This window comes from Idiomarina sp. UBA3176, from assembly GCF_002364295.1.
In the GTDB taxonomy this organism is placed as follows: domain Bacteria; phylum Pseudomonadota; class Gammaproteobacteria; order Enterobacterales; family Alteromonadaceae; genus Idiomarina; species Idiomarina loihiensis.
Map to the genome: position 1 here is coordinate 57,672 of NZ_DEXU01000027.1, position 57,671 is coordinate 115,342.

The 57,671-nt window shown below is 46.6% G+C and carries 55 protein-coding genes and 1 other RNA gene (2 of these 56 cut by a window edge); 20 read left to right on the forward strand and 36 right to left on the reverse strand.

What is annotated here, in order from left to right; translation table 11 throughout:
• From B2U97_RS13360 to B2U97_RS13370, 3 genes are all read right to left on the reverse strand, one after another.
• On the reverse strand, nt 1-135 hold the 5' portion of the coding sequence (locus B2U97_RS13360) for a tyrosine-type recombinase/integrase (protein WP_286822724.1). It extends 426 nt beyond the left edge of the window; only the first 135 of its 561 coding nucleotides appear in the window; the start codon lies at nt 133-135; the stop codon falls past the left edge of the window.
• A gap of 110 nt (nt 136-245) precedes the next feature.
• Entirely contained in the window at nt 246-683 is a 438-nt protein-coding gene (locus tag B2U97_RS13365) for a hypothetical protein (protein WP_286822723.1), read from the reverse strand.
• A gap of 39 nt (nt 684-722) precedes the next feature.
• Complete coding sequence (locus tag B2U97_RS13370) at nt 723-1,199, reverse strand: JAB domain-containing protein (RefSeq protein WP_286822722.1); 477 nt, start codon at nt 1,197-1,199, stop codon at nt 723-725.
• Nucleotides 1,200-1,347: 148 nt separating this feature from the next.
• Between B2U97_RS13370 and B2U97_RS13375 the strand changes: the two genes are divergently transcribed.
• Nucleotides 1,348-1,920: a death-on-curing protein gene (locus tag B2U97_RS13375; RefSeq protein ID WP_286822721.1), complete on the forward strand. Its 573-nt coding sequence runs from the start codon at nt 1,348-1,350 to the stop codon at nt 1,918-1,920.
• A gap of 46 nt (nt 1,921-1,966) precedes the next feature.
• Here the strand turns inward: B2U97_RS13375 and B2U97_RS13380 are convergent, their stop codons facing one another.
• Both B2U97_RS13380 and B2U97_RS13385 read right to left on the reverse strand, forming a co-directional pair.
• The gene (locus B2U97_RS13380) at nt 1,967-2,425 is read right to left on the reverse strand and encodes a JAB domain-containing protein (protein WP_286822720.1); all 459 of its coding nucleotides are present in this window, start codon (nt 2,423-2,425) and stop codon (nt 1,967-1,969) included.
• Nucleotides 2,426-2,527: 102 nt separating this feature from the next.
• Nucleotides 2,528-2,872, reverse strand: coding sequence for a hypothetical protein (locus tag B2U97_RS13385; protein WP_286822719.1), 345 nt, complete (start codon nt 2,870-2,872; stop codon nt 2,528-2,530).
• 224 nt (nt 2,873-3,096) lie between these two features.
• On the opposite strand from B2U97_RS13385, the gene B2U97_RS13390 reads away from it, so the two are divergent.
• A complete protein-coding gene (locus B2U97_RS13390; protein WP_110013356.1) occupies nt 3,097-3,309 on the forward strand; it encodes an AlpA family transcriptional regulator in 213 nt (70 codons plus the stop codon).
• 103 nt (nt 3,310-3,412) lie between these two features.
• On the opposite strand, the gene B2U97_RS13395 is transcribed toward B2U97_RS13390, so the two are convergent.
• Nucleotides 3,413-3,763, reverse strand: coding sequence for a hypothetical protein (locus tag B2U97_RS13395; protein WP_286822718.1), 351 nt, complete (start codon nt 3,761-3,763; stop codon nt 3,413-3,415).
• Nucleotides 3,764-3,900: 137 nt separating this feature from the next.
• Nucleotides 3,901-4,251 carry a LytR/AlgR family response regulator transcription factor gene (locus tag B2U97_RS13400; protein ID WP_286822717.1) on the reverse strand — a complete coding sequence of 117 codons (351 nt, stop codon included), beginning with the start codon at nt 4,249-4,251 and terminating at the stop codon, nt 3,901-3,903.
• Nucleotides 4,252-4,883: 632 nt separating this feature from the next.
• On the opposite strand from B2U97_RS13400, the gene B2U97_RS13405 reads away from it, so the two are divergent.
• Both B2U97_RS13405 and B2U97_RS13410 read left to right on the forward strand, forming a co-directional pair.
• Nucleotides 4,884-5,771, forward strand: a complete 888-nt coding sequence (locus tag B2U97_RS13405) for a cation diffusion facilitator family transporter (RefSeq protein WP_286822716.1) — start codon at nt 4,884-4,886, stop codon at nt 5,769-5,771.
• Nucleotides 5,772-5,773: 2 nt separating this feature from the next.
• Entirely contained in the window at nt 5,774-6,109 is a 336-nt protein-coding gene (locus B2U97_RS13410) for a YnfA family protein (protein ID WP_006956209.1), read from the forward strand.
• Between the two features lie 48 nt (nt 6,110-6,157).
• On the opposite strand, the gene merR is transcribed toward B2U97_RS13410, so the two are convergent.
• Nucleotides 6,158-6,601, reverse strand: a complete 444-nt coding sequence (merR, locus tag B2U97_RS13415) for an Hg(II)-responsive transcriptional regulator (RefSeq protein ID WP_054490603.1) — start codon at nt 6,599-6,601, stop codon at nt 6,158-6,160.
• A 74-nt stretch (nt 6,602-6,675) separates the two neighbouring features.
• Here merR and merT point away from each other — a divergent pair, with 74 nt between their 5' ends.
• Genes merT through merA form a run of 3 tightly spaced genes read left to right on the forward strand, consistent with a single transcriptional unit; the run spans nt 6,676 to nt 8,798 of the window.
• Entirely contained in the window at nt 6,676-7,026 is a 351-nt protein-coding gene (merT, locus tag B2U97_RS13420; protein WP_105307079.1) for a mercuric ion transporter MerT, read from the forward strand.
• 13 nt (nt 7,027-7,039) lie between these two features.
• Nucleotides 7,040-7,339 (forward strand): mercury resistance system periplasmic binding protein MerP, encoded by a 300-nt coding sequence (gene merP, locus B2U97_RS13425; RefSeq protein WP_114981132.1) that lies wholly within the window; start codon nt 7,040-7,042, stop codon nt 7,337-7,339.
• A gap of 55 nt (nt 7,340-7,394) precedes the next feature.
• Complete coding sequence (gene merA, locus B2U97_RS13430) at nt 7,395-8,798, forward strand: mercury(II) reductase (RefSeq protein ID WP_011234883.1); 1,404 nt, start codon at nt 7,395-7,397, stop codon at nt 8,796-8,798.
• A 481-nt stretch (nt 8,799-9,279) separates the two neighbouring features.
• On the opposite strand, the gene B2U97_RS13435 is transcribed toward merA, so the two are convergent.
• From B2U97_RS13435 to B2U97_RS13455, 5 genes are read right to left on the reverse strand one after another with little or no spacing between them, the layout of a single operon-like run.
• On the reverse strand, nt 9,280-10,689 hold the full coding sequence (locus tag B2U97_RS13435; RefSeq protein ID WP_011234884.1) for an ATP-binding protein: 1,410 nt from the start codon (nt 10,687-10,689) through the stop codon (nt 9,280-9,282).
• A complete protein-coding gene (locus tag B2U97_RS13440; protein WP_011234885.1) occupies nt 10,686-11,351 on the reverse strand; it encodes a response regulator in 666 nt (221 codons plus the stop codon). Before B2U97_RS13440 ends, B2U97_RS13435 begins: the two co-directional genes overlap by 4 nt.
• Nucleotides 11,352-12,914, reverse strand: coding sequence for a phosphoethanolamine transferase (locus B2U97_RS13445; protein WP_286822841.1), 1,563 nt, complete (start codon nt 12,912-12,914; stop codon nt 11,352-11,354).
• Nucleotides 12,895-13,590, reverse strand: a complete 696-nt coding sequence (locus B2U97_RS13450; protein ID WP_011234887.1) for a phosphatase PAP2 family protein — start codon at nt 13,588-13,590, stop codon at nt 12,895-12,897. Before B2U97_RS13450 ends, B2U97_RS13445 begins: the two co-directional genes overlap by 20 nt.
• Entirely contained in the window at nt 13,578-13,940 is a 363-nt protein-coding gene (locus B2U97_RS13455; RefSeq protein ID WP_011234888.1) for a diacylglycerol kinase, read from the reverse strand. The genes B2U97_RS13450 and B2U97_RS13455 overlap by 13 nt, the downstream gene beginning before the upstream one ends.
• 116 nt (nt 13,941-14,056) lie before the next feature.
• Here B2U97_RS13455 and B2U97_RS13460 point away from each other — a divergent pair, with 116 nt between their 5' ends.
• Nucleotides 14,057-16,030 (forward strand): LTA synthase family protein, encoded by a 1,974-nt coding sequence (locus B2U97_RS13460; RefSeq protein ID WP_011234889.1) that lies wholly within the window; start codon nt 14,057-14,059, stop codon nt 16,028-16,030.
• A gap of 15 nt (nt 16,031-16,045) precedes the next feature.
• A complete protein-coding gene (locus B2U97_RS13465; protein ID WP_286822842.1) occupies nt 16,046-16,342 on the forward strand; it encodes a type II toxin-antitoxin system RelE/ParE family toxin in 297 nt (98 codons plus the stop codon).
• Between the two features lie 10 nt (nt 16,343-16,352).
• On the opposite strand, the gene B2U97_RS13470 is transcribed toward B2U97_RS13465, so the two are convergent.
• From B2U97_RS13470 to B2U97_RS13495, 6 genes are all read right to left on the reverse strand, one after another.
• A protein-coding gene (locus tag B2U97_RS13470) for an IS3 family transposase (protein WP_414653518.1) occupies nt 16,353-17,509 on the reverse strand; the annotation gives its coding sequence in 2 pieces (ribosomal slippage) (nt 16,353-17,275 and nt 17,275-17,509; 1,158 coding nt in all).
• A 367-nt stretch (nt 17,510-17,876) separates the two neighbouring features.
• On the reverse strand, nt 17,877-19,094 hold the full coding sequence (locus tag B2U97_RS13475; RefSeq protein ID WP_011234891.1) for an integrase domain-containing protein: 1,218 nt from the start codon (nt 19,092-19,094) through the stop codon (nt 17,877-17,879).
• A 192-nt stretch (nt 19,095-19,286) separates the two neighbouring features.
• Nucleotides 19,287-19,645, reverse strand: a transfer-messenger RNA (tmRNA) gene (gene ssrA / locus B2U97_RS13480).
• A gap of 101 nt (nt 19,646-19,746) precedes the next feature.
• Entirely contained in the window at nt 19,747-20,400 is a 654-nt protein-coding gene (gene elbB, locus B2U97_RS13485; RefSeq protein ID WP_011234892.1) for an isoprenoid biosynthesis glyoxalase ElbB, read from the reverse strand.
• Nucleotides 20,401-20,435: 35 nt separating this feature from the next.
• On the reverse strand, nt 20,436-21,554 hold the full coding sequence (locus tag B2U97_RS13490) for an NADH:flavin oxidoreductase (RefSeq protein WP_286830581.1): 1,119 nt from the start codon (nt 21,552-21,554) through the stop codon (nt 20,436-20,438).
• Nucleotides 21,555-21,626: 72 nt separating this feature from the next.
• Nucleotides 21,627-22,769, reverse strand: coding sequence for a peptidase C39 family protein (locus tag B2U97_RS13495; protein ID WP_286822844.1), 1,143 nt, complete (start codon nt 22,767-22,769; stop codon nt 21,627-21,629).
• A gap of 122 nt (nt 22,770-22,891) precedes the next feature.
• On the opposite strand from B2U97_RS13495, the gene B2U97_RS13500 reads away from it, so the two are divergent.
• The 5 genes from B2U97_RS13500 (at nt 22,892) to purN (ending at nt 27,879) form a co-directional block, all read left to right on the forward strand.
• Nucleotides 22,892-24,343 (forward strand): TrkH family potassium uptake protein, encoded by a 1,452-nt coding sequence (locus B2U97_RS13500; RefSeq protein ID WP_286822845.1) that lies wholly within the window; start codon nt 22,892-22,894, stop codon nt 24,341-24,343.
• Nucleotides 24,344-24,359: 16 nt separating this feature from the next.
• Nucleotides 24,360-25,391, forward strand: a complete 1,032-nt coding sequence (locus B2U97_RS13505; protein WP_286822847.1) for a sensor histidine kinase — start codon at nt 24,360-24,362, stop codon at nt 25,389-25,391.
• On the forward strand, nt 25,388-26,101 hold the full coding sequence (locus tag B2U97_RS13510; protein ID WP_286822848.1) for a response regulator: 714 nt from the start codon (nt 25,388-25,390) through the stop codon (nt 26,099-26,101). Before B2U97_RS13505 ends, B2U97_RS13510 begins: the two co-directional genes overlap by 4 nt.
• Before the next feature lie 84 nt (nt 26,102-26,185).
• Nucleotides 26,186-27,241 (forward strand): phosphoribosylformylglycinamidine cyclo-ligase, encoded by a 1,056-nt coding sequence (gene purM, locus B2U97_RS13515; protein WP_286822849.1) that lies wholly within the window; start codon nt 26,186-26,188, stop codon nt 27,239-27,241.
• The gene (purN, locus tag B2U97_RS13520; protein WP_272987995.1) at nt 27,241-27,879 is read left to right on the forward strand and encodes a phosphoribosylglycinamide formyltransferase; all 639 of its coding nucleotides are present in this window, start codon (nt 27,241-27,243) and stop codon (nt 27,877-27,879) included. Before purM ends, purN begins: the two co-directional genes overlap by 1 nt.
• A 111-nt stretch (nt 27,880-27,990) precedes the next feature.
• Here the strand turns inward: purN and B2U97_RS13525 are convergent, their stop codons facing one another.
• Nucleotides 27,991-28,740: a DUF3108 domain-containing protein gene (locus B2U97_RS13525; protein ID WP_272987997.1), complete on the reverse strand. Its 750-nt coding sequence runs from the start codon at nt 28,738-28,740 to the stop codon at nt 27,991-27,993.
• A 147-nt stretch (nt 28,741-28,887) separates the two neighbouring features.
• Between B2U97_RS13525 and fadE the strand changes: the two genes are divergently transcribed.
• Together fadE and B2U97_RS13535 are read left to right on the forward strand one after the other, a co-directional pair.
• On the forward strand, nt 28,888-31,341 hold the full coding sequence (gene fadE / locus B2U97_RS13530) for an acyl-CoA dehydrogenase FadE (protein ID WP_286822852.1): 2,454 nt from the start codon (nt 28,888-28,890) through the stop codon (nt 31,339-31,341).
• A gap of 103 nt (nt 31,342-31,444) precedes the next feature.
• A complete protein-coding gene (locus B2U97_RS13535; RefSeq protein WP_286822854.1) occupies nt 31,445-33,013 on the forward strand; it encodes an AbgT family transporter in 1,569 nt (522 codons plus the stop codon).
• Nucleotides 33,014-33,018: 5 nt separating this feature from the next.
• Here the strand turns inward: B2U97_RS13535 and B2U97_RS13540 are convergent, their stop codons facing one another.
• The 4 genes from B2U97_RS13540 to rnhB all read right to left on the reverse strand — a co-directional run bounded on the left by B2U97_RS13540 (nt 33,019) and on the right by rnhB (nt 37,604).
• Nucleotides 33,019-34,221 carry a multidrug effflux MFS transporter gene (locus B2U97_RS13540; protein WP_011234903.1) on the reverse strand — a complete coding sequence of 401 codons (1,203 nt, stop codon included), beginning with the start codon at nt 34,219-34,221 and terminating at the stop codon, nt 33,019-33,021.
• Nucleotides 34,221-36,026, reverse strand: coding sequence for a bifunctional metallophosphatase/5'-nucleotidase (locus B2U97_RS13545; RefSeq protein WP_286822855.1), 1,806 nt, complete (start codon nt 36,024-36,026; stop codon nt 34,221-34,223). Before B2U97_RS13545 ends, B2U97_RS13540 begins: the two co-directional genes overlap by 1 nt.
• A 12-nt stretch (nt 36,027-36,038) precedes the next feature.
• Complete coding sequence (locus B2U97_RS13550; RefSeq protein ID WP_286822856.1) at nt 36,039-36,974, reverse strand: isopenicillin N synthase family dioxygenase; 936 nt, start codon at nt 36,972-36,974, stop codon at nt 36,039-36,041.
• A gap of 66 nt (nt 36,975-37,040) precedes the next feature.
• Nucleotides 37,041-37,604, reverse strand: coding sequence for a ribonuclease HII (rnhB, locus tag B2U97_RS13555; protein ID WP_286822937.1), 564 nt, complete (start codon nt 37,602-37,604; stop codon nt 37,041-37,043).
• Nucleotides 37,605-37,707: 103 nt separating this feature from the next.
• Here rnhB and B2U97_RS13560 point away from each other — a divergent pair, with 103 nt between their 5' ends.
• Nucleotides 37,708-39,279 (forward strand): AbgT family transporter, encoded by a 1,572-nt coding sequence (locus tag B2U97_RS13560; RefSeq protein ID WP_286822857.1) that lies wholly within the window; start codon nt 37,708-37,710, stop codon nt 39,277-39,279.
• Nucleotides 39,280-39,320: 41 nt separating this feature from the next.
• On the opposite strand, the gene B2U97_RS13565 is transcribed toward B2U97_RS13560, so the two are convergent.
• Both B2U97_RS13565 and B2U97_RS13570 read right to left on the reverse strand, forming a co-directional pair.
• Entirely contained in the window at nt 39,321-40,616 is a 1,296-nt protein-coding gene (locus tag B2U97_RS13565) for a methyl-accepting chemotaxis protein (RefSeq protein WP_286822858.1), read from the reverse strand.
• 139 nt (nt 40,617-40,755) lie between these two features.
• A complete protein-coding gene (locus B2U97_RS13570) occupies nt 40,756-41,169 on the reverse strand; it encodes a VOC family protein (protein ID WP_110013805.1) in 414 nt (137 codons plus the stop codon).
• Between the two features lie 63 nt (nt 41,170-41,232).
• On the opposite strand from B2U97_RS13570, the gene B2U97_RS13575 reads away from it, so the two are divergent.
• Nucleotides 41,233-41,646 carry a DUF3293 domain-containing protein gene (locus tag B2U97_RS13575; protein ID WP_110013806.1) on the forward strand — a complete coding sequence of 138 codons (414 nt, stop codon included), beginning with the start codon at nt 41,233-41,235 and terminating at the stop codon, nt 41,644-41,646.
• The gene (locus tag B2U97_RS13580; RefSeq protein ID WP_309109150.1) at nt 41,594-42,568 is read left to right on the forward strand and encodes a DMT family transporter; all 975 of its coding nucleotides are present in this window, start codon (nt 41,594-41,596) and stop codon (nt 42,566-42,568) included. Before B2U97_RS13575 ends, B2U97_RS13580 begins: the two co-directional genes overlap by 53 nt.
• On the opposite strand, the gene B2U97_RS13585 is transcribed toward B2U97_RS13580, so the two are convergent.
• The 9 genes from B2U97_RS13585 to B2U97_RS13625 form a co-directional block, all read right to left on the reverse strand.
• A complete protein-coding gene (locus tag B2U97_RS13585; protein WP_286822860.1) occupies nt 42,558-43,613 on the reverse strand; it encodes an endonuclease/exonuclease/phosphatase family protein in 1,056 nt (351 codons plus the stop codon). The genes B2U97_RS13580 and B2U97_RS13585 overlap by 11 nt on opposite strands.
• A gap of 422 nt (nt 43,614-44,035) precedes the next feature.
• Complete coding sequence (locus B2U97_RS13590) at nt 44,036-45,613, reverse strand: dihydrolipoyllysine-residue acetyltransferase (protein ID WP_286822862.1); 1,578 nt, start codon at nt 45,611-45,613, stop codon at nt 44,036-44,038.
• A 12-nt stretch (nt 45,614-45,625) separates the two neighbouring features.
• On the reverse strand, nt 45,626-46,603 hold the full coding sequence (locus B2U97_RS13595) for an alpha-ketoacid dehydrogenase subunit beta (RefSeq protein WP_110013809.1): 978 nt from the start codon (nt 46,601-46,603) through the stop codon (nt 45,626-45,628).
• A complete protein-coding gene (locus B2U97_RS13600) occupies nt 46,603-47,790 on the reverse strand; it encodes a thiamine pyrophosphate-dependent dehydrogenase E1 component subunit alpha (RefSeq protein ID WP_110013810.1) in 1,188 nt (395 codons plus the stop codon). Before B2U97_RS13600 ends, B2U97_RS13595 begins: the two co-directional genes overlap by 1 nt.
• Nucleotides 47,791-47,947: 157 nt before the next feature.
• Nucleotides 47,948-48,979: a succinylglutamate desuccinylase gene (gene astE / locus B2U97_RS13605; protein ID WP_286822867.1), complete on the reverse strand. Its 1,032-nt coding sequence runs from the start codon at nt 48,977-48,979 to the stop codon at nt 47,948-47,950.
• Nucleotides 48,980-48,991: 12 nt separating this feature from the next.
• Nucleotides 48,992-49,702, reverse strand: coding sequence for a DUF599 domain-containing protein (locus B2U97_RS13610; protein ID WP_286822868.1), 711 nt, complete (start codon nt 49,700-49,702; stop codon nt 48,992-48,994).
• A gap of 131 nt (nt 49,703-49,833) precedes the next feature.
• Entirely contained in the window at nt 49,834-53,010 is a 3,177-nt protein-coding gene (locus B2U97_RS13615) for an efflux RND transporter permease subunit (protein WP_286822869.1), read from the reverse strand.
• Between the two features lie 5 nt (nt 53,011-53,015).
• On the reverse strand, nt 53,016-54,245 hold the full coding sequence (locus B2U97_RS13620; protein WP_286822871.1) for an efflux RND transporter periplasmic adaptor subunit: 1,230 nt from the start codon (nt 54,243-54,245) through the stop codon (nt 53,016-53,018).
• A gap of 120 nt (nt 54,246-54,365) precedes the next feature.
• Entirely contained in the window at nt 54,366-56,333 is a 1,968-nt protein-coding gene (locus tag B2U97_RS13625; RefSeq protein ID WP_034821637.1) for a monovalent cation:proton antiporter family protein, read from the reverse strand.
• A 167-nt stretch (nt 56,334-56,500) separates the two neighbouring features.
• Between B2U97_RS13625 and B2U97_RS13630 the strand changes: the two genes are divergently transcribed.
• The gene (locus B2U97_RS13630; protein ID WP_034821640.1) at nt 56,501-57,406 is read left to right on the forward strand and encodes a GGDEF domain-containing protein; all 906 of its coding nucleotides are present in this window, start codon (nt 56,501-56,503) and stop codon (nt 57,404-57,406) included.
• On the opposite strand, the gene tilS is transcribed toward B2U97_RS13630, so the two are convergent.
• Nucleotides 57,372-57,671, reverse strand: the end of a protein-coding gene (gene tilS, locus B2U97_RS13635) for a tRNA lysidine(34) synthetase TilS (protein WP_034821642.1). It continues 1,047 nt past the right edge of the window; only the last 300 of its 1,347 coding nucleotides appear in the window; its start codon lies off the right edge, out of view; its stop codon occupies nt 57,372-57,374. The two genes, B2U97_RS13630 and tilS, sit on opposite strands and share 35 nt — an antisense overlap.

Genomic DNA, 57,671 nt, shown 5'->3' on the forward strand with positions numbered 1-57,671 from the left:
TAAGTCAGAAATACGTAAAGCTAAGTTTAATCCAACGTTCCAGATATCAGCTATCTGCTGACCGTAGGTTTTTCGAAGAAGATGGCCAATAAGCTTCACCTGGTCCAAGTCCTTCACTGCTTGTACTTCAGCCATGGTTAAGTTTCCTTATTTTTCTATGCTTTAAAAATCACGACATTCCGTTTTAAAGCCCTCGTTATACAAGGGCTGTAGTGTCGTTAATAGACTAGAAACGGAACAGCTTTTTAAGGTCCCGTTCTAGACGAAAAGCTTTGGTTAAATAATCGTACACCAGCCTCTTCCAAAGCCGCTCTAACGCTCTCAACAACGTCAGGCTCTATCGACAGGCCATTGGCATAGACACCTTTGTCGAACGTTAAAACAGCTCCGTACGCTTTCGCTTTGGACGCTGCCCGCTTTATGCCGTCACTATCAACCGCAGAGTCATCACTGATGTGGTGACGGATTTGGTAGGACGTGATGACATAGCCCCGCTCATCGAGCAGGAGCAGGCCCAGTGGGCTTGCTGACATAGCGTTAGGAAAGTCTGACTCTGACCGTAAGCATCCAGTGTTTTGCTGGCGCTCTCGCAATTGCGGTAAAAGTGCCAGTGCTGTTATTGCTGCCTTAATTCCCAGCACTACCCACTTTCTAGATGCCGGTGTCTTAAATATTGCCGCCATAAAGCTTTACTCCAGTATTTGGTTACAAGTCAATTAGCGCTAAAGAAGACCGCGCTCAGAGAATGACACGCACTCTTTGCCGACAACGATGTGATCTTTCACTTCAACGTCTATAACAGCCAAGGCCTTTTGCAGGCGCTCAGTCAGGCGGATATCCGCATTCGAAGGCTCGGGTTCTCCTGATGGATGGTTGTGCGACAGTACGAGTGAAGACGCTTTAGTTTCCAGGGCGGCTCGAACCACTTCCCGTGGGTACACACTGGCCGCATTGATGGTGCCGTAGAACAGCTCGCGGTACTCGATGAAGTGTCCCGTTTCATCCAGGAAGATGATGCTGAATACCTCACGCTCGTAGTGCGCCAGCTTATACGTCAGGAAGTCCTTAATGACGTTCGGGTTGTAAGGCTCTTGGCCTCGTAAGTGACGCTCTTCCAGGATCTGACTGGCGCGATGAAAAACGTCTCGCTCAGCTTCATTGTTGGCTGATGAGTAACAGCCTTTATCAAGTGTGTGCATTGTTAACCTCCTAATTTGGTAAATGCACAGCAGTGATATAGGTCTGAAATCTGATGGGCTCTTAACTATCGCAATAAAACATTACGGCTCCGACCGATGCTTTGAAAGCAAGCACGATCAATCAACACAACAGAAACTTGGAGTCATCATGTATAACCCTTTTACCTTTGACGCAAAGCATATCGAACTCATCCACAATCACTTTCACGACGACCCTTACTACATTAAAAGGGATGCGTTGGAGTCTGCAGTAAAACAAGCGTCCAACGAAATTTGGAATAACCCGACATATGGAGCTTTTGAAGCGGCTGGCGTTTACGCGTACCAGCTCATTCGCTCAAACGCTTTTGGTAGACAAAGCGGTGATACGGCTTTGGTCTGCGCCCTGCTTTTCCTTAGGCTCTACGGTCACGGTTTTGTCTGTACACAGCAGTACCTTTACAATTTCGTAGAGCGACACGCAGACCATGAAACTTTAGCTATCTGCCTTTCCGGTGCTTATGCAGGAGCTGAAAGCTATGTTGAGTCTCTCCATCTTCAACGGCCTCATGTGCCTATGGACATTGCTGATATAGCTCTCGATGAAGACATGGCTGTGTCGCTTACTGCCGCTATAAAAATGGCTTATGACGTAAACGGAGACTACGGGGCTTGCCAAAAAATAAAGAAGACGTGGTTAGGTGGTCGCAGAAAGCGTTGGGTCAGATTGGTCGATTTATAAAACTCAGGATGCAAAACGGCTGTACCCTAGCAGTACAGCCGCCCAGTCATAGTAGCCCCCGCTCAGCAAGCGAGACGACCTCATCAGTTACGAGCATGCAGTCCAGTAGTGCTACGTCAATCAGGTTCAGGGCCGACTTAAGTGTTGATAACTCATGCTCTTTGCCAGAGTGACTCAGCTCTTTAGAAGGTGAGAAGTAACTGACAATAACAGCGGCAGCATTAACCTTGAGAACTTCGCGGTACACCATTGAAGCTGCCAGTTCTTCACCCTCTTCAAACTCAACGTTGTCTATGAGTCGGTGTTGGCTATCGAGTAGCAGTAAACCCGCAACTTCTGTTGAGCACTGCTGATAGTTCCCCTGGACGAATTCTTTAACCATTGAAGGCTCGGTAAAGCCTTCTCCCTGTTTAAATCGTGACTGGATTAGGAGATGCGCTTTGCTCAACAACTCTCGCTCTGAGTTGAACAAAACGCTCTTATCATTTTGTATTTGCTTGTGCATATCGATTCCTTAAGTATTAACGTATCAATGCACAGCGGTAATATAGGTTTCAAATTCGACTGGATGAATAACACTAGGGAGCCCTTAAGCTCCCAGAGCACTTTAGTAATTGACGACGGTTGAACCACTACCAGTTACCACTTCAATCTCAGTCAGCGAGCAGTCATCGTAGATTTTAAGCTCAATAGATTCACCGTACTTCAGATCGGTTGGTAGGTATGGCTTTCTTGAGTAAGGCGTTTTATCACTGTAGTCGCAGTTCCCGCGATTAACCAACATATCTTCCACCGTTACCTGCTCTTCAATTGATGTAATCTCAATTACGAAGTACGTGCCACCTGTATGCCGGTTGGTATGCTCCCAAGCCTCAATACTTACTTGAGGATCCGGATCGCTACACGCAGCTAAAAGTCCAGCAAACAATGCAATAGATAATGCCCTTTTCATGACTAGCTCCTTTCAGTCATTGGAATAAACGTTAGCCCAGATTTCCACATGCCTAATTAGTGCAGGGTTGTTTGTGATCAGACGGACAAAATGAAGGGCGAGTGCGTGCTTAAAGACAACGAACTAATTAATGCTCGAGCTTAAGGCGAGCCGTAAACCAGTCTCAAATAATTTCTTACAGGGTCAACCAATCCCATGAGACAAACTCAGATAGGAGAAAACTCATGAGATTCATTCGTTTAGAAGAAGTCATTAACAAAGTTGGCCTTAGTCGTTCATCCATTTACCGCCGCATAGAAAACGACGGATTCCCCAAACCAGTATTACTTGGCGGCAGAGCTAGTGGCTGGCTAGAAAGTGAAGTCGACGAATGGCTAATGCAATGCCTCAGAAAATCACGTGGTGAGGACACTCACTCAATCACAAACCGTTATTAACAAGCGAATTCCAAAAACGAAATTTAAGAGTGGATAGAGCAACGTATTGCTGAACGCACAATGAACTTGAGTAGACAAAAAATAAAGAGGGCTCCTAGAGCCCTCAGTCGTCCTTTTTCTTGTAGGTAACGGTTAAGGTGCCAGTTACCCGGTTCTTAGCAATTTCATAGTCCGGGTCCCACGTTGCTACGTTGTGTGCGCCCATAAACGCCGCTGAAGCGACACCCCATATTGCCGTTGGACCAAAGAAAGACCCTGCCATTAATGTCTTACGTCCCTTTGAAAAAACTCGGCACTTCATATCGAGTGTCTCAATATGACTTTCCAGCGTCTTGATAACCTCTTTGAAGTGTTTGCGCGGAACCTTCTCGATGACGAAAGACTCGTGGTCACGTAATAACTTCTTCAACTTTACATCAGGTAACTCGCGTACCCCATAAACCCGAACGTCCATTTAACTAATCCTCGATGAATAAACACGAATAGACTCAGACTAGAGGGTTACACACGCTGCAGTAATTGATGGTAATTTGTGACGAGCACTAACGAATAAGGGAGTAAACGGTAGATATTGATGGTGAATATGGAGGGTTAGTCGTCTGATTGCAGACCTAGCTGCATCATTAACAACGATCTGAATTGGGGACCTATAGGAATTTGCTGCCCATCTGACATAATACACTCGGTATAACGCCCTAACTCACTCTGTATGTGCTTCAAGTGTTTTAAATTCACAACATAGCTACGATGAACTTGTACGAAGTATTCAGGCATTTTCCCAAGCATAGACTGCAATGTTGCCCGGTGAAGCAAACGCCCATCCTCAAAGAACAGTTCGACATAATTTCCAGCTGCACGTAGCAAGATAACACTTGGATTCTCAATGAGAGTTATTTTGCCAGGCTCAGTTTTAATGGCTAATAGCCCATGCTCATTAATCATGACCAAAGCCCTGCAAACAACAACTTTCCATACATAAGTATCTGTGCATAGCTTCTCTCCTTAATTATTGGCAATGCACAGCCGTGATATAGGTTTGAAGTTTTGCTGAAAGAAGCTGTTGCCGTTCAGAATTTGGTAAGCCCCCAAATGCTGGATATCCATATCACCCTGTTAATTAGTCCAGTTATTTTGCCCCTATTTTGTCAAACCAAAATTAGAATGGGCTCAAAAGCCGTGAAGCCGTCACTTTGCATGATGAAAGGTCAAATCAAGGTGTCAGGCTGCTGAGTTTTAACTACGCAATTCAAAGTTGGTTCGCGCTTTTAAAGGCAATTGGTCTTATCGCGCCTTTCGATGGCTCGTTCTAGTTTTAACTTCGTGCGTACCACCGTTACATTCGACATTTTGCTCCTTGTTGACAGTTGATAGGTTGCAGGGTTAACTGCCAATAGTTTTTACTCATTTTGATGTAGACAATGAAAACGAGCGAGTACAGGCGCGGGTAGCACATAATTTTCAACGCACTTCGGAGGCACGTTAAATGGATGTTTGGCTGGAGCGCTTAAAGCGTTTTCTAGAAATTATTCGACCTAAAACGTACAACATTATCGCTAGGTAAAGAGGAACGTATTATGGGACATCACCATAACCATGATCACTCAAAGGACATGCCGTCCAACCGATTAGGTTGGGCATTTCTGCTTAACTTTGTTTTTACCATTATTGAGTTCATTGGTGGTTTTCTTACCAACAGTACCGCCATTTTAGCTGATGCCGTTCATGATCTTGGCGATAGCCTGTCGTTAGGTCTCGCGTGGATACTAAATAAACTTGGCAAAAAACAGGCTAACCAACACTTTACCTACGGTTATAAGAGACTGAATCTTGCCGGTGCATTTATTAATGCCGTTGTGTTAATCGCAGGCTCTGCCTGGGTACTTGTGGAAGCAATTCCCAGACTCTGGAACCCTCTGATGCCCGTCGCTGATGGCATGATTGCTTTAGCCGTCGTTGGCATTACAGTTAATGGATTTGCTGCTTACAAATTGTCAGAGGGCAAAACGTTAAACGAACGCGTTATTAACTGGCACTTGCTGGAGGATGTTCTCGGCTGGGTCGCTGTACTTATCGTTGGTATTGTTTTGCTGTTTGTGGATTGGCCAATTCTCGATCCGCTACTGTCGATTGGTTTTACTATGTTTGTTTTAGTGAATGTGCTGCGCAACCTGTGGGCAACGCTGAAACTCTTCATACAAGCAACTCCGGACAAAGAAACCTACAGACAAGTCGCTGACACTTTACTGGAGCTACCTCATGTTGCTGACCTACACCATCTGCATTTTTGGTCACTAGATGGCGAGGAGCATGTATTAACCGTTCATTTGGTGTTAACTGAAAATCTTGATATCGAGGCCCGTAGCAATTTAAAACAGCGCATCGATGACGTCCTTGCGCCCTATGCTTTAAGCCATACAACGGTAGAACTAGAAGATCCTGATGAAGCGTGTAGGGACAACTGATAATGAGTGCATTATTTTTATTGAAAACGCTCGGGTTATTTATTGCAACCGCAATTGCCGAAATTGTCGGTTGCTATTTACCCTACCTATGGCTCAAAGAGGGCCATTCCGTTTGGTTGCTCATTCCGGCAGCAATAAGCTTAGCTTTATTTGCTTACTTATTAACACTTCATCCAGCGGAAAGCGGGCGGGTCTACGCAGCTTATGGTGGTATTTACGTGTTAACTGCCATAGTCTGGCTGCGAATTGTCGATAAATCGCCACTATCCAATTTCGACCTGATTGGCACGACGTTTGTGCTAACCGGTATGGGGATTCTTGTGTATGGCTGGCGTTAGCTATAAAGCAATTCAGTTAAAGAACTCCACTCAAAAGTTTTACACAGACTAGCGCACCTTATGTTTGTCCGTCGTAGCGTCCTCAAACCCATCATTAAGCGACGCCATCAGTGGACAATAGACATCTCCGTGTCCGGCGCTGCATTTTTGCACCAACTCATTCAGCGCTTGTTCAATTTGCTGTAAGTGCGATATCTTTCGACGAACACTGATGAGCTTTTGCTCTCCAAGCTCCCGTGCTTCATCGCAATGAGCGCCATCTTGCAGAGTTAATAGCTCACCAATTTCATCCAGACTAAATCCAAGCCATTGAGACGCGCGAATAAAATGAAGCCGAGCAAGCGCTTGTTCGTCGTAATGTCGAATTCCCCCATACGGCTTCTCCGGCTCGCTCATTAGCCCTCGGCGCTGATAATAGCGCACCGTTTCCACGCCCACGCCGGCTGTTTTGGCCAGCGTGCCAATTGTCATTACGTTGCGTTTTTTTAACATAGCTATTGCTTCCGTAGTGAGGTACGGGCCTAAGATTAACACATTAAAGCAAAATGCCCGAAGGAGTTACTATTATGTCAAATTCAAAATCTGGTCGGGGCTCTCTTCTCGCAGGAGGGATCGCAGCGACTCTGGCATCTGCGTGTTGTCTGGGTCCCCTCATATTACTTGCACTCGGTGTATCCGGGGCCTGGATTGGGAGCCTCACAGCACTTGAGCCTTATCGACCCATTTTTATTGCCATTGCATTGATTGCCATATTCTTTGCCTGGCGTCGAATATACCGGCGTGCTGATGACTGCAACCCTGATGACACCTGCGCAACGCCAAATGCTCGTAAGAGCTACAAAGTGATGTTTTGGCTCGTTGCGGTACTTACTTTAACAGCACTGGCTTACCCCTATGTTGTTCCTTTCTTTTACTAGGAGGCAATACACAATGAAAAAAGCAATGATAACAACCATTTTATTTTTACTGTTTAGTATGCCCGCATTGGCGGCTGAGAAAACCGTCACGCTATCAGTACACGGTATGACATGCGTCACCTGCCCAATTACTGTCAAAGCTGCACTCGGTGAAGTCGCAGGTGTGAGCGCCGTCGATGTCCGTTTTGAAGAGCGGGATGCAACAGTGACATTCGACGACGAAAAAACGTCAGTTAAGGAGCTTACTGAAGCAACGACAAATGCAGGATACCCATCAACACTGAAAGCAACGGCGGCAAAAAATCAGTCATGAAACATCACAATACCTTATAGCTACTGTAAAACTGAAAGACCAAGGAGTAACCGTTATGAGTAGTAACAATTTACACATTGCTGTCATTGGTAGCGGCGGCAGTGCGATGGCTGCGGCACTCAAAGCGACTGAAGGAGGTGCCCGAGTGACGCTCATTGAGAGAGGTACTATTGGCGGAACTTGTGTCAATATTGGCTGTGTCCCGTCTAAAATCATGATCCGAGCGGCTCATATCGCCCAACTGCGGCGAGAAAGCCCTTTTGATAAAGGCTTAAGTACTCATACTCTTAAGGTAAATCGATCAACTCTCCTCGAGCAACAACAGGCTCGGATAGAAGAACTCCGTGAATCCAAATACCAGAGTATTCTTAGAGAGAATTCCGCCATTACCGTTATTAACGGCGAAGCCCGCTTTATAGACGATGAAACTCTTTCCGTATCACTTTGCGATGGCGGTGAGCAAACGGTTCACTTTGACCGTGCTTTTATCGGCACCGGGGCCCGACCCGCACAACCACCCATCCCCGGCTTAGCTGAAACCCCTTACCTTACTTCGACAAGCGCATTAGAGCTAAATGACATTCCTAAGAGCCTCCTTATTATTGGAGCCTCGGTCGTTGCTCTTGAGTTAGCACAAGCCTTCGCGCGTCTCGGTAGTGACGTTACTGTTTTGGCCCGCAGTCGAGTGTTATCCCAAGACGAGCCTGCCATTGGTGAAGCAATAGCGACTGTTTTTGATCGCGAAGGCATCAATGTGCTTGAGCATACAGAAGCCAGCGAAGTGCGTTACGACGGACAACACTTCATTCTCAAAACCAATGCCGGAACATTAAAAGCAGAACAACTGCTCGTGGCCACAGGCCGTACGCCCAATACGGAAAACCTCGATTTAAAAACCATCGGTGTACAAACTGAACGCGGTGCAATAACGATTAACGATCGCATGCAAACCTCTAACTCAAGAGTATATGCGGCAGGCGACTGTACGAATCAGCCGAAGTTTGTCTATGTCGCCGCCGCAGGCGGCAGCCGAGCCGCTATTAACATGACGGGCGGTGATGCGCATCTTGATCTCAGTGCCATGCCCGAGGTTATCTTTACTGATCCACAAGTCGCCACGGTGGGTTTATCAGAAGCTGATGCTAAAACTGGTGGTTACGTCACCGAAAGCCGCACGTTGGGCCTTGAAAATGTCCCACGGGCATTGGTTAACTTCGATACCCAAGGGTTTATAAAAATTCTCGCAGAAAGTGGCAGCGGCCGGCTGCTCGGTGTTCAAGTCGTCGCAGGAGAAGCTGGTGAGTTGATTCAAGCTGCTGTAATGGCGATAAGAGCAGGAATGACAGTCAATGAGTTGGCTGATGAGCTCTTCCCATACCTTACGATGGTAGAAGGCTTAAAGTTATGTGCTCAAACATTCACTAAAGATGTTAAGCAATTATCTTGCTGCGCTGGATGAGACAATTGATAGGGAGAAGACAAGACCAACGGCAGATCAATAAGCAGTAAAAGTACGCTTGAGAAGGGTTCGCAACTACGAGCTGCTGGCTCCTACCAAGAGCAGTAGTACATTTATAAAACAAAAGATACGGGTTCATTGCATGCAATACATCGTGAAACATTGAGAATTTTCAGACTGTTCGCGAGCAAGTACCGTCAGTAAGGCTCGGGCACCTAAATTTGTACCATTGACGACGGTATTATGCACATTGATGATCTATTTATTAAAGAAGCACACCGCCAATACGGAATTGATAATGACCTGGTAGAGACACTGCTAAATTTAGTGGATTTGAGAGGGATGGTAAGCCGAGATTTGTACAGAAATCGCCAAATTAGAGCTAACGACTTGGTAACTTAAACATTATTCTTGAAGTAAAGTTTAAATCATCAGGATCCGAACAACTCAACCTGACGGCAACTATTTCTTATCGCCTAACTTATGAATTTAACTTAGCTTCCAAAACTGTGCTTTTTGGAAGCTCTATTTGTACTGCAAATCCGGTTGGATGAATATTGTTGAATGATATTTTTCCATCGTGCAATTGTATTATCTTCGAGGTAATGGATAAACCAAGACCAGAGCCGTCGATTCCACTATGCCCTTGAAACCGATAAAACCGCTCTCCCATTCGCTGAAGCATTTCTGTGGGTACTCCGGTGCCTTGATCCATTATTTTGATAGTAATGCTTTCTGATGTTTCAACTGCATTTATTTGTATCTTGGAATCTGCGGGTGAAAATTTCATGGCGTTGGATAGAAGATTGGTCAACGCGCTTATTATCAAAGTTTCATTGCAGGCTATCTTGATTGTGGGAGCGTCGATTTGCCATTGATAATTCTCGACCGTGTTTGTGGGGAGAGCGTTGATGGCTGCAGAAACAAGCGTTTTGAGTTCAATCTCGGAGAAATCAGTAGACTTATCCAAACTATCCAGTCGATTTAAGCGCAAGAGTTGATTAACTAAATGCGACATGCGCTCTACGGTACTAAAAATGGCTTTACCGGACTGTTTGGAATCCTCCAGCGATTCAGCGTGAATAATATTTTCCGCATGTACTTGAATTGCGCTTAACGGTGTTCGTAACTCATGTGACGCATCAGCAATAAAACGCTTTTCCCTCTCTGAAAACATCTTAATTTGATGTAATAATTTATTAATTGCCTGCTTTATCGGGATCAACTCTTTGGGCAGTTCTGACTCAATTGGTGACAGGTTGTTTAACGCTCTGGCTCTTAAATGAATGGCGAATCGATTAACCGGTTTCAGTACAAGATAAACAATAAAGAGTATTATTAAGCTTATCGGTACCCACATCAATACTAGCGGGTACAGCTGTTCTGTAGCCAAGTAACCACTGAGCTCACTGCGTACATCCTCCCGTTGAAAGGTACGCACCCAAATGCCCTTAGATTTCGAAAAATAACTAAAGATAAACCATGTCTGCGCATCATTTTCTAACGTATGGTAGCCAGCGTCTAAATTTTTCAGCGGCAGTATCTTCAACTGATTAGTTAAGGCCAGCAATTTACCTTCAGAGTTGTATATGTGATAGCCGATTTTAGATTCGTACTTATGGCCGCTAGGGCCTCTCTCATTAGCGGACTCATCTTCACCGGTATCATTGTAGTTTGATATTGGGATCCTTTTAGGTACAGACTGAGTTTCCGAAGAGTGTGTATAAAATGCTGCCAGCGACTTTGCGGTTTGTGCGAGTTGCGCATCAAAAACTTCATCTAACTCGTGCAGAATATCCCGATAGCTAGCCCAGGCTGTGAACACTAATACAGCAATTACAGCTAAGTTAATGCCAATAACCAATGAGCGGCGAAGCGACCAGAATTTCATGATGACTCATCTTTTAACAGATAGCCTAAACCTCGGATGGTAGTTATCAGGCTAGGGTTCAGTTTTTTTCGTAAATGGTGAATATGGACCTCTAACGAATTGCTTTCGTTATCGCTATCCCAGCCATAACATGCAGTTTCTAACTGCTCTTTACTCACTATCTTTCCGACATGCAACGCGAGTTGTTTGAGTAATATCCATTCTAACCGGGTTAAATTAATGAGTTTGCGCTGAAAGCGACATTGTTGTGATGCAATATCAACGCTCAGATCGCCGCAATTTATAACATCATTAAGTTGGAGGTTTGCTTTTCGCACCTGAACCCGAACACGGGCTTCTAACTCACGTAGCTCAAACGGCTTTACTACGTAATCATTGGCGCCCTCATTCAGTGCCAGCACCTTCGTATCAACATCATCCCAAGCGGTGAGTACGACAATAGGAACGGGTTGTCCTGCCTTTCTCAGTTTTTTGATCAAGGATACGGCATTGCCATCAGGCAGGCCAAGATCAAAAATTGCCAGTTCGAATTGGTCAGTTTTAAGGGCACTTTCCGCTTGCGACAGATTCATAGCGAGTTCGACCATATAACCCATACGATTCAGGCCCTTAATGATACCTTCTGCCAAGGTTTTGTCATCTTCAAGGAGTAGTAGACGCATTTACATATCTCTCGTTAAACGGGTTAAATCAAGGCTTGGATTATAAAGTGACGTTTCTACATTAAAGTAACCTAATACAGTATGCGAGAAATTATCGTGATTAATATTGGCGTCTGTATTATTCCCCGTCATTTCAAATGTCTCTGAAGGCCAAATTATCCAAGGGATATGTCGTTGCTCCTCGGGCGCTAACCAATTTGGTAAACCATGCAGGTAGATACCGTTATCACCCAGGGACTCACCGTGGTCGGATACATACATCATACTGCTCTCCAGCTCTTTGTGGCTCCTCAATAACCTAATGGCCTGACTCACGAGCCGATCAGTTATCAATAAACTGTTGTCGTACGCATTAATAATTTCTTCTTTTGCGCAGTTTGTTAATTCCTCGCTTTTACACTCTGGTAAAAAATGTTTGAGTTTCTCTGGCGAGCGTTTGTAATATGCTGGCCCATGACTACCCATTTGGTGAAGCACAATAATCGAATCCTGAGTGATGTTTCGTAACCAGGAGCTCAAGTCATCAAGCATCTCAAAGTCGTAGCAGCCCGTTTCTCCGCACCGATCTTCATCCATTACAATGGTATGAATACGGTTACAGACGTCCTTGCACCCGGAGTTGTTTTCAATCCAGCTTGCTCTGATACCGGCATTTTCTAACACATCTAATACGTTACTGGAATTTCTGGCGGCATTGGAATAAGTGTCTGCCGTTAAAAAACTGAACATGCAGGGAACAGAAACAGCCGTAGCTGTGCCGCATGACATGGCAGCTTTGTAGCTCAAGATTGGTTCTGAAGTTGCTAACTGGGAAAGCATGGGTGTTGTCGGACGCTCATAACCATTCAGTGAAAAGTGATCTGCACGCGCTGTTTCGCCCAATATGACAACCATTACTTTTGGCTTTGCCGAAGTTTTAGTTTGCACCGCGTCCTGCCCCAAAGAGGTAAACTGAGCCGGCCTTTCTAGTTTTTGTCTTATGACTGAAACACTCGCCGAGATGACATTGAATGGGACGATCCGATATTTTACATCCCGATGGTTACGAAATAAGGAGGCAAAGTCGTCATAACTTGTATAAACAATACCGACCGCTAAAAAACAGAAGCAGACTGCTGTAACAAGACTTTGTTTGATCTGTGTAAGTGTTCTTGCTTTGGGGATTTTTATGTACATCAGCAATAACGAAGGGATGATACCCAGTGCCATTAACGTGATAAAAAAACTGGTAGAAAATTGGTCTCCGGCCTCTGCTGGGTCGGTCTCCATGGTATTGATGAGCATGTCGGAGTCAATAACAATGCCGTATTGCAGCATATAAAATGAGGCCGGCGCAGCCACAATAATTAAAATAATCGCCAGTGGCTTGAACGCATTAATAAACCGGCTTAAGGCCAGCACAAAAGCATAAAAACAGAGTGTGAATGCCATTAACTTAAACTGTGTGAATGACTGGACACCATAAGCCTCCAAAGTGTTTAATAAAGGCGCTGAGTAGGCAAAGGTTAACCAAGTTGCAACAACCATTAACAGTATTGAAAAATTAAGTGTCAGTCGTTTCATGATGCTCACCTATATGAAAAATGAGTAACGCGATGCTCCAGCAAATAAACGCTGTAGTGATATCGTCGACGAAGAAGTGGGCGCCACGCAGTTGTTGTGCAAAGCCGAGAGTGAAGCCAACAAAAAGTGAGAAAACAGCCGATGTATTAGCAAGGACGGGCTGATTTTTACGCCAGAAAAAATAAAGCCCGATCCAGGCAAAACCGATACTCGAATGCCCCGACGGAAAGCATCGTCCTGAGCTAAAGGGGCTGTCATTCAACGACCACAAACTGAAGTAAGGTTTGGTGCCGCCGTATACACGCAGATCCCAGGGACAGTCCATCCCCAGAGTCGCTTTAAGGTAATTAACCAAGCCAAAAGACAGTAAAATAGATAAGAGCAGCAGCATATAGCGACGCCGCTGAGCGTTATTTTTTCCCGGAAAAAACTGGAATAAGGTTAAGGCCAGTAGCGAAATGACAGCGATGAGATTGAGGTTCCGAGCACCTTCATGAAAAATGGTTTCAGTAATGAAGTGGTGTTTAAGTGACCACTGCCCCCCTTCTAGCCGATAGAGTGCATTGGCAAATAGAAATTTGAGATCAAATAATTCTGCCGTTGTTAACACCGCAATAAAAATGACCAGAGTAATCAGCCAACGTTGGCTGGTTGTTGTCATCTTCAAAGCTGGCATAAGAGTGCTGCCCAAACGATGATGAACTGAATGATCGCAAGAAATACAGCGGCCGACGCGATATCTTTCGCTCGCGCGCTAAGCTCATGAAAGTCTGCGCCGATACGGTCGACTACAGCTTCTACAGCGGAATTAAGCAACTCAGTAATGAGTAAGCCGGACAGAGACAAAAACATTAACAACCGCTCTGCTAACGCCAACGGTGCCAGCACTAAAATAGGCGCTAATAAAATGAACAGTAACACTTCTTGCCGAAATGCGGCTTCAAAAAGCCATGCAGCTTTTAGCCCCTTTATGGAATACCGCGTTGCATGAAGTATTCGGATTACTCCTGTTTTGCCTGGTTTCATGATGAGTCCTGTCACGATAAAAAAATACATCCTAAACGACCAATATTAAGTTCAGCTTAAGGTTCCCCCTTTACTATCCATCGCATCACTAAAGCTACAAATGGATTGGATTCTTAATGTGGAATGTTTTGCTAAAAAAAGCGACGCGGTCTTTAGCGCACTATCAGACGCTGATTGTAGGATTTGCGCTTGGCTTAATCATTTTGAGTGTCAGCCGTCTGCTGCTGTTTATCTGGCAGTTTGATCGTGTAACGGAGGCGGCGAATATTGGCTATCTGATGGTGATGGGATTGAGGGCTGACGTTGTTCAAATGGGATATCTGACACTGCCATTATTGTTATTTGCGCCGTTATTTCTAAACCGATGGGGTTTGGGGCTATGGCAAAAACTTCAGAGCATCTGGTTGATTATCGCTATTACCTATATTGCGTTTATGGAGATATCAACGCCAGCTTTTGTTATGCAATACGATTTGCGACCTAACCGCTTGTTCATTGAATATTTAGAATATCCCAAAGAAGTGTTTAGTATGCTCTGGGCTGGTTTTAAACCCTGGTTATTTGTAAGCGGCGTGGTTGTGATTGGCTGTTTATATGGGTTAACTAAATTAGCGAAGCGCTTGAATACATCACCCCCCATCGATAACAAGAAGGTTGTCAGTTCTCTGGTTGTCTGGCCGTTGTTAGTGATCCTTGTCTTTGCTGGTGTCCGCTCAACTCTGGCGCACCGGCCGGCTAACCCAGCCTTTTTTGCAGTGACGTCTGATGCGCTTGTGAATAGTTTAGTTATTAGTTCAGCTTACTCTGTCGAATATGCAATTTATAATATGCGTCATGAGGCAAGCGCTGCCAGTGTGTATGGTAAGGTTCCCATCGATCAGATACTTAATACCGTGAAAAAACAACCTCACTTAGTTGAGAAAACTTTTCCGTCTGAAAAATACCCAACAGTGCATTTTAATCCCGCCTCCCGTAATTACAACAAACCCAAAAATATTGTTGTTATTTTGGAGGAGAGTCTGGGGGCTACTTTTGTTAAAGATTTAGGTGGGGTTGGTGTGACACCAAATCTTGAACAGTTACGACAGGAAGGTTGGTGGTTTAAGCAGTTGTACGCGACAGGAACTCGCTCGGTTCGCGGTATTGAGGCGGTCATCTCAAGCTTTTTACCAACGCCTGCAAGAAGCACCGTAAAACTCTCTTTATCGCAGCAAAACTTTTATACCGCGGCGGATTTGTTGTCGCGTAAAGGCTATTTTACCGAGTTTATTTACGGTGGTGAAACCCACTTCGACAATATGGGGAGCTTTTTTACCGGCAACGGATTTCAATCAATACTGGGGCAAGGTGACATTGTTAACCCACAATTTGTGGGCAGTTGGGGGGCTAGTGACGGCGATTTATTTAATACGGCGCATCAGCGATTTAAGGAACTGGAAAAAATCGGGCAACCTTTTTTTAGTTTAGTTTTTACATCGTCCAATCATGAGCCGTTTGAGTTTCCGGACAATGCAATTGAGCTCTATTCGAAGTCAAAGAATACGGTTGAAAATGCGGTTAAATACGCAGATTTCGCTCTGGGTGAATTCATTAAAAAGGCAAAAAGAAGTGAATATTGGGAGGACACGATTTTTCTAATTGTTGCAGACCATGATACGCGTGTCTACGGCAACGAATTAGTGCCCATTAATAAATTCCATATACCCGGGCTTATTTTGGGAGGGTCTATTAAACCCAGGAAAATAGATTCAATAGTCAGTCAAATTGATTTGTTACCGACTGTTATATCGCTTGCGGGTGTTTCTTCCTGGACTCCGTCAATAGGGCAGGATCTATCTGCAGAAAATGTACCGTTTGCCAATCGTGCGATGATGCAATTTGGTAATAACTATGCGTGGATGACTAACGACGCTGTGATCATTTTAACGCCAAGCGGAAGTATGGCTGGTTACTATGATTTCCATAAAAACAGTTTTGTCAGAAGCAGCAAAGTACATGACACATTGTATAACGACGCTTTAGCACACGCACTTTTACCTTCATGGCTTTACCAAAACCTTGCTTACTTTGTGCCGGAGGATCTAAATTAGCATATTCGTTCGGCTATGGTTGAGGCGCTAACCTCCTTTCATAAGTGCTGGATTTCTAAGGTACCTTTGCGAAACAAGGCTCTGATAGCTGCCCGCGAGGCCGTTAAAAACATCCACCAGGACGTCCTTGTTTTGGCTCATCAACCCGAAAATGGCCGCCCTCTGAATGATATGCCCGTCGAATTTAGAGAGTGGCTCATTGATTTTGGCCAGAGTGGCCATCTCGCACTGTACCGTTACGATGGTTTTGAAACGATCATCCTAGCAGTGCTTGCCGGTTCATATCCAGTATATAATCACCAAAACGACTAATGAATCGCCACTAGTTCACTAGACACTCAGTAGCCGTTTTTTCAAAACGTTTTTCATACTCTACCGGCGATAACTGATCATTGGAACTGTGCCGGCGTTTTGAGTTGTAAAACATCTCAATGTAGTCAAATACATCTCGTCGAGCTTCGGCTCGGTTTGAATATATTTTCCGCTTAATACGCTCTCTTTTAAGTAGCTGGAAAAAACTCTCAGCAACAGCATTGTCATGACAATTTCCACGGCGACTCATGCTGCCTTCCAGATTGTTGCTCCTTAGGAAGGAGCTCCAGTCATGGCTTGTATATTGGCTTCCTTGATCGGAGTGCACCACTACTTTCTGTTTAGGCTTTCGTCGCCATATGGCCATGAGTAGCGCATCAAGAACTAACTCTTTTGTCATTCGTTGCTGCATTGACCATCCAATGACCCGTCGCGAGAACAAGTCAACAACCACCGCTAAGTAGAGCCAGCCTTCATGGGTTTTAATGTAGGTGACATCGGTTACCCAGGCCTGGTTAGGCTGCTCAGTATTAAACACCCGGTTTAATCTATTAGGCGTAACGATATGAGAGACACCACCACGGTGGCGAGGCTTACGATAACCAACCTGAGCCTTAAGCTGGCTTAGTTTCATCAACCGGTGAACTCGATTGATACCAATCCGCTCTCCATATTCGCACAAATCGCTGTGGATTTTTCGATAACCGTAGACGCCACCAGATTCTAACCAGAATTGCTTAATAAGGCCTGTCTGGCGAATATCGCGCTTTTGTCGACGCGAGCAAGGCTCTTTGCGCCACGCATAATAACCGCTTGGATGGACGTCCAGTAAGCGGCATAACTTACGTATCGGCCAACAGTCCTTGTGATGCTTAATAAAGGCGTACCTTAGTCGGACTGCTTCGCGAAGTACGCCGCGGCTTTTTTTAATATGTCACGCTCTTCAGTGACACGCTGTAATTCTTTTCTTAAGCGCTTTAGCTCAGCCTGCTCTTCGGTTTGAGCAGCGTGTTTTTCTGCTTCTGGACCGTACTTCTTAACCCAGGCGTACAAACTATGAACGGAAACATCGAGCCGTCTTGAAACGTCAGCAACAGAATAACCTTTATCGGTGATCTGACGGACAGCTTCGATTTTAAACTCTTCGGGGTATCGGTTGTTACTCATAAGCACCTCTTTTATGCCATTATCTATGGCTATGAGGTGTCTAGCAAATCAGTGGCGATTCACTCATCCAGAGTTTAGTTTGCACATTCAAAAAATATCACCTATATACAAAATTCACATTAGAGTTAAACACTAAGCTTAAAATAGGAAGGTTAATTATGGCAGTAAAACACACACCAACCGGAGTTGTGCATCAAGGAAGTAAAGGCGGGAGAACTGGTTGCGGATTCAACACTAAAGAAAACTCAAGTCACTGGGTGAACTCACACGAAAAAATAAATTGTGACAAAAAAGGCTGTAAAAGCTAATTAAAGCACGGTGGAGCTACTACGCCTTCTCAGGAGCCCCTCGTTTATCCCATACCGTCTCATATGCCCGCGCGGACGGCATTATCAAGATAGTCCCCCCACCACTGCATCAATTCCCGACGGCGTTCCAAATACTGAGATCTATTGTAAGCACTGCGTATCTGGTTAGGGTCAGTATGCGCCAACGCAGATTCAATCAGATCAGGATCCTTCCCTTCTTCATTTAGAATAGTACTCGCCAAAGCTCTTAAACCGTGGCTAACGAGCTTATCTTTATAATCCATGCGTCGTATCGCCATATTCGCAGTTTGACTGTTTACATGCGTGTTAGGGTTCTTCATTGAAATGAAAATATGCTCTCTGTTACCGCTAATCTCTTTCATTTTATCCAGCACTTTTATGGCTTGCGTCGGTAGAGGAACAATGTGCTGACGTCGCTTTTTCATTCGTTCAGCCGGTATAATCCAATTAACCTCACCGTTATCTAACCTTTCAATTTCTTCCCACCTAGCGCCAGCAGCTTCAGATGGCCGAACCATCGTAAGTAACTGCCATTTAATTAAATGCCTAGTAACCTTACTGACGCTAGTGTTTTGGAGTTTATCCAAGAATACCGGTAGTTCATCCTTTCCTATTGTTGGTAAATGCTGCTTTTTGGGCGACTGAAAAGCTGCTTTCACTCCAGCTAGGGGATTAGCCTGGATAACACCAGTATTCGTGGCGAAGACCATGATTTCATTAACACGTTGAATAACACGCTTCACAGTTTCCAAGCGTCCTGACTTTTCTATTGGTTTAAGTACCTGGATAAACATCGGCGCAGTAATTTCATTTATCGGCTTTTTGCCTAAGTCTGGGAATACATGAAGCTCTAGTGATCGCCAAATGTCATCCGCATAATCATCCGTGACTTTGGTTTTCTTAGTTTCAAACCAATCTTCAGCAACTTTACGTAAAGTCGACTCTTGCTCAGTTCGCTGAGTCCGAATACTTTCATCTCTAGAAAGCTTAGGGTCTATGCCTTCAGCAACTTTTGCCCGAGCCTCTTCCGCTAAGCTTCTGGCCTTTTTTAGGCTAACCTCAGGGTACATCCCCAACCCCATATTCATACGTTTCTTTGTAACTGGATGCAGGTAATTAAAATTCCATAACTTTGAACCACTGGAAGCTCTAATGCGCAACTGAAGCCCCCCACCATCAGAAAAAACACAGTCTTTTTCCTTTGGCTTAGCTTTTTTTATTTGACTGTCGTTAAGCGGAGTCACAGGCCGTGGCATATCAAAATCTCCAATCGTTGTATTCCTGGATTGTATACCCATCGCTCAGGAATACAACCTGGAATACAAAAACGTTAGGCTTCCCTGGAATATCGTGAGATTACTTGAGAATCTAAAATAGCTTAAGAGGCTCTATGAAAGGGGCTTTAGGCATAAAAAAGGGCGCTACTGGAGCGCCCTGATTTAATAATGTGGTGGAGCTGGCGGGAGTTGAACCCGCGTCCGCAATACCTACATCCTCGGTCCTACATGCTTAGTCAGTCTTTTAGTTAATCAGTGTGACGCCGACTGACAGGCTTCACAACTGACGAGTCCGATTGGTTTTAACGCTTCAGCTCCGGACAAAGCCTCCACGCGAGTCTACATTAGTTTGAGCCATCCTGGTCCGGTCTCGCAGACAAAGCGCCGGGGGATGGGCTTAGCGGGTTATTAAGCCGCTAGAGCGTAGTTGTCGTCGTTTGCAACTATTAGGTTGAGGCTTTTTACGAGGCCTGCCTCACCTCGGCATGCACCTTGGGTTTCGTGTATCCCGTCGAATCCAGATCAGCCCCAAAGCTATTACTTACGTAACTTGTGTACTATAACTCAGACACCGCTTAAGTGCTATAAGTTCTGCACTTAAGCGGTTATTTATTGGACGCTAAGTCAGGTATTAAGCCGCCATATACAAAACTTTTTCAACCAGCTTGCTAATGCCCTCTTCGGCATCCGGCAGGTTTTCAGCCAGCATATAGGCCGGTGTGGTAACTAACTGGTGTTTGTCATCAACAACAATATCGCGAACACCGCAGTTCACATGCTCGCCGCCCATTTTATTAATGGCACTGGCCACTTCACCGTCGTTACCAATGGTGACTTTCACACCCTTGCCGTATATGTGTGGCAATAAGACAGGGGAAATGCACATATAGCCTGCTGGCTTCTTCGCCTCAACAAAGGCTTTACCAACTTTCAACACCTGGTCGTTTACCGTCATATCAGCACCTTTAACGGCAAAATCGCAGAAGTTCTTGGCAACACCAAAGCCACCCGGCAATATTAACGCGTCAAACTCAGACGAATCTAAGTCGGTTAAGGGTTTTACCTCACCGCGGGTAATACGTGCAGCTTCTTCCAGCACATTGCGCTTATCACCGCTTTCTTCACCCTTAAGGTGGTTAATGGTGTGCATTTGCTCAATGTCCGGCGCAAAGCACTCGTAGCTGGCCCCCTGCTTTGCTATGTGCAATAGGGTTAATACAGCTTCGTTCACTTCGGCTCCGTCAAAAACACCGGAGCCGGATAAAATAACTGCTACTTTTTTCATAGTCGAAACCTCCTGTCCGCTACTTAAAATTCGCTTTAATCCAGTTCAATGTGCGCGTCGTTTTCATCGCGCCACTTCCACTCATTCTCAAGTGTAGCGGTTGGTTGCAGCATGGCAAAATCTAACTGGCGTATCGGCTCAGAAGACTTAATGCGAATTGGAAAGTCTGGGTTCGCTAACGACGTTTTCGCCATAGCAAGCAAAGCATTAGGATAATGCCCCGCGACGTGCTCATAGTTTTTCTCGCTAATACCACCGTTTACAATTAACGGAATGTCCGAAAACTCCTGCACAATATCGCCCAATGATTTATTGCTTCCGCCTTTAAACGGCTTACGCATTACGTCGGTATCTGTTGTGTGAATGTAATCCACACCGGCTTTCTCCATCGCCTTCACTACTTTTATCATGGCGTCTTCGCCTTCCGGCCACTGATAATCAGAGTCAGTCACGGTAATTTGGCTTAAACGCACACCGACAATGAAGTCATCGCCTGCGGCGGATTTCGCGGCCTTAACCACTAACTCCAGAAAATGCATGCGTTTTGCCATGTCTCCGCCCCACTGGTCAGGACGCTGGTTAAAGTAGTCACTTAAAAACTCATTCAATAAGTAACCATTAGCTGCGTGCAACTCAACCCCGTCAAAACCCGCCTCTTTAGCCCGGTTTACAGAACCAACAAAACCGTTCATAACAGCATCAAAATCCGTTTCATCCATGGCTTTCACTTCGGGCCAACCATCGGTTTTTCCATACAAGTCCAGCGGCTCACCTTTAGGCTTTATTTCGCTGGGCGCAATGGGTGTGTCTGTGTATTCATTATGCTGGAACTGAGCGCCAGCATGCATCAACTGCATAATAAACTTGCAGTCATGCTTGTGTACTCGTTCGACAATTTCTTTCCAGGCATCGGTTTGTGGTGCGTCAGTAATACCCGGCTGATTTTCATACCCCTGGCTTGCCTGCCGGTCTGTGTAAACGCCTTCGCTGATGATCATGCTCCAGCCACCTTTCGCGAAACGCTCGTAATACTCGCCCATTAACTCAGTTGGCTTGCCTTTCTTGTCGGCACTGGTTCGTGTCATGGGAGCCACAACAAAACGGTTTTCAAGCTTGTGGCCTTTTAATTCAAAATCATCAAATGCTGAACTCATACGGAATTCCTTTTTCATCTAATACTGTTATATGACTTTGAGCATAATTACGCAGAATTCAAGGGGAATTGATCACTTTGTTGTTAAATCAGCTGAAAGTACAACTGCTGCTTTTTGCTTACGACCGCCGTAGCCAAAGGCTTTGCTGAAGGTACTTATAGGCACAGGTAAATATTGACGTTCGGTTGGAGATTCCCAGGGTAAGGTGTCGTAATCGGGGTCATTGATATAAATGAAGTCATCGTCTGCTGCGCAAATTAAGACCCAATGCGGCGCCCTAATACCATCAAACTGGTAAGTAGAAATAAGCACCATAACCAGACAGCCCTGGCTTAAATCTTCTTTTATTAAGGTTACGTCGTAGTCGCGCACAGCAATAGGGACACCATGCTTTTCCAGGTACGTCATATCGGCCTGCTGTATGCGCTGCATTACCGTTTTCTTCTGCTCCTGACGAACCGAATCCACAAATAATGGCTGGTCGGTATTGACCTCCACCCGAACTTTCAGGCCACGTTGAAACGCCGCCCGCGCAAGCCCATGAGGGCCACAGCCGCCGTGCCCGGAGGTCATATAAATGGTGGTGGCCTGACGCCAAATTTCCAGCTCTTCGGCTTGCGGGTCGCTACTGGGTCGGCCGAAATAGTCCATAGCCATCAGCAAGCTTGCGGGGCCGCAGGTAAACTCCGTCGACTGGGTCAACATAGGAACGTACTCTTCGGTTGCTCCCACGCCCGCATCTTCGCCCATTTCGTAACGAGGCAACAGTTTTTGCAGAACCAGAGCATCAGTCGATTGCGATGCAGAAGGCGGGAAATAGGCTTCGCGCAGCTCTATTGCCCGGAAGCCTTCGCTGTTCATCAGCTGTTGCCCTACTGTATTTGAGGTTGCCACCTCGGTACGTAAAAACAGGGAATGCCGCTCATCAGCAAGGTCTTCTGCAGCTTGCAACAAACGGCGACCATAGCCATTACTACGATGCTCCTTTTCGACAACCAACGCATAGAGTCGAGCCAGATTCGTATTATTTCGGTACAGGACAACGGTATAACCAATGACCTTTTCCTCAAACAGTAACACCTGAAAATCGGCACTAGGCGACTCAATAAACCGCCGAAAACTGCGCTTACTGATCGCATCTTCGGGGAAAGTGACAGCTTCTAGCGCCGCTACCGCGTCTAAATGCTCATTACGTGCCGGTTGAATACTGGCCATAAAATAAAACCCCTTAATTTTACGCAAATTTTACGCCTAAAGACGCTTTCGGTATAGAGATTTTACGCCCTGCAGAATTAACCTTAGCAATAGAAAAAGTCGGTTCTTCGCATGAGGTAACAGTGAATCTAAAAGCAACGTTGCGCCTATTAACCTGGCCTATGATCTGGATTGCCTCAATTCAGTGTTTTTTTGGTTTGCTTTCGGTTTTTGTCTTTAGGGACAAAACCTTTACCGACTTTATTTATTCCTCTTTGCTCTGCCTTGTTCTCGCCCTCTTTCTATTCATACGCACTAATAGCGGCGAGCAAAAGAAAATTTTTTTCCGCGAAGCCTTAGCTTTTGCGTCTTTTACCTGGATTTTAATGGGCGTTCTGGGGGCATTACCCATTATGTCCGTTACCGGGGTTAGCTTTACCGACGCTGTATTTGAGTCGGTCAGCGCTATGACCACCACCGGTGCCACCATTCTCACCGGCCTTGATGAAATGCCCAAGAGCTTTTTATTGTACCGCCAGTTTCTGCAATGGATGGGCGGGCTTGGTATCGTTATTTTTGTGGTCGCCATTCTTCCAATGCTGAATGTGGGTGGTATGCGCCTGCTTAAGGCTGAAACTCCGGGTCCCATTAAAAATGAGAAGTTGGCACCACGTGTTGCAAGTACCAGCCGTTACCTCTGGTTAGTCTACCTGTGCCTGACAATAGGCTGTGCCGGCAGTTACTGGCTGGCCGGAATGTCTCCTTTCGACGCCATAGCTCATAGTCTGACGACAGTATCAACCGGCGGTTTTTCGCCCTACGACGCCAGTATGGGCCACTTTCAGCAACCCATTATTCTTATAGTGGCCGATGTGTTTATGATTCTGGGGGCTATCAGTTTTGCCCTGCACCATAAAGTGTTTACAGCCAGAGCCATAAGTGGCTACTGGCAGGACGAAGAGACCCGCTGGTTCTTAATTGCGCTGGCCGTTTTCAGCGTTATTCTTACCGCTCTGGCATTTAACGCTCAAACTCACCATTCCTTCTGGGAGTCTCTGAATCAGGCGGTTTTTCATGTTGTTTCCTTTATGACCAGTACCGGTTACGGTGCCGATGACCTCTCTGCCTGGCCTGCGGCTACGGCTGGTTTTTTAGTGGCAGCCAGTTACCTGGGCGGCTGTGCAGGCTCTACGGCTGGGGGCAATAAATTTATCCGTAATGTCATTACCTTACGCATTTTGAAGCACCAAATGCTGCAGGCCATACATCCGCGTGCCATTATGAAAGTGGTATATCAGGGAAAAGCAGTGACTAACGACGTGATTCAGGCGGTAATGAGCTTTATGCTAATGGTCGCAATTAGCTCAATGGTACTTACCCTCATATTGATGCTGACCGGGCTGGACTTTTTCTCGGCATTTACCGCCGTTTCGGCGTGTCTGAACGTACTTGGCCCGGGTTTTGGCGAAGTTTCCAGTAACTTTATTCCGGTATCAGACACCGGCACCTGGGTACTGACATTAGCAATGATTTTAGGACGCCTTGAATACTTTACTTTGCTAACATTGTTACTTCCTCAATTCTGGCGGGACTAGCACATGAGATTAGAACATGAGTAAACAGCCCTTGTTAGGTTACCTGGCCTCCGTTGCCATCACAGGCACCGCGGCGGGTCTTGCCTACCTGCTCGATCACTGGTTACTGCCAACCTCGGGTACGGTACTCATTCTGCAACTAGCGGTGTTGCTTATTGCGTTTTTAACCAATTTTCGCGCGGCACTACTTGCCGTTGTTCTCGCCCTGCTGTTGTTTAATTTTTTATTTACAGAACCACGCTATTCGCTGCACATGACCGACATAGACGAAATGGTTACTGCAATTGTATTTATTGCCGTAGGCGTTATTACCAGCCACTTAGCTACCTCGTTCAGAAACCAGAAAGAAAGCTTACGTCAGGCTCAGTTGCGCTCAAACATTTTACTGTCGGTTTCACACGACCTGAGAACTCCGCTCGCCAGCGTCATTGGTAATTTAAGTACATTGCAGGCGTATCAGGAACGCTTGCCGGAACAAGAGCGGGCCGAGCTGTTACAGGGTGCGCTGGATGAAAGTGACCGCCTGCATCGTTATATCGAAAACCTGTTACAGGCCACCCGGCTTCAGCACGGCGAAATTCGTCTGACTCATGCAGTACAGGATATTCGTCCGGTTATCCGTAAAACTCTGTCGCGCTTTGCTTCACAAGAACGGTTACTGGTTAACGATAATTTACAGCACGCTATGGTTGAGGTTCAGTCCTCGCTGCTGGAGCAGGCACTGTTTAATGTTATTGATAACGCGATGCGCTTTTCCGGCGACACAGCTCCCGTTACTTTAACTCTGTCAGAGACCGACGAGTTTGTTGTCATCGACATACAAGACCAGGGACCCGGCATAGAAACCAGCAAGCGCTCGCTTGTATTTAATGTTTTTTATTCGTCGCGCGAGAAAGACTCAGGCACTGGCGGAACCGGTCTGGGTCTGTCCGTTGCTAAAGGAATAATCGACATTCATAACGGCCACATAAGTATTGAAGAAAGCTCTGATGGCTGCCTTGTCCGAATTAAATTACCACGCGCCAACATCACAGAGGAAGTCTCATGAATGCACAAGCCCGCACCGACGGCCCCCGCATTTTAGTCATTGATGACGAACCACAGATACGACGCTTTATGCGTGCCTCGCTCACCGCCGAAGGGTACACCTACCTGGAAGCAGCGACAGCCGGGCAAGGGATAAAGCAGATTACCAGCCAGAACCCGCATTTGGTTATTCTGGACTTAGGTCTGCCTGACGCTGACGGCTATCAGGTAATGCGACAGCTGCGCGAATGGAGTCAGGTGCCGGTACTGGTACTGACCGCACGTGACGACGAACTGCAGAAAGTTAAACTACTGGAAGGCGGTGCTAACGACTACCTGACCAAACCCTTTGGTATTCGGGAGCTTATGGCGCGTATTCATGTTTTATTACGCGACCTCTCCGATCAACAACCCACAGCCGAAGCTCAGCTTCGTTTTGGTGAGTTACTCATCGACCGCGAGCAACACAAAGTGTTTCTGCAAAACGAGATGGTTAACTTGTCCCGTAAAGAATACGCTCTACTGGATTTCTTAGTCAGCCACCCGCAAAAGCTCGTTACTCAGCAACAGTTGCTGGAGAAAATTTGGGGTCGAACGCATCAGGAAGACACTCACTATTTGCGTATTTTTGTCAGCCAGGTGCGTAAAAAGCTCAAAGATGACCCGGCACAGCCAAAGTATATAGAAACAGAACCCGGTGTTGGCTACCGGTTTATCGCAGATAAATCCTGACACAATAAGGAGCCGCTTAAGCTACCTTTTGTGGCCTAAATCGTGTTAAACTTGCGCGCAAATTTTGCCAGTCGGGATTATTCTGTGAGCGATAAAAAACCTTCTTTAAGTTATAAAGACGCGGGCGTCGACATTGACGCTGGTAATGCATTGGTTGAACGTATTAAAGGCGTTACCAAGCGCACGCACCGGCCTGAAGTCATGGGTAACATTGGTGGGTTTGGTGCTCTGTGTGAAATTCCGGCAGGTTATAAACAGCCGGTTCTGGTTTCCGGCACCGACGGTGTGGGTACCAAGCTGCGTTTAGCTATAGACCTTAAGCGTCATCGTGGTGTAGGTATCGACTTAGTCGCTATGTGCGTCAACGACCTTATTGTACAGGGCGCTGAGCCACTGTTCTTCCTTGACTACTACGCAACAGGAAAACTGGACGTTGACGTAGCAGCCGACGTGGTTGCCGGTATCGGCGACGGTTGTGAACAGTCGGGCTGTGCTCTTATCGGTGGCGAAACCGCAGAAATGCCGGGCATGTACGAAGGCGGCGACTATGACTTAGCCGGTTTCTGTACGGGCGTGGTGGAAAAGTCTGAAATTATTGACGGTACCAAAGTTGCCGACGGCGACGCTTTAATAGCGCTGGCATCCAGCGGCCCTCATTCAAATGGTTACTCGCTTATTCGCAAAATTATTGAAGTTAGCGGCGCTGATTTAGAATCTCACTTACAAGGCAAAACACTGGCTGATCATTTATTAGAGCCTACCCGCATTTACGTTAAGTCGGTTCTGGAGCTGATTAAACACGTCCCTGTACACGCGTTGTCACACATTACAGGTGGAGGCTTCTGGGAAAACATTCCACGAGTTTTACCGAAAGGCAGCAAAGCCGTTATTGACGGCAACAGCTGGGACTGGCCGGTTATTTTTGACTGGTTAAAAGAAAACGGCAATGTCAGCATGAAAGAAATGTACCGCACCTTTAACTGTGGTGTGGGTATGGTCATCGCCGTGCCTAATGACAAAGCCGATAAAGCCATTCAAATTCTGACAGACGCAGGTGAAGACGCCTGGAAAATTGGCCGTATTGCCAACGCGGCTGAAGGTGAAGAGCAAGTCGACATTCTGGCCGACGAGACTCACTAATGAAGCGTATTGTTGTACTAATTTCAGGCACCGGTAGTAATATGCAGGCCATTCAACAGGCCTGCGAAGATGGAAAAGTCGCCGGTGAAGTGGTTGCAGTTATTTCCAATAAAGCCTCGGCTAAAGGCCTGGAAAAAGCTGCTGCTAAAGGCATTGATACCGAGGTTCTCAGCCACAAAGAGTTTGACTCTCGCGAGGCTTATGACGCCGAACTGAAGTCGCTGATTGACAGTTACCAGCCCGATTTAGTGGTTCTGGCCGGCTTTATGCGAATTCTGACGGGTGACTTTACACGCCACTATGAAGGCCGCATGTTCAACATTCACCCTTCTCTTCTTCCTAAATATAAAGGTGTGAATACGCACCAGCGGGCATTAGACGCGGGCGATACCGAACACGGCGTGAGTGTGCATTTTGTGACAGAAGAACTCGACGGTGGCCCGGTGGTATTGCAAGCCAAAGTACCTATTTTTGAGGGCGACACAGTGGAAGAAGTTCAGGCTCGCGTGCACGAGCAGGAACACCGTATTTATCCGCTGGTGGTTAACTGGTTTTGTCAGGAACGTCTTAAGCTGGAAGGCGGCCGGGTAACACTTGACGGAGAAGTACTAGGCCAACAAGGCTACGCCACAGATTGACGGCGTAGCCTGCCATTCATGTCAGGTGGGGTATTGAACATTGAACCTGACATGAATGTCAGGCTACATAAATGCCAGATCAAATACATATCGTGTCAAACAAGCACCAGTTTACATAGACAAGCTTTTCAGTGACATGGTTGCCTGCTCGTCACCTTCTTTGAATTGCTTCATTTTCACCATCACGTAATTTAGCTCCGGCGCAAACCAGAAAAAGGTCTGGCGCCGGTTATTATCCCTTATACGCCCGACTTTTATTGCTTCAACCTCACCGTAAGGCAACGACAACTCTTCTGTTGTCAGCACCTCAAAACGGTATTCGTCTTCTTGACCTTTTTCATCAACCAACCGGTACTTAAAAGTTTCAGCTCCGCTGGCCAAATCTACACGTAATTGTTCGGTCACATTGGCTTCATCAAATAACGCGTCTTTCCAGTTCACATCCAGCATGCGCCCGGTATCCACATTGCGAACCTTTTTCTCATTCGGTTTGAATTCACCATGAAAGGACTTATCCGATCCGGTGCCGGTTCTCATGTAAATAAATTCGCGAGGCTCCAACCGGCTATTCTCTTCATCCACAATAAATACTGAACGAGCTTCACGGGTGTCCGACAAAATAAACCAGGAAATATCCGACTTTGTTCGCAGTTGCCATTCGTCCTCGGGCGACACCTCAAGATAACGGTAACCTTCCCCATACTCGCTGTCACCACGCGTGATCACGTAGTCAGCCTGATACGGCTTCATTGATTGTTCGATGGGTTGCCCGGCGTTCTGCTGACTATCTGCAACAGCGGTATTCATTGCCAAGCCACTTAATAATACGCTGGATACCAGCCAACTGACGGTCCTTTTCACTTTCACTTCTCCCCTTCTGTTCACTACTGGACGTTTATATTGACAACAAAATTCAAACGCCCGTTCAATTTTTCCTTGAAAATATACTCCGGTTGATCTAACTTGCACAGTATCACTGGTCAGACCTCCAAATCGGAGTATTACATTATGAGTATTGCACTTTGGATTGTCGCTACTGTTATAGTCGCGGCTGCATTAATCTACAAACGAGCCAGCCTGGCTATGTTCAGCGCCGGTCTGGTTATTATGTTCGCTATTGGTAGCGCAATTGACATTGTTGGCCCAGTGCTTTGGGCTATTCTGGCAATTGTTCTGGTTCCGCTTAACATAGCGCCAATTCGTTTAAACCTGCTGACTAAGCCTATTCTTAGCGCATATCGCAAAGTAATGCCAGAAATGTCTGATACCGAGCGTGACGCACTGGAAGCCGGTACGGTCTGGTGGGACGGCGATTTATTCAGTGGTGACCCTGACTGGTCAAAACTTCATAAGGTACCTAAAGCCGAGTTAACGGCTGAAGAAAAAGCCTTCCTGGACGGGCCTTGTGAAGAAGTCTGCAAAATGCTGGACGACTGGGAAGTAACCCACGAATTAACAGACATGCCTGAGCACGTCTGGCAATACCTGAAAGACGAGAAATTCTTCGCCATGATCATCAAGAAAGAATACGGTGGCCTGGAGTTCTCTGCCTACGCGCAGTCTCGTGTTTTACAGAAGCTTGCCGGTGTTAGCACGGTGCTGGCCTCAACCGTCGGCGTACCTAACTCATTAGGCCCGGGCGAATTGTTGCAGCATTATGGTACCAAAGAACAGCAAGACCATTACCTGCCACGCCTAGCCAGCGGTGACGAAATTCCCTGTTTCGCACTAACCAGCCCGGAAGCCGGTTCTGATGCAGGCGCTATTCCTGACTCAGGTGTTGTGTGTAAAGGTGAGTGGAACGGCGAAGAAATTGTCGGTATCAAACTGAATTTCAACAAGCGCTACATTACCTTAGCACCAGTAGCTACTGTTTTAGGTCTGGCATTTAAAATGTACGACCCTGACAACCTTATTGGTGAAGAAGAAGAGCTGGGTATTACCTGTGCGCTTATTCCTCGTGACACCAAAGGCGTTGAAATTGGCCGCCGTCACTTCCCGCTGAACGTGCCATTCCAGAACGGCCCAATTCGCGGTAACGACGTATTCGTTCCATTAGATTACATTATTGGTGGACAGAAAATGGCTGGTAAGGGCTGGCGTATGCTGGTTGAATGTCTGTCAGTCGGCCGTTCAATTACCTTGCCTTCAAACAGTGCCGGTGGCATTAAACAAATGGCTCTGGCAACTGGTGCTTACTCACGCATCCGTCGTCAGTTCAAATTACCTATTGGTAAAATGGAAGGTGTTGAAGAGCCACTGGCTCGCATCGGTGGTAACGCGTACCTGATGGATGCGGTGACTATGTTATCCACCAAAGGTATTGATTTAGGCGAGAAGCCTGGCGTTATCGGTGCCATTGCGAAATACCACATGACTGAGAAGCTACGTGCTTGCATGGACGACGCTATGGACGTTCACGGTGGTAAAGGTATCTGTTTAGGCCCGAATAACTATCTTGGTCGTGGTTACCAGGGTGTTCCGGTCGCCATTACAGTAGAAGGCGCCAACATTCTTACCCGTAGTATGATGATATACGGTCAGGGCGCTATTCGTTGCCATCCATTTGTTTTGAAAGAAATGGAAGCCTCGGCTGAAAAAGGCCCGGATGCCTTGAAGAAATTTGATAAAGCCGTGTTTGGTCATATTGGCTTTGCCATCAGTAACTTTGTTCGTTCACTGTTCTATGGTTTTGGTGGTCACCGCCTGAGCTCTGTTCCGGCTAGCGACGAAACCCGTAAGTACTACCAGCAGATGAACCGCTTTAGTGCCAACATGGCGTTATTGTCAGACATTGCCATGGGCAAACTGGGTGGTAGTCTTAAACGTAAAGAGCGCGTTTCTGCGCGCTTAGGTGATATGCTCAGCTACCTGTACATCGGTTCTTGTGTACTGAAGCGTTATCATGACCAGGGTCGCATTAAAGAAGACTTGCCGTTAGTTCACTGGGCTATGCAGGATACTCTGAATAAGCTACAGGAAGCGCAGCTGGAAATGCTGGCGAACTTTGGTGGTGTGGGTAGCTTCATGCGCGCCGTTATGTATCCGTTAGGCCGTATTGCTAAACGTCCTACAGATAAAAACGATCATGAAATTGCCCGTATGCTAATGTCACCAAACGACGTCCGTACACGTTTAGGTGAAGGCCAGTTCCTGAGCCCTGAAGGTCACTTTGGTTTCCTTGAAGAAACCCTGAAAAACGTGATTGCCTCAGAGCCACTGTACGACAAAGTTTGTAAAGCAGCAGGTAAACGCTTCAGCTTTACTCAATTAGACCAGCTAGCCGCTAAAGGTAAAGAGCTGGGCGTATTAAGTGACGACGAAGTTGCTCTGCTTGAGCGCACGGAAGTTGGTCGCCTGCGTACCATTAACGTTGATGACTTTGCTCCGGAAGATTTATTGGCCGGTCAGGCAGCATTCGATTATGCCCTGAAAAACCTTAAGAAAGATGAAGCTGCATAACAGCTGAAGGTTAACCTACAAACGGCGCCCCGGATTTCAGCGGCGCCGTTTTTTTATGCTAGAATCTTGCGCTGGTCTAAAACTTATAATAAAGGCGCGAGTTATGCAGTCTCCCAATAATGACTATAACGCGACCAGCAAACGAGGCTGGTTTACCCGTTTTCTCGATGGCGTTGAATGGCTTGGTAATCTGTTACCCCACCCCATTACCCTATTCGCCGTTTTCTGCTTATTCATTATTTTCATTAGTGGCGTCGCTGCTTATTTTGGCGTCAGTGCAGTAGACCCCAGAGACGGCGAAACCGTTATCAAAGCTGTCAGCTTGCTTAATGCTGAGGGAATACAACGTATTGTCACTAATCTGGTCACCAACTTTACCGGCTTCACGCCTTTAGGGACTGTGTTAGTTGCTCTTTTAGGGGTTGGTGTTGCTGAACGTTCGGGCTTAATTTCTGCGGCTATGCGCGGGCTGGTCATGAAAGCTCCGCCGCGCCTGGTAACCGTAACCATTGTCTTTGCCGGTGTCATTTCTAACACCGCAGCAGAACTGGGCTATGTTGTACTGGTACCACTTGCTGCCATGATTTTCTACGGTCTGGGGCGTCACCCGTTAGCCGGTTTATCGGCCGCTTTTGCCGGTGTTTCCGCAGGCTACAGTGCCAACCTGCTAATTGGTACAGTAGACCCTTTACTGTCAGGTATTACCGAAGAAGCCGCTAAAATTATTGACCCGGCCTACACCGTTGGCGCAGAAGCCAACTGGTACTTTATGATGGTCAGTACCTTCCTGATTGCGATTATGGGCGCGTTTATAACCGACAAAATTGTCGAACCCAAACTGGGTAAATACAACAAAGACGAAGCCTCTATTGATTTGTCCGATCAATCCTCAATGGATCCTCTGACCAAACAGGAAAAACGAGGATTAATTTACGCAGGGTTAAGCGTTCTGGTTCTGGCCGGTATTCTGGCACTAACCGTTGTACCTGAGTGGGGTATTTTACGTCACCCGGAAACCGGTGATGTTAAAGGTTCGCCATTCCTGAAAGGCGTGGTTGTTTACATCTTCTTCTTTTTCGCCATTCCCGGCTTTGTCTATGGCCGCACGGTTGAGACCATGCGAAACGACCGCGATGTTATCGACGCGATGTCGCACAGCATGAGTACTATGGGTATGTATATTGTGCTGGTATTCTTTGCGGCGCAGTTCGTTAACTTCTTTAAATGGACAAATTTCGGGACTATTTTTGCCATTAATGGTGCGGAGTTCCTGACCAATATTGGCATGACCGGTCCTATCATTTTCCTGTTCTTCATTATGGTCTGCGGCTTTGTGAACTTGATGCTGGGCTCGGCTTCTGCGCAGTGGGCTATTACCGCCCCTATTTTTGTGCCGATGCTGATGCTGGTTGGCTACTCGCCGGAAGTCATTCAGGCGGCGTACCGCATTGGTGACTCAGTCACTAACGTTATTACACCTATGATGAGTTACTTTGGCTTAATATTGGCCGTTGCAGCTCGTTACAAGAAGGATTTAGGTATTGGCACTCTGGTTGCCATGATGCTGCCTTATTCTATGTTCTTCTTTGTTGGCTGGTCGGTGCTCTTCTTCCTTTGGGTCTTTGTCTTTGGATTCCCTGTAGGACCAGCCGCACCGACTTATTATAACTAAAAAGCTTATTCTGGCCGGCGCATTACGCGGTATGCAATTACCGCGAGTAAGCCGGCCACACCTATGACCCAGGCCATGGCGTAATCAGTGAATGAGCCAGCCTGACTCACCCCGGCAGAAACCAAACCAGCAATTAAAAACTGTAAGCTACCGGTTACGGCAGACGCCGAACCTGCGCGTTCTTTCTGTTCAGCCAAAGCCCCGGCCATAGCGTTCGGGAAAACCATGCCTAAAGTCGAAATATAGGCAAATAACGGCAGCAATATTCCCCAGAAACCGGCATTAAAATACGCCATAACGCACATGACAATGGACACCACGGCCAATATCGGTAAGGAAACGTTCAGGATCTTGCGTGAGGAGTGGTATTTCAGCAACCAGCCATTAAGCTGCGAAAAGCCAATAATACCAATAGCGTTTAATCCAAACAGCCAACTGTAGTGCATGGGTTCAAGACCAAAAACCTCAATAAACATTTTTGGCGAACCTGTGATGTAGGCAAACAACCCAGACTGAGCAATAGCACCGGTTAACGAATAACGCAGAAAAGAAGGGTCGCGCAAAACCGCCCAGTAAGTGCTGCCCGTATTTCGCATACGCACGTCATAACGGCGCCCGCGGGTTTCCGGCAGAACAAAGTGGATAGTCACGGCGGAGGCCACACCTAAACCGGCGACAATTAAGAACAGAGCACGCCACCCCATCCATTCGGTTACATAGGCACCAAACAGAGGCGCCAGAATAGGCGCAACTCCCATTACCAGTATGAGGAATGAAAACACACGAGCCGACGCTTGTGGTGTATATAAGTCACGCACCACAGCCCGGGCAATAACGATACCGGCACAGGCCCCTATAGCCTGCAGGAAACGTAAAGCAATAAGCCACTGAATATCCGGCGCAAAAGCGCAGCCAATGGATGTCACCACGTAAATAGCTAAACCGATATAAAGCGGGTTTTTACGCCCAAATTTATCGGTCGCAGTACCGTAGAGCAGCTGCCCAATAAAAAGACCGAAGAAAAATGCCGTCAGCGACAGTTCAACGTGGTGTGTATCGGTCGCATAGTCCGACGCAATAGCGCTGAAAGCCGGCAGGTACATATCAATGGAAAGTGGCGCAAAGGCCGTCAATAACGCCAGAATAACAACAATAAAATCGAATCTGGCGTTATCGGAAACTGGGGCTGGCTCGAATGCTCGAGCCATTATTTATCTCCCACAGGAACATATGACTGCGTCGCGAATTCTTGCGGACGCTTCAGAACCTCCTGCTCTCTGGCATAATCCACCAGCGACTGAGCATAGTCTATTCCTGTATTACGGGCTCGTCCGCGCTCACTGACACGATAAAAGGTGTCATAACCGTCCTGACCGCCTGCAATAAAGCTGTTTGTCACCATCACGTAGGTTGCTCTGGCGGTCATTGGCTGCCAACTGCTGCTGCCTTTATCCCACACTTGCAGGTTAGACACACGACTGCCTTTTTCTTTGGTTAAGTCCACCGAATAACGAATACCGGCACCATAGGGGTAAGCTCGGGTTGAGCCGCCATCAGAAATGGAATAGGCCAGTGCTTCTTCCATTGCCTGTTTGAACTCAGAGCCGCTCAGTTCCAGCTTAACCAGAGTATTCGCAAAAGGCAGTACATTGAAAGCGTCGCCCACGGTAAAGTCCCCCTGGCTAATACCTGAGCGGACACCACCACCATTTTGAATAGCAAAGTCGGCTTCCGGCACTGAGTTCAGGAAAGCTTCAGCAACCAGACGGTGAGCACCAGAACTCATAATGTCAGCACAACCATCGCGTCTTGGCAGATCAATTTCCTGACTGCAAATTTGCTGTGGCACCTGCGCCAGCACTTCGGCAGAAAACTCTTCAACTTTGCCTTGATACTCCTGCAACATGCTTTGCAGCTCAGCGTCAGGTTCAACAAAGCTGAATACGTCACTGTCTTCCAGTGCGGTTTTAATCGGCTCGTAAGTTGTCACAATGCCGTCGCTGACCTGAATGTCGTTACTCAGAAGATAATGCGGACGCCCGCCGCACTCTGCAATTTTGTCACCTTCAAATACCGCCTGCATCTCGCCAACTACCAATGAATATTGATAAGCATGGCCAATACAAACTTTGTCGCCGTCGGCATTGGTCAGTTCGGTTGGATAAGGCCCGTCAGACTCCATACCAAAATCACTGAAATCGCCTAACAGCGTATGCGAATCACCACCAATAACAATATCCACGCCCGGCAACTGCTGCACCAGCTCTTTGTCCCGCTCGTATTGAATGTGCGTCAGCAGCACTATTTTCTCGATACCCTGCTGTTGAACTTCCGCTATATACTTGCGCGCCGTTTCCAGCTCGTCTAAAAACTCAGTGGATTCATCGGGCTGCGATGACTTCTTGGTTTTACTGGCAATATCCAGACCAATAATGGCTATTTCTTCACCGCCACGCTCGACTATTGTGTAGGGCTGAAACATTTGCCATTCGCGGTTCGGAGTTAACGGCGACTCACCAACTTTGGGTTTTATATTAGCTCCGAGCTTTACGGTAGGACAGCTTTCAGTCCCCAATGCCTGCAGAAACTCGGCAAGGCCGGCGTCACCGGTGTCAAATTCATGGTTACCAATAGTGAAGGCATCGAAACAGACGTTGTTCATCATGCGGGCGTCGGCTTCACTACCAAACAAGGTGAAATATAAGCTGCCTGTCAGAGCGTCACCGGCATGCAATGTCAGCACGTTTTCGTTAGCCGCGCGGAGCTTTTTAATTTGCGCACCAACACGCGGGAAGCCGCCGGCTTCAACTTGCCACTCCTGCTCTCCCCACACTAAAGTTTGCCGCTTGGCGTCCAAATTAGAGTGGTGGTCGTCAATGTGCAGCAACGTCAATCGAAACTCATTGCTTTCAGGCTCCTGCGGAGCAGATGCGCAACTGATCAATAATGCAGAAACAGTGACAGCAGCCACACCCTGAACTATGCGTTTTAGATTAAACTCGCCTGTTTTCACCAGCTGTTCCTTTTAGTCTTTTATCAAACCAATTTCACGTAAGCGCTGCATTAGATAGTCATCAGCCGTAATAGGTTCATCTCGCTGAGGATTTTCGTCCGAAATACAGCTTTCCAGCGGTGTGATCATCACATCCGGATTAAAATGTAAAAAGAAGGGTATTGAGTAACGCGACTTTTCATTAAATGGTGCCGGCGGATTAACCACCCGATGCGTTGTCGATGGCAGCACATGATTCGTTAAGCGCTGCAGCATATCACCCACGTTACAAATAATGGCACCTTCAATAATCGTTACCGGCACCCAGGTGCCGTCTTTCGCCAGCACTTCTAACCCCGGTTCACGCGAACCCACCAATAGTGTCAGAACGTTGATGTCTTCATGCGCACCAGCACGAACCGAGGGCGTATCTTCATCAATAATAGGTGGATAGTGTAAAGGCCGCAAAATTGAATTGCCGATATTCACTTTGTTGCGGAAAAAGTCTTTCGGCTGACCCAAATAAACTGACAGAGCTTCCAGCACCTGATTACCCAGCTTATCCAAAGCCGCATAAATAGCCAGCATATCGTCTTTAAATTTAGGCAACTCTTGTGGCCAGACGTTTGGCAATAGTTGCGGGTACGGCGGCTCTCCTTCAATTTCACGACCCACATGCCAGAACTCTTTTAAGTCGACATGTTTGGCGTCTTTAGCCACTTCAGTACCAAAGGGCGTGTAGCCTCTGGCGCCGCCCTGACCCGGGCGGTGATATTGTTTTTTTACATCTTCAGGTAATGCAAACAATTCACGACAGGTATCCAGTGCCCGTTCAATAAGCGCGGTATCGACGCCGTGCTGAGTTAAGGCAATAAAACCGTATTTTTCGTAACCATTACCGACATCTTGAGTAAAAGCATCAAAATCATTCTGATAACGGCGCATATCAACGTGCGGGATAGACTGCATGGTGAATTCCAACTTCCTGAAAGAGCTTAATGAACAGGCCGTTATTGTATGAATTTTCGGGTTAAATCACAAGTTAGCAAGGAGTCGCTTAACCGGGTTAAAGCCTTTACGATGTATAGGACAAGGCCCGTATTTTTCTAATAATTCGAGGTGCCTGGGCGTACCATAAGCTTTGTGCTTATCAAATTCATATTGTGGGTACAATTCATGCCACTTGAGCATCTGTCTGTCCCGTTCCACTTTCGCTAAAATTGAAGCAGCAGCAATGCACTGTTCGCTGGCATCGCCTCCAACAATGGCTTTTGCCGGTACATTCAACTCCGGAACCCGGTTACCGTCCACCAGCACCATATCGGGTTTTACCGGCAGTGCTTCCACGGCTCGCTGCATGGCTTTCATTGACGCCCAGAGAATGTTAATGGCTTCTATTTCGTCGGGGTCAGACTGAGCAATAGTCCAGTACAGTGCTTTTTCTTTTATTTCCAGACTCAGTTTTTCACGCTTTTTCTCGCTCAACTTTTTTGAGTCGTTAAGCCCTTCAATTGGATTATCCGGATCTAAAATGACAGCCGCAGCCACAACCGGCCCGGCAATAGGCCCACGACCCGCTTCATCTGTACCACAAATCATTGACACTTTTTTCACCTTGTTCGCTTTGTTCCACCTTACAATAATGGTTATGATACCTGCGCATAATAATTAGACCAATAAAATAACAACCAGGGGTTTCACCATGGCTCAATCTCCACAACCAGACCGTTCGCAAAAAGAAAAGCCGGACAGTCTGTTAAATCGCCTTTTAGACGGCGTTGAAAAGGTCGGTAATAAACTGCCCGATCCGGCCGTTATGTTTTTTGGCTTATTAATCATTGTCTGGGTAATGTCGTGGCTGTTGTCCGGCGTGAGTTTTGATGAGAAGCACCCGCTTACGGGTGACTCTATTGGCGTCATCAACTTATTAAGCGGCACCGAGTTTACGGCTTTTCTTGCCAATATGGTTGATACTTTTATGGGTTTTGCGCCTCTGGGGGTTGTGCTGGTAGCTATGCTGGGTGTGGGTGTAGCCGAACGCTCGGGTTACATTAATGTCGCCATTAAACTCATGTTGAACGTTACACCGAAAATGCTACTGACGCCGATACTTATTCTGGTTGCTATAGTCAGTCATACGGCCGTTGATGCCGGCTACGTTCTGGTTATTCCTTTAGGCGGTGTTATTTTCTACGCGGCTGGCAGACATCCGCTGGCAGGTATTGCCGCTGCTTTTGCCGGTGTTTCCGGCGGTTTCAGTGCCAACTTCGTACCTTCGGCAATCGACCCGTTGCTGCAGGGCTTCACTCAAAGTGCCGCACAGATTATTGACGCCGACATGCAGTTAAATCCGCTGAACAACTATTTCTTTACAGCCGCTTCGTCAATTGTCGTCGTCGCCATTGGCTGGTTCCTGACGGACAAGGTGGTAGAGCCCCGTTTACGCGGTGCAGAAGTTGATGGTGACGCCGAAGATATGCCTGCGTTAGACGACGTCTCCCCGCGAGACCGCAAAGCATTTTATGCTGGCGTAATTACCATGGCGGTAGGTTTGACTCTGTTGTATTTCTCAGCAACGGCTGAAAATACTCCTCTGGCTGACCCGGCAACCGGTGAATTGGCATCTTACTCAGCACCTCTTATGGGTATGATTGTACCGCTAATTTTCTTGCTGTTTATTATCCCAGGTATTGTTCACGGTTATGTTTCCGGTAACTTTACCAACTCCCAGGACGTTATCGGCGCAATGACTAAGTCAATGGAAGGCATGGCCTACTATATGGTTATGGCGTTCTTCTGTGCCTTATTCATAAAAGCGTTTGGAGACTCACAACTCGGCACTTTAATTTCCGTTAAAGGCGCTAACTTCCTGGCCAGTCTGGAGTTGTCCGGTGGAGTCACTATGGTCGGTATCGTCTTCTTAGTAGCCTTTATTAACTTATTTGTCGGTTCAGCATCGGCTAAATGGGCCCTGATATCCCCTATTTTTGTGCCTATGCTAATGCAGTTAGGTTATTCACCCGACTTAACCCAGGCGGCGTATCGTGTCGGTGACTCATCCAGTAATATTATTACGCCGTTGCTGCCCTACTTCCCGCTGGTCGTTCTTTATTGCCAGCGTTATGTTAAAGGCACGGGCATAGGTACGTTAGTTGCAATGATGCTGCCTTATACCGTAGCGCTATTAATACTATGGTCTGCCTTCCTTATCCTCTACTGGACACTTGGTTTTCCTCTGGGTATCCAGGCAAACTACGTTTACCCTGCGGGCTAAATGTCTAAGTGTAAACTCCTATGAAAAACGCGTGAGTCACCTTAAGAAAGGTGGCTCACTGCATTGACGACATTCGTCGCACCTTCATCTATCTCTTCTATCAAGCTTTTTACTTTTTCAATTTGCTCTTTCCCGCGCTTTGCCATTTCCTGAATATCGTCAATAGACAACGAAATAGCTTCCGAAACTTCTGAACTGCGCTGCATAACGCCCGATATCTCGCTTGTTGCCTGCGTCGTTCTGGTTGCCAAATTTCTTACTTCGTCAGCAACCACAGCAAACCCACGCCCATGCTCACCCGCTCTGGCAGCTTCAATCGCCGCATTTAATGCCAGAAGATTTGTTTGTTCAGCTAGTGCGTTAATGGTTTTAACAATTTCTTCAATACTAACGGCTTGCTCTTGTAACTGCTCAATAATATCGTCGGTTTTCTGGCTTTTAGTCAGAATTTCATTAGAGGTTTCCACAGAGACATCAATAGAGGCTTTACCGTCTTTCACTATCATCGCCGTTTGCTGAGACGTCGAATACGCAATTTCTGCAGCTTCTGTGGTTTGTTGGGCTTTTAACACTTGCTCCGTCACGTCGCTGGCAAACTTAATGATTTTTACAACTCGACCATTACTATCAAAAATTGGGTTGTAACTGGCTTCCAGCCAAATCGGTTGCCCGTGCTTGCTGACACGCTTAAAACGTCCGGTTTTAAACTCACCTTTACCAAGTTCTCGCCAAAAACCCGGATTTTCATCGTAAAAGCTTTGCTCACAAAACAGCTTATGGTGCTTGCCGGTAATATCGCTGAGCGAGTAACCCAAAGTGTTCAGAAAGTTATCATTTGCCCAGGTAATGACTCCGTCAGGTGAAAACTCGATAGTCGCCATTGACTTATTAATTGCCGTATTAATGGCGGTTTGCTGCTCTAAGGCGGTGACTTCGTCAGTGACATCACTGGCAATTTTCGTAATGAAAACAACCTCGCTTTTCTCGTTTTTAACAGGAAAGTACGTCGCTTCTAACCAAATAATGTCGCCATTACTGCGAATGCGCTTAAATCGCTCATGCTGCGACTTACCCTCTGCCAGCTGCTGCCAAAAATTTCGATACGCCTGAGAAGATGAATAACTCGGTTCACAAAACATTTTGTGATGTTTAGAGATAACATCATCGAGACCATATCCCATGGTTTCCAGAAACTGGTTATTGGCATTTAAAACATAGCCCTGAGGGGTAAAGTCAATACGCGCAACATTACTGTCAATGGCATTCATTAACTGTTTATATTGCGACAGCTCTTCAGTGGTTTTAGCGAGCTGGTGTTTCGTTTTAGCGCAAAGCATTAAGGTATTCCTACAACAAACAAAGAACTTTTGAATGCGATAGTTTACGCTTTGCTGGTCTAATCAGATCAAAAAAAGATCTATTTTAGAGTAAATACTTACCAATACTTGATCTGTATCAAATTCGCTAAAGCCGGCATTAAGAACTCCATGCCGGGTTCCAGGTAACTTCCCAAATATGACCGTCCGGATCTTTGAAGAAACCGCCGTAGCCACCCCAAAATAAGTCTTTAGCCTCATGAAGAATGGTTGCTCCTGCCAATTTAGCCTCATTCATAACTGCATCAACTTCAGAGTGGGAACTGACATTATGGCTCAGCAGCACCTCATTAGCATTTTTAGCGACATCAACACCCATTTCAGCAGCAATGCTTTTACGCGGCCACAAAGCCAACCTCAAACCACTAGGCAGTTTAAAGAAAGCAACGGCACCGTTTTCAATGTCCTCACCGACAATGCCCTTCGTTTCCCAGCCTAAACCGTCCTGATAAAAAGCAAGTGCGCGCTTTAAGTCATCGACTCCCAGCGTAATAACACTGATACTTGGGTTCATAGAATCTTACTGCCTCAAAAGTTAAACTCTTACTTTAATTAACGCTTAAGTGATGGTCAAAGTATGGACGCAACATTGCTGGAACATTATAAAAATACCGACTACTGGTTTGTTGTGAATGGCCAAAAAATGACTTTATCGGTAGGTAGCACCAATAGCGACTTTAATACACTCTGTCATGACTTAAACTGCAAAACAGGGGCCTTTATTACCGCTTTTAACCCTCAAAGTCGGCAGTTAACCTTTGACGAGAATTGCGAAAGGAACCAACAGTTAGAAGCTGAATTAGTGGGTTTTAAAGGCATTCGATACTTTTACGGAGTAGGTCAAGACCGCAGTTTCCAATGGCCAGCCGAAAAAAGCTTTATGGTTTTAGGGTTGAGTCAACAAACAGTCATTGACCTTGCCCGCCGATATCAGCAGAATGCCTTTCTCTGGATTGAACACCAACAAGCTGCAGTGCTCATCGACGTATGAGTTAAGGGGGGCACCATGCCATCACACCATAGCCGCTGATAAACTCGCGTTTATCTACGCCCTTATTGCCGTTTTATTATGGTCGACGGTCGCTACGGCGTTTAAAATCACACTAGAGTACATGACGCCATTACAAATGGTAACAGCCGCCAGTGTCGTTTCCTTTGCTATTCTAAGCCTAGTCTGTGTGATTCAGAGAAAGTCTCACTTGTTGCTGCTTGAGCTGCGGAAAATGCCCTTGTACTACGTACTAATGGGGCTTATTAACCCTCTTATTTACTATTTAGTGCTTTTTCAAGCTTATAAACTGCTACCTGCCTCCGAAGCTCAGCCCCTGAATTACACATGGGCAATAGCACTCAGTATTATGGCCGCCCTGTTTCTAAAGCAGCATATTCGTCGCCGCGACTGGGTCGCCTGCGCACTGGGTTATTTTGGAGTGCTAGTTATAGCGACCCGCGGTGACTTATTAGGGCTAAGCTTTAGCAACCCCTGGGGTGTTTTACTAGCCTTAATATCAACCTTCCTGTGGGCAGGATACTGGATACTCAACACCCGACGTAATGCAGATTCAGTCGTTAGCCTGGTCTTGTCCTTTGGCCTAGCATTGCCAATTCTAATTATTGCCAGCTTTGTCTGGAGCGACTGGTCGAACATACCCTGGCAAGGCTGGGCAGCTGTCAGTTATGTCGGATTATTTGAAATGGGTATTACCTTTCTGTTTTGGCTAAAGGCCATGAAAACAGCCACCAACACCGCACTTATCAGCAACTTAATTTTTATTTCGCCCTTTATCTCGCTGTTGCTGCTCTCGGTCGTGATTGGCGAAACCATTTACCCAAGTACGCTAGTTGGGCTTATGCTTATTATTTTCGGACTGTTAGTTCAACGTATTCACATTCGACGTAAGCTTAAGCCATAGCCTTATCCACAATCTCATCAGCAGCTTCTTTGTCATCTTTATCCGGCGACGGACCATCACCGGCACCATTTTCTCCCGGAGCTAAAGCAAGCTCTGTCAGTAATGGAAAATGATCTGACCCAAAACCCGGTAAACGAGTCATTGAAACCAGTGCAAAATGGTGGCTATGAAAAATATGATCGAGCGGCCAGCGAGCAAACCAATAGTCCGCGTGGAAAGTGTTAAACATACCCCGTCCCACGCGCGGGTCTAATAAACCACTTAGCTTTCGAAAAAGCAGTGTCGTTCTCGACCAGGCCACATCGTTCAAGTCGCCAGTGACTATAGTCGGATGCTTCTCGGGCTCTACGTGTTTCGCAACTAACAGGAGTTCACCATCACGCTCCTCCGACTCCTCATTTTCCGTTGGACTCGGCGGCGCCGGATGCACAAAGTGCGCTTTCACTTTCTGCCCTGTCGGTAACTCAATAAAACAATGTATCGATGGCTTATCGTCTTCAATTAGGTATTCAATGCTAATGTCAGATAACGGCAGCCGAGAATAGAGATGCATACCATAGAGATTATCCAAAGGTACTTTAACCGTATGAGGGTAGTTCTCTTCAATAGCCTCTAACTGCTCCCCCCACCATCCATCAGACTCAAGCGTTACCAGAACATCCGGCGTATAGTCCCGAACCAACTTAATAAGGCCATCACTGTTACGGTTAGGCGTCAGTACATTCGCCGTCATAATTCTAAGCCGAGCCCCTGCCTCGCCTACATCAACCGCTTTCACTTCTTTCGGGAATAAAGCCGTATAAGGCACCACCCACCACAGCTGACAAACAAGACAACCAATAATCAGCCCCATAGCCACCGCAGTGACCGATGTCCAGTCACGTATAACCACAAAGCCAACTATCAACAGCACACTTAGCAGCACCGAAAGCTGCAAACGCGGAAAATCCAACCCGCGAATCCACCAAACCTGCGACCACGACAACGGCGCTAACGTCAGTACCGCCAGTAATATCGCTAAAGAAAGGTAAATAATTTCAAACATCTTGGCTCTCTATGCTTCTCAGATAAGAAAACCATAGCACAGCTATAAAAAATAAGGGGAAAGGAAGTGTTAAAGCTTCGGAGGAGTTCCTACGGATAGAGCGCTCCGCTTGGAGTTAAAACCCTCTGATACAGGAGACGCAACAAGCTCATCCATGAGGGCTTGACGAAGGCCATCCATGGCCTTCGACACTCCTGTATCAGAGGGTTTTAACTCTAGGCGCTACGCCCACTATCCGTAGGATCTGCTAGCTTTATCTAACTTACTGAACGCAGATGTAGATAGCCAGAAACAAAAAAAGAGTTAGGGATAAGTTAAGAAACTGTGTGACGCCAAGGATGGCGTCACTCAAGCCCCCAAGGAAGGGTTCACGGCGTGTTTCTTAACTTTCCTAACTCTTAGTTTCTGGCTCTTCCGTTATCTCAGACCATGTTAACCAACATGCTGGTTGGGTCTTCGAGGTATTCCTGCCAGAGTTTATTGAAGCGAGCAATGGTGCCGCCGTCGATAATACGATGGTCGCCTGACCAGCTTACCGTCATTATCTTACGAGCTACCACGTTGCCGCTTTCGTCAAAACGCGGTAATTCCTGCACTTTACCTAAGGCAACAATGGCTGCTTCGGGCTTATTAATGATAGGTGTTGCCACCGTACCGCCGATAACACCAATATTCGAAATGCTAATAGTACCGCCTTTCATATCAGCCTGAGGCACTTTGCCTTCTCGAGCAGCTTGAGTCAGACGAGTCACTTCATTGGCCACATCGATAATACTCTTGTTCTGTACCTGTTTTACGTTAGGCACTAACAAGCCAATTTTGGTATCGACTGCCATACCGATATTGTGGTCATCGAAGTAAGTAATTTCAGTGCAGTCTTCGTTCACCTGCGCATTCATTACCGGGAACTCTTTTAATGCCAGCGACAGAGCTTTAATAAAGAACGGCATGACAGTTAAGCGTACGCCTTTCTCTTTGTATTGCTCTTTCAGCTTTTCACGCAATGCGATTAAATCAGTAACATCAAACTCATCAGCGTAGGTGAAATGCGGAATCGTACTGACCGAGCTCATCATCTGCTTCGCCATGGCCGCTTTCACACCGCGGATAGCTTCAGTACGAGTCCCGCCGCTGGTAGCAGCTGCTTTCTGCGGTTGCTGGCTATCGCTTGGGGCCGCTGACTTCGGCTCACCCGATTTAAAGGCTTCAATATCTTTCTTCAGAACCCGGCCTTTTTTACCTGAGCCCGACACTTCCGCAATGTTAATATCGCTCTCACGTGCCAGACGGCGGACTGCAGGGCTGGCAATGGCTTTGCCCTGACGCGCTTTCGCTGGTGGCTCAGCTTCTGCTTTTGAGTCCGATGGCGAAGTCTTAGCGTCGGGGTCAACATGGCTCTGTGGAGCATTTGAACCAGGAGACTGAACACCACCAACTGGCTTCAACGCAAACAACGGTTTGTGTACTTCCGCAATATCACCTTTTTTGTGATACAGCTTGACCACGGTACCGTCGTCTTTAGCCGGAATTTCAACCGTTGCTTTGTCCGTCATGACTTCAACAACCGGCTGATCTTCTTTCACTTCGTCGCCTTCAGACACCAGCCATTCAACAATTTCGCATTCAACAATACCTTCACCGATATCCGGTAAAATAAAGTCAGTTGTATCGCCGCTGCTTGAGGTTTGTTTTTCCTCTGTTTTCGCTTCTTCTTTTTTAGACGGCTCGCTTTCTTTGGCAGGTGCCTCGTCAGAAGATCCGTCAGCTGGCTTTATTGCAAATAACGGTTCGTGAACCTTGGCAATATCACCTTTCTGGTAATACAGTTTTTCCACAATGCCGTCGTCTTTGGCCGGGATCTCAACCATAGCTTTGTCAGTCATGACCTCAACTACGGGTTGGTCTTCTTTAACTTCGTCACCTTCGGCAACCAGCCACTCAACGATTTCGCACTCTACGATCCCTTCGCCGATATCGGGCAGAATAAAGTCTTTACTCATGTCGATGGGTCCTTAGTAGTTCATTGAGCGTTTGATCGCTTCATAAATCTTCAAATGATCAGCCATGTACTCTTTTTCGTGACACAGCGGATACGGTACGTCGATACCGCACACTCGGCCAATTGGTGATTCCAGGTACAGGAAGCATTTGTCCTGAACTGTTGCCGCAATTTCGCTGGCGAAGCCACCGGTAATCGGTGCTTCCTGAGTGATCACCAAACGACCGGTTTTTAAAACAGATTGTGTAACAGTTTCAACATCCCATGGAGAAATAGTACGCAAGTCAATTACTTCGCATGAAACGCCGTCTTCTTCAGACTTTTCCACCGCTTTTTCAATCATTTCCATCTGCGCGCCCCAGCCAAGAACGGTAATATCTTTACCTTCTTTAACTACCTCGGCTTTGCCTAATGGAATAGTATATTCTTCTTCCGGAACATCGCCTGTCGACGCGCGGTACAACCGCTTCGGTTCCATAAATAACACCGGGTTTTTATCAAAAATAGCGCTCAGCAATAACCCTTTTGCTTCGTACGGGTTACGCGGGGTCACTATTTTAATACCCGGCGTATGCGCAAAGTAAGCTTCCGGAGACTGCGAGTGGTAATGACCACCGGCGATACCACCACCATACGGGGTACGAATAGTTAAACCACCAACGTTAAATTCATTACCTGAACGATAACGGAACTTGGCCGTTTCATTCACAATTTGGTCAAACGCCGGGAAGATGTAGTCGCCGAACTGAATTTCGGCAATGGCATAGCTGCCTTGTGACGCCAGGCCATTGGCAAAACCAATAATCCCCTGCTCTACCAGTGGGGTATTAAAGTTACGGTGCTTGCCGTATTTTTCAGTCAAGCCTGAAGTGGCGCGGAATACACCACCAAAACCACCGGTATCTTCACCAAAACTGTATACGTTGTCATGCTTAGCCATCGCCAGGTCTAGCGCGCTGTTGATGGCCTGTAGTAAATTCATTTTAGCCATTAGTCCAGTCTCCCCGACGTTTTACTATAGGCATCCGGGTATTTACGGATGTGCTCTTTCAACTCGTCTAACTGCTCTTTCAGCATGTCAGTCGGTTCGTCGTATACATCATTGATCAGTTCATCAATGTGCGGGACCGGTACTTTTTCTGACTCTTTTAACGCCGCCAGAACTTTGGCTTTCACTTCAGCATGATGCTCTTCAACGTGGTCTTTATCCAACCAGCCTTCGTTCATCATCCACTTCTGTAAACGCTCAAGCGGATCTTTCGCCTGCCAACCCGCTTCTTCATCACGCGTACGGTAACCAGTAGGGTCATCCGAGGTCGAGTGACCAGACATACGATACGACATGGCTTCAATTAAAACAGGTTCGTTTTCTTCTACAGCCAGACGACGAGCTTCCTGTGTCGCTTTGAGTACAGCGAAAACATCGTTACCGTCTATGCGTATGGTTTTCATGCCATAGCCGATACCACGCGGGGCAATACCGTCACCGGCATACTGCTCGCCTTGCGCCGGTGTAGAAATAGCGTAACCATTATTACGGCAGAAGAAGATGACCGGCACTTTATAAACCGATGCCATATTCAGAGCCGCGTGGAAATCACCTTCAGAGGCAGCACCTTCACCAAAGTAACAGATAGTGCACTTCTCGGTTTTATCCATTTTCTGACCAAACGCATAACCTGTTGCCTGTGGAATTTGTGTTCCCAACGGCGAAGAAATAGTCATAAAGTTTAAGTCAGCACAACCGTAGTGAACCGGCATTTGGCGACCTTTACCTAAGTCTTTTTCGTTCGAAAACAGCTGATTCATAAACTGTTCAACGGTAAAGCCACGGTAAGCTAATGCGCCCTGCTCACGATATTGGCCCATGATCATATCACCAGCATCCAGCGCGGCGGCAGACGCCACACTCTCGGCTTCCTCACCTCGTGAAGCCAGGTAAAAACTGATACGGCCCTGACGCTGTGCGGCGATCATGCGTTCATCAAGAATACGGATAAATTGCATGGTGTCGTGAATTTTCACGATAAGCTCTTTATCGTACTCAGGCATGTCCGCATCTTTATGAAAACTGCCATCTTCTTTTAAGATTTGCAGCATTGGAATTGTGACTGAGTCTTTATCAAACCATTTCGGTTTCGTCACAATTTCTGTGTCGTGTTTTTTATCCTTGACCATAACCTTCTCTTTCGGTTTTAAGCTGGGTTGGAAATTGCCGCTACTTTACCTTTACGTAAAGTGACATGCAAACCACACCCTAATGAAAACTGAGTGCGCTAAGTGTAAATAGAAACGAACAGTCTTAACAAAGTTCGGCAACTTAGGCTCAATAATTTCAGACTAAATCGAGCGACTCTGTAGGTACTCTAACCACAGTTAATAACGCCCGGTGCCCCAGCGCCACTTTGGCATTAGGGAAAATAATATGTTCACCGTCATGCTGCGCGTAACATGCCTTGTCACCATCCCAGGCCAGTAGCTCCCCTTTATTAAAAGAGGTGAAGTTAGCCACATCATCCGCAAAGTTTAGCTCAAAGTCAGGTTGTGTGCGGTTAATGGTTTGCGCTTCTTTGAACACATAGTGTTGTTCTGGTTCAAAGGGACCAAAATCCAGCTCAGTTTGCGAAATTAAGTCGCGTAAGGTGGTTTCCGCTGCGGCAAACTTAGTCCTGTCATTTTCGCCAAATGGACGGACTTTACCCAGCTCAACGGTAAACGCATGGGCATTAAACTGACGTGCGCTAAAATATGAAAATGTCGTTGTCGGCGCCTGATTTAATAATACCGTATCAACACCACAAGCCAGCAAAAACTGAAGCTGTTGGCGGCTGTAAGGTGCGCCATGAGTAAACGGATAAACGGCAAATTTCTCACGTTTAGAGTCGCGTATGGCGGTATGTAAGTCATAATGAAAACGTTCGCGGGAACCTTCCGGAGCCGATTGGTAGAAGCGCTCTACATAGTTTTCTATCTTTGCTGCACGCTCGCGTTCTTTATTTTGCGTACTGCCTTTACTGTGCTCGCCACTAAACAACCGGTTCATGTTTTCTTCAACAAACCGCTCACCTTTGTTTATTGAGGCTGGATTTGCAATTAAAAACAGCGAGCGGTGCGTTACTGTCTGCTTTTCATCAATAATGTCATTAATGATATCCCGGCATATTTCAATAGGAGCCGTTTCATTGCCATGCACCGCACAGGATAACACAATATCCTTGTGTCCCGGATTAGCCGGTGAAACTTCTAACACTCCGCTATCCCAGACCGACAGTTTTGTGCCATTGCTCAATGTTAAGTCATAACTCTCGTCACAACCCCACTCATGTTCACGAGTCCAGGCCAGAAAATCAGAAAATACCTTATTCACAACCTTCTCCTATTATTTTTTTCCCGGCACATAGCCTTTCGTTGCCAACAATTCACGTAACACCCGTGAACGATATTCACGACGATAAAGCACTGCGACGACCACAGCACTTGAAGCAATTAAGATGACGGGATGCAGAAACCAGGATAAATATGCCAAAGCAAAATAATATGTACGCAGACCCTTATTGTACTCATGTCCGGACTGATCCAGTACTTTTGCCGCGTGCATAGCAAAACGCCGACGCTCTTCTTCTGGTTTATTGCCCTGATGATACTCAACAGAAGCTCCCAGCAGGACAGATACAAAGCCGAACTGACGAATAGACCAGGTAAACTTAAAAAAGGCGTAGATAAAGATAATGGCTAACACCGACAGCTTAAACTGCACCAAAATAGAACTGGTGTTTGGACTCATCGGAATTTCATTTAGCACTAACACAACTTCATCAGCATGGGCTAAGACCGTAATAACACCAGCCAGAACTAAAATGGTAGAGGAGGCGAAGAAGGTTACAGTACGCTCGACATTACCAATAAGTGACGCGTCAGCAACTTGATTTTCTTTGTGCATGACAGTGGTAAACCAGTCAATTCTTAACGAGCACAAAATACTCGACAGACAATGCGTGGTTCGGGCTCGTTTGCGGGCAAACAATGAATAGCCTATCCAGCAGAAAAAGAAAAATAGCAATGCGGCAAGATCAAGAAGCGACAGCAACATGTCAACGTTTCCCCTGGAGTGTTCGGTTATTAATAATTTAACAGTTTAGAGTAGTTAGTTTACCAGTTTATGACGAACCATACGATAAAGCCGGAGACTTAGCTCCGGCTTTCTTTCATTTCCTCAAGCACTTAGTAGTGTTCCAGTGCCTCTTTGGTACTCATATCTTTAGGTTCAGGCGGTGTTGCCAGCCCATACCAGGACAACATGGTACGCATTCCTCGCTTAGTATCAGCCAGAATCAAGTACAGACAAGGTATTAACAGCAAGGTAATAATCGTTGCGAAAATAATACCGAAGGCCAGCGATATTGCCATTGGTATCACTATTTTAGCCTGCAGACTCTTCTCCAGCACTATCGGAAGCAAACCGAAGAAAGTTGTTAACGAGGTTAAGGTTATTGCGCGGAAGCGACGACAACCGGCATCCAACACCGCTTTACGCAAATCCGTACCCATTTCCCGGGCTCGGTTAACGTAGTCAACCATGACCAGACTGTCGTTCACCACAACCCCGGCTAACGCAATAATACCAAACAAGCTCAAAATGCTAACCGGCATGCCAATAACCCAGTGGCCAATAACCGCACCAATCATACCGAAAGGTATCACCGACATAATAATTAATGGCTGGCTATAGGATTTCAGCGGAATGGCCATTAACGCATAGACAGCAAACATTGCCAGCAGACCGCCAATTGCCAGAGACCCCGTTGCTTCGGCTTCGTCTTGAGTTGCGCCCTGCAACTGGAAGCCAACGCTTGGGTACTTATCCAGAATTCTCTGGATTTTCTCTTCACGCACTTCTTTGACGACCCGGAAAGGCTCGACTTTGTCTTTGTCGGCTCGCGCACGAACATTCACTGAGCGCTGACGGTCAATACGGGTAATGGTGCTGTAGCCTTCGGCAAACTCAATATCCGCCAGTTCAGTAAACGGAATTTCAGAACCATCCGCTGCTCGCAGCTTCATATCCTGTAAGTTGCCAACCGACTCACGCTGGTCACGAGGATAGCGAACCATGACTTTAATTTCTTCGTCACCTCGTTGTATACGCTGTGCCTCTGCACCATAAAAAGCGTAACGAACTTGTGTTGCAAGCTCTGCCAGATTAATACCCATGGCAGTTGCTAAAGGCTTGGTCTGCAGCAGAATTTCTTCTTTACCATCACCAAAGGTATCTTCAATATCGAATACACCGTCGTAGTCAGCCAGCTCCAGTTTCAACTCATCCGCAGCGGCTTTCAGTTCATCCAGGTCTTCACCCACTAACTGAAATTCAATATCAAAGCCACTACCGCCACTCATACTCCCCTGGAAATTAAGGGCTCGCACTCCGGCCAGTTCGGGAACAGCTTCACGCCACTGGTTCACAATTTCAAACCCGTCTATCTGGCGATCTTCACCTTTTTTCAATTCAACAAAAACAGTGCCAGCAGTACTACCGTCCATCCAGATATTGGTATGACGGACAACACCATCACCGTCACTTTCTTTAATCCGGCTGTTCACTTCATTGAGTGACTTTTCAACACTGTTCAGAACTTCAATGGTACGAGTTTCTGACGTTCCCGGCTGCATTTCCACGTTAGCCTGTACAAAGTCACTGGGAATATCCGGAAAGAACACCCACCGCACAATACCGCCGCTCATTAGTCCAGCCATTAAGATGAGTAAACCAACGAAACTGGCTAAAGTCGTATATCGATAATGCAGGCACTTCTTAAGAAATGGCCGATAGTAGTTATCTACAAATGACTTAATTGCACCTGCAAATTTATTACGAAAGCGCTGAAACGCATTGGCCTTTTCACCCTTTTGTTTGGAGTACTTCATATTGGCGATGTGTGCCGGCAAAATCAGTTTTGACTCCACCAACGAAAACGCCAGACAAAGAATAACGACCCAGGCTATAGACTCCCAAATAGCCCCCATGCCCCCTTCAACCGTCAACATGGGCACAAAGGCAACCATGGTTGTTAATACACCAAAGGTAGCAGGCATCGCAACTCGCTTAGCTCCGGCAATAACGTTATCTATACTTTTACCGTTTTCCTCTATTTCGGTATAGGCACTTTCACCTATGACTATTGCGTCATCTACTACTATCCCCAACACGAGTATAAAGCCGAACAGCGATATCATATTAATAGAGATATCAAACATCGGCAGCGGCATTAACGCGATAGTCCCCAGGAAACAAACCGGAATACCTATCATGACCCAGAACGCTAAGCGGAGCTGTAAGAACAGCGACAACATGAGGAATACCAACAGTCCGCCCATCCACATATTGTTCAGCATCAAGTCTAAACGGCCTTGCAGGTAATAAGACGAGTCTCCCCACTGTGATACCTGGACGCCGTCGGGCAGTTCTTCATTTTTTCTTTCCGTATAACCGCGGACGTATTCGGCTATTTTAAGATCGTTTTGATCACCCACTGACTGTACGCGGACAAAAGTTGCCGGCTTACCGTCAAAACGGGTATAAGACTCTTCTTCAATAAAACCATCTTCTACCTTGGCAATATCCCCCAGGGTCAGGCGCGTACCATCAGCACGGCTTAATAAAACAATTTTTTCAAACTCGCCACCAACGTAGGCCTGGTTATTGGCGCGCAATAAAATGTCACCGTTGGGCGTTTTAATTGAGCCACCGGCAACATCAATTGAGGTTCCACGAACCGCATCTACAATTTGTGAAAAGGTGAGTCCGTAGCGTTCAAGATCCTGCTGAGAAATCTCTACCGAAATTTCATAATCACGGTCACCAACAACATCAACTTTAGTGATGCCGCCGACCGTCTTGAGCTCATCGCGAACTTCCTTTGCCAACTCTTTACGGGAGCGTTCATCCAGGTCGCCGTAAACCGACATCCAGATAACTTGTCGCTGTGGTCTTACCCGGTAGATATTTGGTTTTTCAATTTGCTGGGGAAAGTTAGGAATCGCATCCACCAGCATTTTTACCTCGTCCATGACAACTTGCACGTCATAGTCAGGTTCAACTTCCAAAGTGACACTACCGCCGCCTTCCCGCGACTGAGAGGTCATCTCTTCAATACCATCAACATCTTCAATGGCATCTTCTATCAGCATAATAACGCCTTGCTCTACTTCCTGTGGCGCTGCACCGGGGAACGGCACCTGAATGCTGATAATATTCAGTTCAATTTCCGGAAACATCTGTTTGCGCACAGTGAACACTGACAACGCGCCTGCAACCAGAATAATGATCATCAATAAATTTGCGGCTACCGAGTTGCGTGCAAACCACGCAATCAGACCGGTTTGTTTTTCAGTCGTCATGATGTTTACCCGCCTACATTTTCAGAGTCTTCGGCATCTTTATCGCCGTTTTCATCTGTCTTAGCCGTTGTTTCCATTTGCTCTGGTAGTGGATCGCCGGGCAAACGTACTTTCATACCCGGTAACGCGTTTTTCAGCTGCGTCAGCACCACTTTGTCTCCACTCTCCAGTCCAGAGCTGATAAGGCTTATATTCCCCTGAGTTCGCACAACCTCAACATCGCGTTTTTCCAGCTCGCGGCTCTCAGGAACAATCCAGACAGACCCATCAGGATTCAGTGCATAGGTAGGAACTTCCATAACGCCCTGAGCCGCAGTGCCCTCAACTTTTGCCTGCACGAAACGTCCATAGCGCAAAGGAATTGGATGTGTCTCTTCACCCAGGTTATAAGGGTCAGAGACTTCTACGACACCATAGATAACCCGGCTGTTTTCATCTAAAACGCCCTCTGTACGAACCAGACGCCCCTGCCAGGTTGCCGACTCCCCGGAGACCATAGACTCTAACTGGACTCTGGGCGAAGTCCCAGCAACGGCCGGATCGAGAATATAAGTCATATCAAGGTCACTTAATGGCAACCTGACTTCTGCCGTGCGGGTATCAAAAACCAGGGCTATTTGGCTTCCCGTTGAAACAAACTGTCCCAGGTTGGCTTCTTTACTCCGAAGCACGCTGTCGTATGGCGCTTTTATGGTTGTCCGTTCTAAATCGCGTTCAGCTTTGGCAAGGTTAGCTTCGGCAGATTCAACTGCGGCAATGGCACTGGCCAACTGCGGTTTACGTAAGCCTAATTCAGGTGCGTTCCCCTCCTTAAATGCCGACCATTCTTCTTCAGCAACCCGGGCACGCGCTTTCTCTTGTTCTAACTCGGACTGAGCCTGTAACAAGTTAGCCCTAGCTTGCTGGGCTGCAACTTCATAATCAGACGGATCAACCTGAACCAGCATATCGCCTTTTTTGAAAAACCCACCGGCATGGTAATTCTCAGCAACGTCGACAATCTGTCCGGTCACTTCTGCAACCAGTGTGGTTGAATGCTTTGGCTTTACCGTTCCCTGAGAATCAACGATAAAGGTCATGTCACGAGGGCTCACTTCCAGAATTTCAACCATCGCAGCGGGTTTACTTGTATCTTTCTGTTTTGGCGGCTCCGCAGACATGCTTGCAAGTATCGATAAAACGATAGCTCCAACAATAATTAACGGCGGAATAAAGGCTCGTTTTTTAAATTTCATTTTTTATTGTTCTCATAATTGGTTAACTCACAGCATTACTATTGCTGTTAATAATGTAAAATGTTAGACGTTAACTGTTGCCAGTTGTGTGATTCCGGCACTAAGTTGTAACTGACTGTTTCAGCCTTCAAGTAACCACCGTTCCGCGGCCTCAACATAACGCGGTTTACCCACCAACAAGACCACGTCCTGCGGTTGTAATTCGGTATCACTATCAGGCTCCGGAATTTCCTCGTCGTCACGCCGTAAAGCTTTTAATTGCACCTGATGCTTGTCCCAGTCTAATTCATCAATGCGTTTGCCCGTCGCCCAGGCACCTTCCGGTAAGGTTAAAGCACGTAAAAACTCAAGTTTGTCAGCCAGTTCCGGTGTAATTTCAGTTTCATTCCCCTGAAAGAACCCATGCATTTCACCGTAGTGGTTACGCCTTTCTTTATCTAACCGCGCAAGAATACGACGTATTGGAATACCACTACGACTGAGCACGTGAGAAATAAGCATTAAGCTTGCTTCCAGTGTGTCCGGTACCACCTGCGATGCACCGGCTTCCTGTAACTGAGTCAATCTTGTATCGTCACGACTCCGTACAATAATGTAGGCCTCGGGGTTTAACTGGCGAAGCTCTTTTAGTACTTCAAGTGCGCGCAAATCATCAGCGAAACTGATAATAATCAGATCGACACTCTCGGCTCCTACCGCCCGTAAGATGTCTTTTCGGGCGCTGTCACCAAAGTAGACACGGGCGCCACCGGCAACGGCTTCCTGAACTCGCATGGGGTCATTATCTACAGCTATGTGAGTAATTCCCTCGGCGTCCAAAAATCGACTCATGGTTTGACCAACCCGGCCAAAGCCGCAAATAAGTACCTGGTTCTCCAACCCTTCACTGCCTGAGGTTCGTTGCTGCTCAATATCGACTAGAGGGTCAGGATGGCGGACGACCAGATTCACCAAAGATTTCAGACGATGAATCACAATGGGTGTTATCGCCATACTCAATACACCAATACCTATCATACTGGTGACTATCTCTTTACTCAGTAGACCATGACTGCTTGCCAACGCGACGATAACGAAGCCAAACTCCCCCATTTGAAATAGCGAAATACCACTGCCCCAGGCATCTTCGTCCCGCTCGCCCATAAAACGTGCTACCGAGCTAATTAAAGCAATTTTAATAACGGCCATTACAATCAAAGCCAGCAGTATCCAGTGAAAATTCTGGACGAAACCATAAAGCTGAAGCTGCATGCCTATGGTCGTAAAGAACAAGCCCATTAAAATATCGCGAAATGGGCGAATATCGGCTTCCAACTGGTGTTTATACTGGCTTTCCCCCAGCATCATTCCGGCTAAAAAAGCACCTAACGCCATAGAAAGACCGAAAACATGAGTCATACCACCTGCAACCAGTGCGACCAGAAGTGTCGCCAGAACAAACAGCTCATCGGTTCTTTGCTTGGCTATTTCTTTGAATAAATAGGGTAAGACCCATTTGCCTATAGTCATGAGCACCGCAATGACAGCGGCCCCCTTCGCCAGAGCCAATAATAAGGTGTAGCCAATGTTGCCATTATCGGAGGCCAGTAAAGGAATAATAATAAGCAGTGGTACCACCGCTATATCCTGAAACAGCAAAATGGCGACACTCATCTGCCCGCGACGGGTTGACGTCTGTGCGCTTTCTTTTAATTGCTTGATAACAACCGCAGTAGAGGACAACGCCAGCGCTCCAGCAATAGCCAGAGATGCAGCCCATTCATCCAGCCAGATAAACCCAATAAGCAAAAAGATTAACAAGGAACCAAGAACCTGAGCCGCACCTAACCCGAATACCCACCGCCGCATCGCGATCATCTTCGGTAAGGAGAACTCAAGCCCCAGCGAAAACAGGAGCAAAACAATACCCAGCTCAGCAACCAAATGATAATCATCCGGGTCAGCTATCCAGCCCATAACATCGGGCCCGGCAATAATACCGGCAACCAAGTAGGCTAGAATTGCCGGCAATTTCACCCTTCTGAAGAGCCAGACAAGAATAACGGCAACCGCTAATAAAAGCAGAAGGCTGGAAAATGTACCGTTCATTCATAAACTCCTGGATTGCTTTGTTTTTATGAGTGTCAAAATAGTAACACTCTTTTGTTTCAGAAAAACTAGCTCTTATAACGTTTTGTAAAATATAGCTTTTCTATTTTTGGCCTAATATTTGCAAATAAATTTTCAATTATCAAATTCAGGCAAAAAGGTTTGTCATGCTAAACAGAGCTGTAGCAAAAACTGAGAGTAAGGCAACTGAGAACAAAACTCAGGCAATTATCAGTCAATTAACCTCATCGGCCGATTTGCAAAGCAAATCAACCCCGTTAACTGAACGGTTGCAGACATCTCTCGATTTGCATCAGGTATTATCTATTTACGCAGAATACATGGTTCAGCGTCTACCGGTAAGTGCCCTGCAATTTATCTCTGATGATCAAATTATTAATTTAATTGGCGATTACGAAAGTCTTGAGAGTGAATACTCGGTAATGCTTTATGCCGATAAGGAATACTTAGGACAAATGGTTTACCAATTCAAACGTCAACCATCCTATGTGAATAAAGTGCGCCTGGAACAAATGCACCGACAGCTGACTTTCCCTCTGCGTAACGCTATAGAGTTTTCGCGCTTAAGAAAAGTTGCGATACGGGACCATTTAACCGGCCTTGGTAACAGAGCCTTACTGGACGAAACGCTTGAGCACATCAGTGCACGTTTAAAGCGCGATAACAAACAGTCTCATATTGTCATGTTATTGGATATGGATGGCTTTAAAAACGTCAACGACCGTCATGGGCACCAGCAAGGTGATGAAGTACTGAAGCTGTTTGGCAATTTATTGCAGCAGCAACTGCGCGATACGGATCGGGTATTTCGCTATGGTGGCGATGAATTCGTATTAATACTGGAAAACACAAGGCTCGAACAAGCAGACGACGTTTTTCGGCGTATTCGGGATGCACTCGATAACGATATTAGCCTTGCCACTTTCAATATTGGCGTTAGCGCTGGTAGCCTGGTTATGGAAAGTTTTCATAGTCCCCAGGATATTATTGATGAAGCTGACAGACGCCTTTACGCCGCTAAAGTAGCCGGTAAGAATCAACACCTGAGCTAACCCAGTTTGGCTCAGGTAACTGAAGGCTGTCGAATTCTGTTTTCTCAATAACCTGATAGCTGAACCAGCCTAGTCCGGCCACCCACACGTACTGAGCGTTCAACTCAAGTATTGGTCGTCGGGCTCTTAACCACGGCGGAATTCCTGCCTGCTTCAACCAGTCTTTTAGTTTTTTGCGCCCCTGACGCCCAGGCTTTGCCAGCTTTTCTGAGGTTAACGAAAAGGTTAATCTCAACTCATTATTATTCGTCAGCAATGCATCTGG

Bases quoted from the DNA above. Each gene is read 5' to 3' on its own strand.
- B2U97_RS13365 (WP_286822723.1), bottom strand. From the start codon at position 683: ATGGCGGCAATATTTAAGACACCGGCATCTAGAAAGTGGGTAGTGCTG.
- B2U97_RS13370 (WP_286822722.1), bottom strand. From the start codon at position 1,199: ATGCACACACTTGATAAAGGCTGTTACTCATCAGCCAACAATGAAGCT.
- B2U97_RS13375 (WP_286822721.1), top strand. From the start codon at position 1,348: ATGTATAACCCTTTTACCTTTGACGCAAAGCATATCGAACTCATCCAC.
- B2U97_RS13380 (WP_286822720.1), bottom strand. From the start codon at position 2,425: ATGCACAAGCAAATACAAAATGATAAGAGCGTTTTGTTCAACTCAGAG.
- B2U97_RS13385 (WP_286822719.1), bottom strand. From the start codon at position 2,872: ATGAAAAGGGCATTATCTATTGCATTGTTTGCTGGACTTTTAGCTGCG.
- B2U97_RS13390 (WP_110013356.1), top strand. From the start codon at position 3,097: ATGAGATTCATTCGTTTAGAAGAAGTCATTAACAAAGTTGGCCTTAGT.
- B2U97_RS13395 (WP_286822718.1), bottom strand. From the start codon at position 3,763: ATGGACGTTCGGGTTTATGGGGTACGCGAGTTACCTGATGTAAAGTTG.
- B2U97_RS13400 (WP_286822717.1), bottom strand. From the start codon at position 4,251: ATGATTAATGAGCATGGGCTATTAGCCATTAAAACTGAGCCTGGCAAA.
- B2U97_RS13405 (WP_286822716.1), top strand. From the start codon at position 4,884: ATGGGACATCACCATAACCATGATCACTCAAAGGACATGCCGTCCAAC.
- B2U97_RS13410 (WP_006956209.1), top strand. From the start codon at position 5,774: ATGAGTGCATTATTTTTATTGAAAACGCTCGGGTTATTTATTGCAACC.
- merR (WP_054490603.1), bottom strand. From the start codon at position 6,601: ATGTTAAAAAAACGCAACGTAATGACAATTGGCACGCTGGCCAAAACA.
- merT (WP_105307079.1), top strand. From the start codon at position 6,676: ATGTCAAATTCAAAATCTGGTCGGGGCTCTCTTCTCGCAGGAGGGATC.
- merP (WP_114981132.1), top strand. From the start codon at position 7,040: ATGAAAAAAGCAATGATAACAACCATTTTATTTTTACTGTTTAGTATG.
- merA (WP_011234883.1), top strand. From the start codon at position 7,395: ATGAGTAGTAACAATTTACACATTGCTGTCATTGGTAGCGGCGGCAGT.
- B2U97_RS13435 (WP_011234884.1), bottom strand. From the start codon at position 10,689: ATGAAATTCTGGTCGCTTCGCCGCTCATTGGTTATTGGCATTAACTTA.
- B2U97_RS13440 (WP_011234885.1), bottom strand. From the start codon at position 11,351: ATGCGTCTACTACTCCTTGAAGATGACAAAACCTTGGCAGAAGGTATC.
- B2U97_RS13445 (WP_286822841.1), bottom strand. From the start codon at position 12,914: ATGAAACGACTGACACTTAATTTTTCAATACTGTTAATGGTTGTTGCA.
- B2U97_RS13450 (WP_011234887.1), bottom strand. From the start codon at position 13,590: ATGCCAGCTTTGAAGATGACAACAACCAGCCAACGTTGGCTGATTACT.
- B2U97_RS13455 (WP_011234888.1), bottom strand. From the start codon at position 13,940: ATGAAACCAGGCAAAACAGGAGTAATCCGAATACTTCATGCAACGCGG.
- B2U97_RS13460 (WP_011234889.1), top strand. From the start codon at position 14,057: ATGTGGAATGTTTTGCTAAAAAAAGCGACGCGGTCTTTAGCGCACTAT.
- B2U97_RS13465 (WP_286822842.1), top strand. From the start codon at position 16,046: ATGGTTGAGGCGCTAACCTCCTTTCATAAGTGCTGGATTTCTAAGGTA.
- B2U97_RS13475 (WP_011234891.1), bottom strand. From the start codon at position 19,094: ATGCCACGGCCTGTGACTCCGCTTAACGACAGTCAAATAAAAAAAGCT.
- elbB (WP_011234892.1), bottom strand. From the start codon at position 20,400: ATGAAAAAAGTAGCAGTTATTTTATCCGGCTCCGGTGTTTTTGACGGA.
- B2U97_RS13490 (WP_286830581.1), bottom strand. From the start codon at position 21,554: ATGAGTTCAGCATTTGATGATTTTGAATTAAAAGGCCACAAGCTTGAA.
- B2U97_RS13495 (WP_286822844.1), bottom strand. From the start codon at position 22,769: ATGGCCAGTATTCAACCGGCACGTAATGAGCATTTAGACGCGGTAGCG.
- B2U97_RS13505 (WP_286822847.1), top strand. From the start codon at position 24,360: ATGAGTAAACAGCCCTTGTTAGGTTACCTGGCCTCCGTTGCCATCACA.
- B2U97_RS13510 (WP_286822848.1), top strand. From the start codon at position 25,388: ATGAATGCACAAGCCCGCACCGACGGCCCCCGCATTTTAGTCATTGAT.
- purN (WP_272987995.1), top strand. From the start codon at position 27,241: ATGAAGCGTATTGTTGTACTAATTTCAGGCACCGGTAGTAATATGCAG.
- fadE (WP_286822852.1), top strand. From the start codon at position 28,888: ATGAGTATTGCACTTTGGATTGTCGCTACTGTTATAGTCGCGGCTGCA.
- B2U97_RS13535 (WP_286822854.1), top strand. From the start codon at position 31,445: ATGCAGTCTCCCAATAATGACTATAACGCGACCAGCAAACGAGGCTGG.
- B2U97_RS13540 (WP_011234903.1), bottom strand. From the start codon at position 34,221: ATGGCTCGAGCATTCGAGCCAGCCCCAGTTTCCGATAACGCCAGATTC.
- B2U97_RS13550 (WP_286822856.1), bottom strand. From the start codon at position 36,974: ATGCAGTCTATCCCGCACGTTGATATGCGCCGTTATCAGAATGATTTT.
- rnhB (WP_286822937.1), bottom strand. From the start codon at position 37,604: ATGATTTGTGGTACAGATGAAGCGGGTCGTGGGCCTATTGCCGGGCCG.
- B2U97_RS13560 (WP_286822857.1), top strand. From the start codon at position 37,708: ATGGCTCAATCTCCACAACCAGACCGTTCGCAAAAAGAAAAGCCGGAC.
- B2U97_RS13565 (WP_286822858.1), bottom strand. From the start codon at position 40,616: ATGCTTTGCGCTAAAACGAAACACCAGCTCGCTAAAACCACTGAAGAG.
- B2U97_RS13570 (WP_110013805.1), bottom strand. From the start codon at position 41,169: ATGAACCCAAGTATCAGTGTTATTACGCTGGGAGTCGATGACTTAAAG.
- B2U97_RS13575 (WP_110013806.1), top strand. From the start codon at position 41,233: ATGGACGCAACATTGCTGGAACATTATAAAAATACCGACTACTGGTTT.
- B2U97_RS13580 (WP_309109150.1), top strand. From the start codon at position 41,594: ATGCCTTTCTCTGGATTGAACACCAACAAGCTGCAGTGCTCATCGACG.
- B2U97_RS13585 (WP_286822860.1), bottom strand. From the start codon at position 43,613: ATGTTTGAAATTATTTACCTTTCTTTAGCGATATTACTGGCGGTACTG.
- B2U97_RS13590 (WP_286822862.1), bottom strand. From the start codon at position 45,613: ATGAGTAAAGACTTTATTCTGCCCGATATCGGCGAAGGGATCGTAGAG.
- B2U97_RS13595 (WP_110013809.1), bottom strand. From the start codon at position 46,603: ATGGCTAAAATGAATTTACTACAGGCCATCAACAGCGCGCTAGACCTG.
- B2U97_RS13600 (WP_110013810.1), bottom strand. From the start codon at position 47,790: ATGGTCAAGGATAAAAAACACGACACAGAAATTGTGACGAAACCGAAA.
- B2U97_RS13610 (WP_286822868.1), bottom strand. From the start codon at position 49,702: ATGTTGCTGTCGCTTCTTGATCTTGCCGCATTGCTATTTTTCTTTTTC.
- B2U97_RS13615 (WP_286822869.1), bottom strand. From the start codon at position 53,010: ATGACGACTGAAAAACAAACCGGTCTGATTGCGTGGTTTGCACGCAAC.
- B2U97_RS13620 (WP_286822871.1), bottom strand. From the start codon at position 54,245: ATGAAATTTAAAAAACGAGCCTTTATTCCGCCGTTAATTATTGTTGGA.
- B2U97_RS13625 (WP_034821637.1), bottom strand. From the start codon at position 56,333: ATGAACGGTACATTTTCCAGCCTTCTGCTTTTATTAGCGGTTGCCGTT.
- B2U97_RS13630 (WP_034821640.1), top strand. From the start codon at position 56,501: ATGCTAAACAGAGCTGTAGCAAAAACTGAGAGTAAGGCAACTGAGAAC.